The organism is Hanstruepera ponticola (assembly GCF_012931685.1).
Taxonomy (GTDB): domain Bacteria; phylum Bacteroidota; class Bacteroidia; order Flavobacteriales; family Flavobacteriaceae; genus Hanstruepera; species Hanstruepera ponticola.
In genome coordinates this window covers 288358-346028 of sequence record NZ_JABANC010000002.1, presented here as the reverse complement: position 1 = coordinate 346028, position 57671 = coordinate 288358, and the positions used below count along the sequence as shown (strand labels likewise).

Below are 57671 nucleotides of genomic sequence, written 5' to 3'. Positions count from 1 at the left end.
TTAAGGGCTTGGTTTAATACGCGTCAAGTTCGGCGGTTTCAAGAATTTTCACCAATCAAGTATTCAGAATGGTTAACATTTGATTCCATTTTAATGGACAGGAATCCAAAGGTTAGTATTATTATTCCAACTTTAAATAGATATGACCATTTAGAACATATTTTGAGAGATTTTGAGAAACAGGATTATACGAATTTTGAAGTTTTGGTAATTGATCAATCTGATAATTATGACCCTGATTTTTACACCAATTTCAATCTGAATATCCAACTGATCCGACAGGAAGAAAAAGCGCTCTGGTTAGCACGTAATACAGGCATTAAAAGATCCAAGGGAGACATTATCGGATTGTCAGAAGATGATGTACGCATTAAGACTGATTGGATTTCGGCTCATTTAAAATGTTTAGACTTTTTCAAAGTACAGGTTTCGGCAGGTGTTTTTTATCCAGATGGTCAAAAGATTCCAAGAGAACGTTCATTTTTTGCTATTGGGTCGCAATTTGCTACGGGCAATGCTATGCTATACCGAGATGTTTTTAAAAGGGTAGGGTTATTTGATAGGCAGTTTGAAAAGCAACGTATGGGCGATGGTGAATTTGGTATGCGCTTATATTTGGCTGATTTAAAAAGCGTTTCTAATCCAGAAGCTTCTTGTGTAGATATCAAAGCCGGGACAGGAGGATTGCGTGAATTAGGGAGTTGGGATGCTTTCAGGCCAACTTCTCTGTTTGCACCAAGACCTATACCTAGTGTGCTTTATTACTTTAGACGTTATTATGGGAATGTAGCGGCCAGGTGGTCTTTGTTGCGAACTATTCCAATGTCTATTTTACCCTATCAATTTAAAAAAAGCAGACTCATGCTGTTATTTGCTTTGTTGTTGAGTATAATGATGCTCCCATTAGTTTTGTTTCAAGTTGGTAAAAGTTGGATGTTGGCTAGCGAGAAATTGAAAGAAGGGCCATTGATTGATGAGTTAGAACGATGAACTTGAAGTTGAATTCGAAAATAGAAGTAATAGATGAATAATAAATAGTATTGCAAATAGGTTTTAAATAATAAACTTACTAGTTGATTTTTTAGATTATAAATTGAAATTTTGAGTCATAGAGAGGATGTAGGGCGAAAAAAACGTGTCAATGAATAGCCGATTAATCATGTTATAGCGATGTATGTATTATTCTCCAAAATAGGAAAACTGGAGGTTTCTGAATGAAATAAATTTCAAAATTTTCGCGTCACTCTTTGTCGCTTATGGCAATGACAGTAAAAGAAACAATGATTGAGAAACATATTAATAGAAAATAAAAATAAGTTATTGAATAAAAAGATACTCATTGTCACTTCTGAATTTCCGCCACAACCAGGTGGGATAGGAAATCATGCTTATAATTTAGGGCTATATTTATCTAAAAACCAATTTGAGGTTACTGTTATTGCTGACCAAAGGGCAGCCGTTAATGATCAAGAAAAGCAATTTGATGCAAAATTACCATTTTTAGTAAAGCGCACCCAATTAAAAAACATAAGGTTATTTATGTATTTTGATAGAGTTTTTAAAACCATAAAAGCACTTAAAAAAAATGATCTTGTTATTGCTACCGGTAAATTTTCGCTTTGGAATGTAGCATGGTGTATTAGATTCTTGAAACGTCCAAGCTTGGCTGTTATTCATGGTACTGAAGTGAATTTTAAATCCTTTGGTTTAACAGCTGTCACAAATTGGGCTCTTAAACAATTTACGCAAGTTATTGCTGTCTCAAATTATACTAAGGACCTAGTGTCTCATTTAAATTTGAAAGTGACTGTGATTCCAAATGGAATCAATACAGTGGTATGGAATAAAGACCATTTGGAATGCCAGGAATTAAAGGGTTACCCCGTACTTACCACGGTAGGGCGTGTGAGTAGTCGTAAAGGGCAATTAGAAGTTATCAAGCATTTGCCAGAACTAATCCGTGATTTTCCGGAAATTCATTACCATTGTATTGGAATACCAACCGAAGCTGAAGATTTCATGAATGTAGCTAGATCATTAGGTGTTGAGTCATTTATCACCTTTCATGGTGCTGTCAATGATAAGTTCCTTAAAGCTGCTTTAGTTGCCACAGATATATTTGTGATGTTGAGCACTGAAAGTATAACTGGAGATGTCGAAGGTTTCGGTATCGCTATTTTAGAGGCCAATGCTTTAGGTGTTCCAGCTATTGGTTCAAAAGGTTGTGGTATTGAAGATGCGATAAAACAAAATTATTCAGGTTTCGTAATTGATAGGGCAGACAGTGAAACATTTAAAGTTACAATTTCAAAAATCTTAAAAGCTCAAGAGTTTTTTAGATTAAACTCAATTACTTGGGCACAGTCACATGATTGGAATATTATTATTGAAAACTATATAGGTATAATATCATGCGTTCGCTAACAATAATATCACATACAGAACATTTTATTGAATCTGATGGTACATTAGTTGGTTTGGGCTCAACGGTAACAGAGATTAATCATCTTTTGGACATTTTTGATACCATTACTCATGTGGCTATGCTACATAAAGGTGAACCACCATCAAATGCTTTACCATATAGTTCTGAAAGAATAAAGTTTGTGGCACTGCCAGCCGTAGGTGGACAAACACTAGCTGATAAGTTAAGGATTTTAAATAACAGTCTAAAAATAATTAAGATTGTAAAAGTTGAACTTGAAAAAAGTGATTGGTTTCAATTTAGAGCACCTACTGGAATAGGTGTATTTATAATTCCTTATGTAATACTATTTCAAAACAAAATGGGATGGTTTAAATATGCAGGTAATTGGAGGCAGAAAAACCCGCCAATAGCTTCTCGCTTTCAAAGATGGCTTTTAAAGAACCAAAAAAGACCTGTGACTATTAATGGGTTATGGCATGACCAGCCTAAACAATGCTTGTCATTTGAAAACCCTTGTTTGACTGATGTTGAGCTTTCACAAGGTCAGACTGTTATAGCCAATAAGCATTTTGACAAGAATGATATTCATTTATGTTTTGTCGGACGCTTGGAAGAAGCCAAAGGGTTAAGTATTTTAATTGAGGGAATCAATTTGCTCAATGAAATCGAAAAAAGGCAAATAAAGACTATTCATATAGTAGGTGATGGTCCTTTGAAAGATTATTATATACAACAGTCTAAAAAAATTGGAGTCCAATTCAAATTTTACGGACTGCTAGCAAGGTCCGAAGTTCATGATATCTACAAACAATCGCATGCTATTGTATTGCCTTCGGCCTCCGAAGGATTCCCAAAGGTGATTGCAGAAGCTATGAATTATGGCTGCATACCTATAGTATCAAATGTTTCTGCCATAAGCCATTATGTGCTTCATAAACAGAATGGCTATCTATTGAATAGTATTAATGCAGAAGGTGTTCATCAGGCCTTAAAGCAGTTTTTAAAACTAACTCCTCAAGCTTATTTGCAAATCATAGGTTCTAAAGAAAATGATAGGAAGCGATTTACATATAATTACTACAACAAACGTATAGTAAACGACATTCTTTAATATTAATTTAATACTTATAAAAATTCTCGTATTTTGCCTAAAATTTTAAGAGGCAAAGGGTATCTCCGTTTATTATAATTTACATGATTCAATCAATTAATCTTATTAGTGGCAAAGACAAACAAGTATGTTTATTTAAAAAGGAACATGACCACAAAATAACGATTGATACGCTTGTTATTAAAGAAAAGCCCCTGACGCTACAAGTTATATTTAACACAAACATCAAACATGTTAGAAATCATGATTATACTTGGAGTGAAGTAAAAAAGAACTATGTGGCAAATTGGCATTCTCCCAAAATTATTAAACTTGAAAATGGCCAGATAATACAGGCAAATCAACAAACTGGGATTTGGGAAATTAATAAAGTACAAAGTCACATTTTATTATGGCATTTTAATCCAAGATACTCAAAACCGTTAGCTCAATATGATTCAAATAATTCCAAACGAATAGTTGATGGTAAATTAGTTGTTTCAAAAGTTACTCCTTTAGCATTATTGTTAGTTAAAGATTACGGAATTGAAATTAGTCGTTCCAAATTTCCTTTTTCTGCCATAGCTTGTTTTACTGATCATTGTGATTTTGATACGTTAAATAATCTTAAGCAACAACGAGAGTTTTTTAAAAAGCATCAAATAAAGCTTACAAAAGGTTTTTTTTTAAACCATTATTCAAAACACGCAGATACCGCAAATTTTCATAACCATTCGGATGAATATGAAAAGTGGATAGCAGACGGTCATGAATTAGCTTATCATGCTTTGTCACAATCAATCAAGCCTTTATCAGATAGCTTAAATGATTTTCAAAATTTTAAGCCACCACTAGAGTCCATAAAAACATATATAGATCATGGGTTCCAGCCCTACAACCTGTCTCAGTATTATAATTATGAGCAAATTAAATCAGATTATGCAAAGAAACTAAAGGAAGCCGGTATTGATACCTTATGGAATTATGTCGATTCTGGAACTGCCGTACGAGGTGTTATTAATCAACTAAATCCAAACCAATTCACATTAAGTAGCTTTACTAAAGGGATTGCTAATTTGTGTTGGAAAACACGCATTTCCATGTTCATTAAGAATACCATATTCCATTATTTTAATAATGACTACAGTTTACGGTTATATAGGTATGTGGCCCGGTATATAAAAACTTTTAAAAGCAAAAAATCCATTAGGAAGCATTTGTTTTTTCTTTTAAATGGTTTAAAGCTTATTAGACTGTTTATCCCTATTGGGTTATTTTGGAATACCAGAAAGCATAACATTTATCCACTGGCAAAATATTCGCCAGTAATTTTTGATCATGATGTTTCAGGTAAAACATTTACTGTATTCCAAACCTTGGAGATGATTGATTTTAAATTAGGTTTATGTCCAAATAATTTAGACCTATTAATAAAAGAGCATGGCTTGTTTATTGCTCATACTTATTTTTCGGCACCAATGAATTACCATCAAGGTAAATTGTTTGGAAAAGTTGGAGAGATTGATGCTCAAGTCGAAAAAAATTTTTCCTATTTGTCTCAAAAGATTAAATCTCAAGCTATTTGGAACCCTACATTAACTGAACTCATAGGCTATTTGAAGCAATTTGAAAGTGTCAAATTTGACTGTGATGCCGAGGGTAATTTAATTGTCTTGAACCAAGACGATTTGATAACTAGAAAAGTAAGATGATAGAATATGTTTTTACCAAGGATAGGAAATGGTTGGATGCCTGGGATTTGTTTGTTGTCAATAATCCAAAAGGTAGTCATTTAATACTTTCTGATTGGTTACAGTCTTATGCAGCTTATGGTTTTGAATACGAATTAGGTTTGGTTTTAAAACATGGCGAAATTATTGGCGGTTGTGGTGTGATTATTCCTAAATTTTTATTTTTTAAGTTTTATATTATTCCACACGGACCTATATACGATGCTAATCATCAATCCTATTTTGATACTCATCTTAGCGAATTGAAAAAGCAGGCCTTAAAAAGAGGTTGTTGTTATTTACAGTTGAGTTTACCATTGTCAACCGACAAATCTGTTGACAGGCATGTTTATAAGCCAAAAAGTATGAACCCCCTAACGCAAGGCTTTGTTTCAGGTAAGTTGTTTAAGTATGTTTACACGACCTACGGCTTAAATTGGATAAATTTTTATGGGATTAATAATGCTGAAACCTTTTTGGAAAAACGGTCAGCCAAAGTAAGACGCAACATCAGAATGCCTTATAATAAAAATGCTAAAGCCACATTTGTAACGGATGAAAAGTCTATAGAAAAAGGATATCAAGTAATTTTAGAAAACGCCAATCAAGGAGGCTATGCGCTTAGATCATTTAAAGAATTTAAAGGTACTATACTAGACTTAATAGCAAAGAAGCAAGCCTATTTTATAATTTGTGAAGTAGATAATGTAATCAAGGCAGCGGCATTTTTTGTTGAAACAAGTGGTTATATAACTAATATTATGGGAGGTGTGTTGCGAGAAAAACCTGATATTAAATTAGGGTATATGTTACAGTATGAAATTATAAAAAAATCGTTTGAGCAAGGTTTTAATGGTTACAATATTTCTATGGGCGGATCTTTGGGAGTTCAAGATTTCAAATCGAAATTTGGTGCGGAAAACATCTTTTATGAAAACCCACATTATCATTTAGTACTTAATGGGTTTAACTTCAATTTATTTAAATTTTTTGATAGTCATTTGAAGCCTTATAAATCAAAAATATCTAAATTGTTATCACATCTTAAATAATGAATAGGTTTTTTAGAAAATTTCGACTAGTTAGTATTGATGTATTTATATACCATATGGTTAAGTATAATGAATTTCAATTACCTAAATTTAAATATACTATTCAGCGTGAGAATATTCATAATAAGACACGTTTTTTTATAAAAGATTTAAATACATTAGTACACGAAAGTTATGTGTTTAAAAAGGTTTTTTTATTGAAGTCTATCCACAAAAATGGACCCGTAATTGGTGATTGTTTTACAAATAAACAGTACAGAGGTCAAGCCATCTATCCCGTTGTGATTAATTATATAGCAAAACACTTATTGGAAAACAACTCTAAAGAAGTATTTGTGGTTGTTAACAAAAGCAATAAAAGCTCCATAAAGGGTATTGAAAAGGCGGGATTTGATAAATTAGCTTCCATAAAAGCAAAAAGGTGGCTTTGGTTTTATTCAAAGCGAGAGATAAATTATTTTAATAGAAAATAAAATTCATGAAATTAAAACTTACAACAAAATTTAAAATATGGCTTTCCAAATTGCTTCCTAATTCGGAAAAATTACGTTATCTTTTTTGGTTGCCAAAATTACATGATTTCGATAAAAAGTACGGACAACATAGTGCTGTTTTGGTTAGTAGAAATGAACTGTACAAGTATGTTAATTCTATAATTAATAATAAGGCTATTACGTATTGTGAGTTTGGTGTTTTTAAAGGTGCGAGTATTAAGTATTGGTCGCGTTTGAATACTGACAAAAATTCCAGATTTATAGGTTTTGATACATTTAGTGGATTACCAGAAAGTTGGGATAATTTTACGGGTGGATTAAAAAAAGGAACATTTGATACTAATGGACAGTTACCACAAATTGCAGACAAACGTGTTTTCTTTAAAAAAGGTTTATTTCAAGATACTTTGCCTGAATTTTTATATAACTATGACTCAAGTAATCTATTAATAATTAATATTGATGCTGATTTATATTCATCAACGTTGTTTGTTTTGACAAAGGCTCATGATATAATTAAAAAGGGTTCTATAATTATATTTGATGAATTTTCAAGTATATTACACGAATTTAGAGCTTTTGAAGATTATTGTAGTGCCTATGGTGTTGATTTTGAAGTCATAGCCTATACAAAGTCATCGAAAAGTTATTATGCACATGTGGCGATAAGGATTTTGTAACGGGTTGTATCCTCAAAACGCCTTAAAGAAAGTAAAACTCTGATTTATTAGAGTGTAACTAATAAAAAAATTTTATTTTTAACTTTTATATAAATTAAATTTCATTAATGACAATCAATAAACTTATTTGGGCATTTAAACGGCACCCATTCTTGTATATAACACGATTTAAATTGTTGTCAAAAAATTCAAACATTGATGAAATAGGTACATATAATTATAATCAGGTTAACAAAAAAGAGGATATACCAAAATATTTTCATGAAATAAATGACGTTATTTTTTTTGATGGAATACCAGAAACAGATTTAGAATTTATTAAAAAGTTAAGCAATTGGTTAGTGAAAAACATTAAAGGCGGACCAGGTTTGAGTGTGCCTTCTGAAGAGGCATTAAAAATTATGCTTGCAGGTAAAGGTGGGGTTTGTAGTGATATGGCACAGATATTCAATAACTTTTGTGTTATTAATGATAAGCTAGTAAGGGAATGGGGTTCAACCAGAGCTCCTTTCAATAAGACATATGGTGGACATTCGTTCAATGAAGTTTATTGTAAAGAGCTTAATAAATGGGTGTTGGTAGATGTCTCATACTGTTCAATGTTTTATAATAATAATAATGACATACCTTTGTCTGTTATTGAACTATATCAGTTGTTACATGATAATATCCCGATAACCTATAAGTCATTTAACGACACTATTTGTCTAGATGAAACTACTGCTAACAAAAACTATTTAAATCCTGATACTGTACCTTTTTTACTATGTAATTATTCAAATAAAATTTATGATAAATTTTTAAAAACATTAAGACCTTACCTTCCTGTCTTTGTCATTCATTTTATAATTTTTATTTTGAAAAAAAGTTATTATTATAGATTTCCACTTAATAATTACAAGGAAATATTCAGTTAATAGTTTTTTTCATATGCTGATTTTTGAAATATAACATTACATATATAACAGCAGTTTTATTCCATGCTTTCATAGGGATGGTCATTTATTTTAATGAAAGTCTTTCAAAACTGTATTTTTTTGCTGCCTTGATTTTTTTTATGTACCGAATCATTATGGCAGCTAATCACAAGAAAACCTATGAAATTTTATTGGCATGTGCTTATTTTGTGGGTGCCGAAGTATTTTTTAGAACAACTAGAGGAGCCATATCCTATGAAGCAGGAAAGTATTTAGTAATTCTATTTATGCTCATGGGTATGTTTTATAAAGGTTTGTCGGGTAAAGGTTATCCTTATTTTTTATATCTTTTATTGCTTGTTCCTTCTATTTTTGTAGCTTCTACAACCTTAAGTTTTGATGCCAGCTTTCGAACAAATATAGCTTTTGTGTTAAGTGGTCCCGTTTGTTTGGGGATTTCTGCATTGTATTGTTATGATAAACGCGTTAGTATAAGTCAATTAAATACTGTTTTATTGTATATGGTTTTACCTATAATTGCTCATACGGTATATAACTTTTTTTACACTCCTGATTTAGAGGAAGTATTGAGTGGTACTACTTCCAATAGGGCTGCTGCAGGTGGATTTGGTGCTAATCAGGTTGCCACAATATTAGGCTTGGGAATGTTTATTATGGCTGTTCGTTTTTTTAATAAATCTTCAAATTTACAATTAAAGATTTTTAATATAGTTATTTTTGGGATTATTACCTTTCGGGCATTAGTTACAATGAGTCGTGGAGGGATTTATGCTGCTTTAATCTGTATTGTAGCTTTTTTGTTATTTTATTATAGAGCGGTGAACAAGCGTAGGCGAAATGAAATATTAACTCTTTTTGGGATGTTTTGTGTAGGCTTGTTTAGTATTTGGGTTATTAGTTCGGCACAAACTGGCGGTTTGTTAGATTTGCGTTATGCTAATAAAGATCATTTAGGACGTGATAAATCTGATATAACAACTGGTAGAGGCGAGTTATTTGTTAATGAACTCGAGGGCTTTGTTTCTAATCCTTTTTTTGGTATTGGATCGAGTCGGGCCAAAGATCAGCGTATAGAAATAGAAGGGCAAGGTGTGACTTCACACAATGAACTTAGTAGGGTACTGGCAGAGCATGGTATATTTGGAATCATTATTCTAGTGATTTTAATCTTCAAACCTTTGGAAATGCGTTCTAAAAACCAACAAAATTATTATTTTTTTGCCTTTTTAGCCTTCTGGTTTGCTACCATTAACCATTCATCCATGCGATTAGCAGCTCCAGCCTTTGTGTATGCACTCGCTTTATTACATGTAACAAATGATAAACCTCCTATACATAGGAAACAAGTTAAGGGATAGTTCCTCAAATATTTCTTCTATTCAAGTGTTAGGAAGGGCACTGGGTCATGAAGGGTATCACATGATATATGCATCTTCTAAATCAAATAAAGTGTTAAGACTTATGGATATGGTTTTGACTTGTTTGAAGTCTTATAGAAAAGTGGATTGTGTTTTGATTGATACCTACAGCACTCAAAACTTTTACTATGCACTAGTAATAAGTCAGTTATGTCGCTTATTGAAGCTGCCTTATATACCCATCCTTCATGGTGGAAATCTTGAAAGTCGTTTAAAACATTATCCTAAATTTAGTCGTTTAATTTTTAAATACTCAAAAGTAAATATAGCACCATCTCCTTTTATTAAATCGGTTTTTGAATCCTATGGATACTTCAATATTGTTTCTGTTCCAAATGCATTAGATATTAATAATTATCTTTTTAGAGAAAGACATATTGACACAATCAAACTGTTATGGGTGCGCTCATTCTCTAAAATTTACAATCCAAGCCTAGCAGTCAAGGTTCTCAAACAGCTCACAAATAAAGGCTATAAAGCGGAATTATGTATGGTGGGACCTGATTCTGGTGATGGGAGCTTTCAAGAAACGCAGCAAATATCTAAAAAGCTAGATGTTTCAGTAACTTTTACCGGGAAATTGCCTAAATCAGAATGGATTACGTTAGCTGAAAATTACAATGTATTTATTAATACCACCAATTTTGACAACATGCCTGTAAGTGTTATTGAGGCCATGGCAATTGGTTTACCTATTGTTTCTACAAATGTTGGTGGTGTACCTTATTTAATAGAGCATGAGGAGGATGGGCTACTTGTTCCTGCAAATAATGTCCTAATAATGACAGATTCGATTGTCAGGCTAAAACAAGAACCTAGCTTAACGAAAACAGTTATTAAAAATGCTAGAGCAAAGGTTGAGACATATGATTGGGAAATAGTAAAACAAGAATGGTTTAAAGTTTTGAATAGATAGGCTAATCTTTATTTAACCTTCATCACTTGTGAAGTTTAATGAACTTATTATCTTTACCCTTAACATTTCATTAACAAGATGGCTAAACAAGATATTCATTTTAATATATCTGAACGTAAAATATTATTGCGGATTATGGATATTGTTTGTGTTCTTTTGTCATTATATTTTATAAGTAATTCATTTGTATTTGATTATTTTACAATAACAAAAGAAAACTGGACATGGGTGTTTGTACTCATTCTTTATATTTCGGTGTTTGGAACTGTGTTTGAACTATACGATTTGCAAAAAGCCAGTAGGTTGGAATCGGTCATGCCAAATATTATTTTAACCGTATCCATTACCGTACTATTCTATTTGTTAACTCCTTTATTTACACCTTCTTTACCTGAAAACAGGCTGCAAATATTGTATTTCTTTTTAGCTATTTTGCTTGCTTTAGCTATTTGGCGTTTTATTTATATGACTTTCATCACATCACCTCGTTTTTATAAAAAAGTATTGATTGTTGGAGAAACGTCTAATATTGAAACAATTGTTGAAGCTTTTAAGAATTCAGATCCAAATTATAAAATTATTGGTTTTATAAACTGTGAAGAGGAACAGCCAAATAGCCTAAAATATAAAGGTATTGCAGAGTATAAACCAGATGAAATACATAGTGTTATCAAGAATGAAAATATTTCAGAAATAATTGTTGCGAGTTATAATGCAGAGACCATTACGCCTGAAATTTATCATGACTTAATTGTGTTGTTAGAACGTGGTTTCCCAATTAAAGAATATACTCAAGTTTATGAAGACATTACTTATAGGGTTCCTGTTCAGTTTGTGGGAAAGGATTTTTATAAATATTTTCCTTTTAGCCGAAGTAATCAAAACAAATTGTATCTGTTTTTTCACAGACTCTTTGATCTTTTATTTGCTTTAATGGGTGTAACGCTAGGCGTTTTGCTTATTCCAATTATTTTTGTTGGTAACCTATTGGCTAATAGAGGGCCATTATTTTACTATCAAGAGCGAGTAGGAAAAAATGGTGACGTTTTTAATATCATTAAATTTAGATCCATGATAGTGAATGCTGAAAAAGATGGAGCAGTTTGGGCTAGTAAAGACGACCAAAGAATCACTTTGTTTGGCAAATTTTTAAGGCGTTCTAGAATGGATGAAATTCCTCAATTCCTTAATATCTTGAAAGGAGATATGAGTTTAATTGGACCGAGGCCAGAACGCCCTTATTTTGTGAAAGAACTGTCACAAGTCATTCCTTTTTATGAAACAAGGCATATAATTAAACCAGGTTTAACTGGTTGGGCACAGGTAAAGGTACGCTATGGATCGACAGTTGAAGACAGTCTGTTGAAACTTCAATATGATCTTTACTACATTAAGCATAGAAGTTTCTTTTTGGATGCTAATGTTATTATTAAAACTTTCAGCACTATGATCTTTTTTAGAGGACAGTGATTTAGTATTTTGTTGGTAGTGGTTTGTCGGTAGTTAGCGACTATTACTTCTTTGGAAATACTGGATTAGAAATATATACCGAATTATCATAGTCACAAAAAGGGGTATAAGCGCATAAGCAAACATCTGAATGCCAACTACCCAATGGAAGATTAATAAGCACATCATGATTACTAAAAACTTTAGATATTTAATGACCCAAGGTTTTTGTGCTTTCAATTTCCAAATAAGAACTATGTTTAAAGGAAAAGCCCATAGTAGGTTGTAATTTTGAGCTGTGGCTGTATGATCTGTGGCAAACCAAAGTAATAATAGAAAAACACCTATCATTCCTGTAACAAAAAATAAAATTACATCTAGGTATTTGCTGCGTTTTTGGTTTTTATAGTCTTTGTATGTTACAAACAGAATAATGATAGCTATCAAGAAAAACACCATTAAAGGGCTAGTAAGAAAACTATTATGTGTTTTTAAATTCTGTTGCTCGTATAACGTGTTTTCATTATCAATTAATTGTTTTTTTGAATGACCATGTGTAGCTATTCCAAAAAAGCTATGGATGTATTCTGGCAAAAACATATGCTCTTCAGGAGTAGCAGTCTTGTCTATTACCGATCCTAAAGCAATATCAATGCCTACACTTCCCCAAGAGTTGTAGTCTAAATTATCTTGTATGAGTGTTCTAAATGATTTTTGTTCAAAAGCAACAGGCTCATGAAACGCAATTTTCCCTTTGAGTGTACTCTCTAAAACATCTTTTATTTTAGTAGCACAATTATCGTAAAAGAAATCATAAAGATACTCTCTATTTTCAGGTTTGTAGTTGTTTTTTAAATAGTTGAAAATGGCTTGTTTTTCTTCTGCAGAAATATTGAGAATTTGTTCTTTGATGGTTCTGTCTTGCCATTTATAAAAATCTCTGACATCACGATAGTTACTCTTTCCTATGGAATAATTAAGTTTGCCTCTAGCAAAATTTAGGTAAAATCCAGGCTCGTTAAATGGAAAACGACCATAGTCATAAGCAATGTCTATATTGTTTAAGGGATCTTTTACTCTAAAAATATTATGTCCAAATGCATCATTTAACGAGGATCCTGGTCCTATGGTTAATATACTAACTTGAGCATTTGGAGAAAGTGTTTGTGCGGAAATAAATTGAAATACTGAAATGCAAAGAATAAAAAGAAATCGAATTTTCATATCAGCATGTTTTACCTAAAAATACTAAAATCCAGTTTTAAAGAAAACACATTGGAATATAATGCGACGCTTTGGTCACCTATATCGGTAAATGCATAATCAACCTGTATGCCTTTGTATTTAAATCCAACACCCATACTTGGTTGAAAGGATAAGGTTTCGTTATTGTCTATTTGTAGTTCATTTTGAAAATTACCCACACCCGCTCGTAAATAAACCATGTCAATATAACCAAATTCTAATCCCAATGATGGCGTGATGCTGGCAAAAGATGTAGAAATAATGTCATTGTTTTCTTCAAATCGTACATTCAAATCTAATTCAGCTAAAAGGGAATAGTCATAGCGAATAATAAATTTTTTAGCTACGCCAATTTGTAATTTAGGGATGGTGATTTCAGAAGTTTCAGGTAATTCTTGATTCTGGCCTTCAACGGCATTTTGAATGGTGGCAAATTCATCTTCATCAATTGCCCAGGCATTAAATGTTGTCGTAATATCCCTTGCCATGATTCCAAATTTCCATTCATTACGTGTTTCAAACTGAATAGCAGCATCCAATCCAAAACCCCAAGATGATGCAAAATCACCAATAATTCGTCTAATGACTTTGGCATTAATACCATAATTCAAACCGTCCAAAGGTAATTTTCTGGCATATGAAAAAGTCACGCCATAATCAGCTGTTGAAAACAAACTAATGCGGTCATAATTAATATTGCCTTGGTCATCTATTAACTGGGTGGTATTTAATATGTCATCAACTGCAAAACGAATAATGGAGATACCAATCGAGCTTCTATCATCAATAGGCATTGCAAAACCAATATAATCATAGTTAGCTATATTAGCGAAGTAGCTAGAGTGCATCAAGGCTATTTGCTTATCTTCAATATGTACTAATCCGGCAGGATTCCAATAGCCAGAATTGACATCGGCAGAGTGGGCCGTAACTGCATTACTCATACCCAAAGCTGCTGCATCAACACCAATATTCATAAACTCATTGGAATATTTGCGTACAGTTTGACCAAATACTGATACAGATACTATAAATAGTGCTGTGGTTAGTAATGTTTTCAAGTACAATTCTTTTTTTGCAAAGATGCTATAATTTTTCAATATAATAAACTTGAAAAGTCACGACTTATTGCCTGTTTGTTGTTTTAGACGTAAATTGTTTGTTATTTTTACATCCTATATTCTAAACTTATGAAAAAACACATTCCTAACTTGGTTACACTCGCAAATCTGTTTTGCGGTTGCATTGCTGTTATTTTTGTCTTGAATGATAATTATGTTTTGGGAGCTTTATTTGTGTTTTTAGGGATATTCTTTGATTTTTTTGATGGCCTTTTGGCTCGAAAACTTCAAGTTCAAAGTGATTTGGGTATTCAATTGGATTCTTTAGCCGATATGGTTACTAGTGGTCTTGTGCCTGGATTGGTGATGTGTAAATTAATTGGTCTTGCTATTGGCTCTTCTTTTATTGTGAGCCAAGCAGATTGGAATGATACTATGATCTGGTTAGGGTTCAAAATACAACCAATAGTACTAGTTGGTTTATTAATTACATTAGCTTCTGCTTATAGATTAGCAAAATTTAATATTGATGAAGACCAGCAGACCTACTTCAAAGGACTTCCAACACCTGCAAATGCTATCCTTATTCTATCTCTACCACTTATTATGGAATTTCAAAACAGTGATGCTATGAATACCATTATTTTAAATAAATGGTTTTTGATTATCGTCACGTTATTGAGTTGCTATTTATTAAATGGGTCATTTAAACTATTTGCTCTAAAATTTAAAACGTGGGATTTTAAAAGTAATGCTATGCGTTATATTTTTATCATACTCTGTATTGTTTTATTGGTTGTGTTACAGTTTGCCGCAATTCCGTTAATCATATTGACTTACATAGTCTTGTCTCTATTATCTCAAAAATCTATTGTTTAATTTAAAATCAATTTAATTACTCATAATTTATGGCTTCAGGATTTTTTGCTTTACTAGATGATATTGGTGCTCTTATGGATGACGTTGTTGTGATGAGTAAGGTCACTACCAAAAAAACAGCAGGAATTCTTGGCGATGATTTGGCTGTGAACGCCGAGAAAGCCTCTGGATTTATGTCATCAAGAGAATTGCCAGTTTTGTGGGCTATTACTAAAGGTTCATTTGTAAACAAACTCATTATTCTACCGGTTGCGTTTTTATTGAGTGCTTTTTTGCCGCCAGCCATAAAAATCATCCTAGTTTTAGGTGGCGTTTATCTGGCTTTTGAAGGTGCCGAAAAAATTTATGAAGTTTTTGTCCCACATGCGCACCCAAGTGATGAAAAAAAAGTATCAGCAAGCTTGCCTAAAGAAGCCGTGATTGATATTGAAAAGAAAAAAGTAAAATCGGCGATTGTTACCGATTTTATTTTATCAGTTGAAATTGTCATAATTGCGCTAGGAACTGTTGTAGAAGAAGATTTATTGTTTCAAATTTTAGTGGTTTCTATTGTCGCCATAATTGCTACGGTTGGTGTTTATGGTATTGTAGCTTTATTGGTAAGAATGGATGATTTTGGATTGTGGTTGGTTAATAAAAATCAAGATAAAAAAGGGTTTCTTTATACACTTGGCAATCTTTTAGTTAAGGCTTTACCTTGGGTAATAAAAAGTCTTTCAATAATTGGAACAATTGCCCTTTTATTGGTTTCTGGAGGTATTTTTATTCATAATATTGACTTTTTACATCATATTTTAGAATCTTGGCCTAGTTTGTTGCGTGATTTTATTGTAGGCTTGGGAGTAGGTTTGGCGACTTTACTTATTTATAAAGGCGTTATGTTTGTGATTAAAAGTTTGAAGAAATAATTAATCCCGAATTTTCTTTTTACGCAATTCAAAATTCTGACCTAGATATACTTTTCTCACCATTTCGTCATTGGCCAATTCTTCAGGTTCACCTGCTTTAAGAATACTGCCTTCAAACATTAAATACGTTCTATCAGTAATAGCAAGCGTTTCCTGAACATTATGGTCTGTTATAAGAATACCAATATTCTTTTTGGTTAATTGGGCTACAATACGTTGAATATCTTCTACTGCAACTGGATCAACTCCAGCAAAGGGCTCATCTAATAAAATAAAATTAGGATCTGTTGCCAAGGCTCTGGCAATTTCAGTACGACGCCTTTCACCACCTGATAATAAATCACCACGATTCTTACGGATATGCCCTAAACTAAACTCGTCAATTAGGGATTCCATTTTAAGGTGTTGTTCCTTTTTGCTCAATTTGGTCAATTGAAGCACGCTTAAAATATTGTCTTCAATACTCAATTTTCTAAAAACTGATGCTTCTTGAGCCAAATAACCTATGCCACTTTGGGCACGTTTATACATGGGGTATTTTGTAATGTTTTTGTTTTCTAGATATATGGTTCCGCCATTGGGTTTTATAAGCCCAACAATCATGTAGAATGACGTTGTTTTTCCAGCACCATTAGGTCCTAGAAGCCCAACTATTTCACCTTGATTAACTTCCAAAGAAACATCTTTAACAACCTTTCGGCCGCTATAAGATTTCATTAAATGTTCTGCTTTTAGTTTCATACAAAATAACTCAAGGCTAAAATAGTAAAATCAAAATGACTATTAGAAATTCTGTTTTAATTTAAATAAAGTTTAACGCTGTGCTTCTAGGGCATCCCAAAATTCATAAGCTCGTCTTAAATGTGGAATAACAATTGTGCCACCAATTAATGTAGCGATACTTAAGGTTTCAACAACCTCTTCTTTTGTTAAGCCTTCCTTGTAGCAACTTTCAAGGTGATACCTAATACAATCATCACATCTTAAAACGGTTGAAGCCACTAAACCTAATAATTCTTTTGTTTTTACATCTAGCGCACCTGCTTGAAAAGCATTGGTGTCTAGATTAAATATTCGCTTGATAATTTTATTATTATCAGCCAATATTTTATCATTCATTTTTGAACGATAATCATTAAATTCTTTTACTATTTCAGACATGTTTTGCGTTCTTTTCTTGTTTTTTAACAACTAATTTAGAAATGTAAATACTCAACTGGTATAATATTAATATTGGTATAGCTACTATAATTTGACTCGTAATATCTGGTGGTGTGATTATAGCCGATAATATTAACACAATCACTAAAGCAAATTTTCGATATTTCTTTAAAATTTGAGGAGTTACCAATCCAATTTTCGTTAAAAAGTAAATAATGATTGGCAGTTCAAATATAAAACCAGAAGCCAATGATGATGACCTTACCAATGAAATAAAAGAACTAATGTCAATTTCATTCGATATTTCAGCACTTACCGTGTAAGTCCCTAGAAAGTTTATAGAAAGCGGTGTCACCACATAGTAGCCAAATAAAACGCCCAAAAAGAACAAGAACGAAGTGATAATTATAAATCCTCTTGAGTGTTTACGTTCGTTTGGATGAAGTCCAGGGCTAATAAATCGCCAAAATTGATAAATAACATAGGGAAAGGCTATTACCAAGCCTGCATAAATAGAGGTCCAAATATGCGCTGAAAATTGCCCACCCATGGTACGGTTTTGAATAATGAATGGGAAGGCGTCTAAACAAAACGTCGTGTCTTCAATACCAAAGAACCTAGAAACACTGCAAAGCCACTTATAGGTTGGAAATGACATGTGTTTTGGTCCTAAAATAATGGTGTCAAAAATGAAACTTTTAAATAAGAATGCTACAACGGCAGCAATCATAATACCAAGAGAGGCACGAATTAAATGCCAGCGTAAATCCTCAAGATGGTCAAGGAAAGACATCTCATTGATATTCTTTTTAGCCATTATAGAATTCCTTCTTTTATTAAATCATGTAAATGTACCACTCCAGCGTATTGCCCGTTTTTTTCAACCAATAATTGAGAGATACCATAAGATTCCATTTCTTCTTTAGCATCTACAGCCATGGCATTGTAATCTATTCGTTTTGGATTAGATCCCATGATATCCTTGGCTTTTAGATTTGAAAAGTCTGAAGAATTATTTAGCATTCGTCTTAAATCACCATCTGTAATAATGCCAACTATTTCACTATTTTCAACAACAGCAGTCACTCCAAGCATTTTTTCGGAAATTTCAACAATAACATCTTTTATGGTTGCTTCTGAAGTTACAGCCGGTTTTTGATTATTATCAGATAGGTCACTAACGCGCAAGTACAGTTTTTTACCTAAAGCGCCTCCAGGATGATATTTAGCAAAATCCTTACTTGAGAATCCTCTTAATTCCAAAAGACAAACTGCTAATGCATCTCCCATTACTAATTGAGCGGTTGTACTGGTTGTTGGTGCTAAATTGTTAGGACATGCTTCTTTTTCAACATAAGTGTTTAAAACATAATCGGCATTTTTACCCAAAAATGATTCCGGATTTCCGGTGATAGCAATCATTTTGTTTTTGGCTCGCTTAATTAAAGGAACCAATACTTTAATCTCGGGAGTATTACCACTTTTAGAGATGCAAATAACCACATCATCATCCAAAATAAGCCCTAAATCACCGTGAATCGCATCGGCAGCATGCATAAAAACTGCTGGTGTTCCAGTTGAGTTGAGTGTGGCAACAATTTTGGTTGCAATAATGGCACTTTTGCCAATTCCTGTAATAATTACACGACCTTTGGAGTTATAAATACAAGTTACCGAAGCTTCAAAATCTTTATCAATTAAATTGGAAAGATTGGAAATGGATTGACTCTCCATTTCTATTGTTTGCTTGGCTAGTTGAATAATGGAATTTTGATTGTTCAAAATTTATTATTTTTTTGGGTTGATGCTTCTAAAGATTTTGTTATCTTTAAAGTAATTCAAACTAACTGTTAAGGGTTAGTTTTTAAAGCTACAAAGCTAACAAAAAAATAAATGAGAGTTCTCTAAATACACTACATAATTAATTAATAGCATTTTTGTTTTTGGTGTATTGAACGTAAGATAATTAATATTAAGAAGTAGATGTCTGTAATTGAAAAAGACCTGCAAGCTGCACTAAAAAAATATTTTGGATTTAGTACATTTAAAGGGTTACAGGAAGAAGTTGTAAAAACACTATTATCAGGTAAAAATACATTTGTAATTATGCCAACAGGTGGCGGTAAATCATTATGTTACCAATTGCCTGCGCTTATGCAAGAAGGAACAGCCATTATTGTTTCACCACTCATTGCATTAATGAAAAATCAGGTTGATGCTATTCGTGGTGTTTCTGAACATGAAGGTGTTGCTCATGTTTTAAATTCTTCCCTAAACAAAACTGAAATAAAAAAAGTCAAACAAGATATTGTTGATGGTATCACTAAATTACTTTATGTAGCACCTGAATCGCTTACAAAAGATGAAAATGTTGATTTTCTCCGAACGGTCAAAATCTCATTTATGGCTGTAGATGAAGCCCATTGTATTAGTGAATGGGGACACGATTTTAGACCTGAATATCGAAATTTAAAACACATTATTGGACGAATAGGAGATGATATTCCCATAATAGGTCTCACAGCAACAGCTACGCCAAAAGTACAGGAGGATATTCTTAAAAATTTAGGAATGACTGATGCTGTTACCTTTAAAGCATCTTTTAATAGACCAAATTTATTTTATGAGGTGCGCCCAAAAACCAAAAATGTTGATGCCGATATTATTCGCTTTGTAAAGCAAAATGAAGGTAAATCTGGAATTGTTTACTGTTTAAGCAGAAAACGGGTGGAGGAATTGGCTCAAACCCTTCAAGTGAATGGTATAAAAGCAGTACCATATCATGCTGGTTTAGATGCAAAAACTAGAGCTTCTCATCAAGATATGTTTCTTATGGAAGATGTAGATGTGGTTGTAGCCACTATAGCTTTTGGTATGGGAATAGATAAACCTGATGTTCGTTTTGTAATTCACCATGATATTCCTAAAAGTATTGAAAGTTATTATCAAGAAACTGGAAGAGCAGGGCGTGATGGCGGTGAGGGACACTGTCTGGCATTTTACAATTATAAGGATATTGAAAAGTTAGAAAAATTTATGTCTGGTAAGCCTGTCGCCGAACAAGAAATAGGTCAGGCTCTGCTTCAAGAGGTTGTTGCCTATGCTGAAACATCTATTTCGAGACGTAAGTTTATATTACATTATTTTGGTGAAGAGTTTGACAATGAAACTGGCGAAGGTGGTGATATGGATGACAATATGCGAAATCCTAAAAAGCAACATGAAGCCAAAGAAAATGTGACTATTTTGCTCAATACGGTTCAAAAAACCAATGAAAAATACAAATCAAAAGATTTGGTGAATGTTTTAATAGGAAAAGCAAATGCGCTTATAAAATCTCACAAGACTGATGAGCAACCGTTTTTTGGAAAGGGAAAGGCAGAAACAGATAAATACTGGATGGCTTTAATTCGCCAAGTGTTGGTTGCTGGGTATTTGAAGAAGGATATAGAAACTTATGGTGTCATTAAAATAACAGATGATGGTGAAAAATTCCTGAAGAATCCAGACAGTTTTATGATGACTGAAGATCATGTTTTTGATAGTGAAAATGATGACTCTATTATAACAGCTACAGAAGGAGGTGGTGTTGCCGATGAAGCACTTATGGCGATGCTGAAAGATTTGCGTAAGCGTAATGCCAAAAAACTTGGTGTGCCACCATTTGTTATTTTTCAAGATCCTTCTTTAGAAGATATGGCTTTAAAATACCCAATAACACTAGATGAATTAAGTAATGTGCATGGTGTTGGTGATGGCAAGGCCAAAAAATATGGTAAAGATTTTGTTGACTTAATAGCACGATACGTTGAAGATAACAATATTGAGCGTCCTGATGACTTAATTGTAAAATCAACAGGCACCAATTCGGCATTAAAGCTTTATATTATTCAAAATATCGATAGAAAACTACCTCTAGATGATATAGCATCAGCTAAGGGTATGGAGATGGCAGATTTTATAAAAGAAATGGAAGCCATAGTATATTCTGGTACTAAACTGAATATTGATTATTGGATTCAAGACTTGCTTGATGAAGATCAACAAGAAGAAATTCACGACTATTTTATGGAATCTGAAACAGACAAAATAGATGATGCCATAGACGAGTTTGATGGTGATTATGATGATGAAGAATTACGTTTATATCGGATTAAATTTATAAGTGAAGTTGCTAATTAGTCTTTTATAAAATCTTCTGCTTGCTAGTTTCTAACTTCAAAGATGATTCCTTATCTTTGCACCTCATTAAAAATTAATAAGATGCAAGACGGTTTATACGCGAAATTTCATACCTCAAAAGGTGATATTTTAGTTAATTTAGAATTCGAAAAAACTCCAGGTACTGTTGGTAATTTTGTTGCTTTAGCTGAAGGGAATTTAGAAAATTCAGCTAAAAAGCAAGGAAACCCATATTATGATGGTTTAAAATTTCATAGAGTCATTCCTGATTTTATGATTCAAGGCGGATGTCCTCAAGGAACTGGTACAGGTAATCCAGGCTATCAATTTGATGATGAATTTCATCCCGATTTAAAACATGATGGACCAGGTGTTTTGTCTATGGCAAATGCAGGACCAGGAACCAATGGTAGCCAGTTTTTTATCACACATGTTGCAACGCCTTGGTTAGATGGTAATCATACCGTTTTTGGTAAAGTAAAAGAAGGTCAGGATGTTGTTGATGCTATAGCTCAAGGTGATGCCATAGAATCTTTAGAAATCATCAGAGTAGGAGAAGAGGCTGAAAAATTCAACGCTGTTGAAGCTTTCAGAACCTTTGAAGGTGCTAGAGAAAAGCGCATGGCTGCAGAACAGGAAGCTCGTGAAGCAGAACTTGATAAATTGGCTTCAGGGTTTAAAAAAACAGATAGTGGTTTACGTTACCAAATTCTTCAAAAAGGAACTGGTGCGAAAGCTGAAAAAGGACAAACTGTTTCTGTACATTATAAAGGTCAATTAGCCGATGGAACCGTGTTTGATTCGTCGTATAAGCGTAATCAGCCTTTGGAATTTCCAGTTGGTGTTGGTCAAGTAATTCCAGGTTGGGATGAAGGTATTTGCTTACTTAACGTAGGTGATAAGGCACGTTTGGTTATTCCGAGTGATTTAGGATATGGTAGTCGTGGTGCAGGTGGTGTAATTCCACCAGATGCAACATTGATATTTGATGTTGAATTAATGGCTGTTAAATAATGCTATAAGAACGTTATTTATCACGTAACAAAATTCATAAAAAATCGTCTCATTTATAATGAGACTTTTTTTTGCTTATATTTTAGCGATAACCAATCAATCAAAATACCAATGAAATCAAAATTATTACCATTCGTTTTACTATTCACAGTATTTACAATCAGTTGTTCAAAAAACATCAATTATTCACCTGAACATATTGAAAAAACGTCTGGACGCTATTTGTTTAATCCTGACGAGCTTATTGAAGTATATTATGAAGACAATAAGTTATATTTGAAATGGCTAGGTGCAGAAAAAATTGAACCGGTTGTTTTGGACGAAAACACTTTTTTTATGGTAGATATGTATCAAAAATTACGTTTTGTCCAGCATCCAGAGACCAAAGAACAGTATTTAGGCATTGTATCAGAAGAAGATGATTCTAAATTCACCTATGATTATTTGAAAGTGCCAGATTCTTTTAAAACACCAAGTATGCATTTAAAAGCCAATAATTTTGATGCAGCATTAGCAGGCTTTTTAGAAATAAAGGAACAAGATTCAACTAGTGTATTTATTGAAGAACGGGAATTTAATAGTTACGGTTATGAATTATTGCGCAAAAAAGAAAACGAGCACGCCATTGCAGTTTTTAAAATGAATGTTGCTTTATATCCAGAAAGCGATAACGTGTATGATAGTTTAGCAGATGCCTATTTGCGAACAGGCGATAGCTTGAATGCATATGAAAACTACAAAAAGGCATTGGAGCTCAATTCAGGGAATCCACGTGCTAAACAATTTGTTAAAGCATTTGAAAAGGAGTAGGTGTTTCTTTAACAGCCATATGGGCTTATTCATAGACTAATTCTATATCATCAATTATTAAAATACTATCAATGGCACCTGCAAAACTTGCGCCATCAAAACTGGAAGAAGCCACAAATGTTATATGAGTTGGTAGTCCAAAATCGGCCACGTCTGGTGTGACATAATTGTTGTTTTCTGGATACATGTATGCTGGAAAACTGCTATCCAGTTCACCATAAGTAAAATCAATTTCTTGAGTTATAAATTCGTTTTGGGTCTCATCACTTCTAAACCAAGCTGTGCCTAAACGCTGTACTTCTCCACCTTGTCTAATTTCTAATAAGGCATAAATATCACAGGCATCGCCATAGCTTAAATGGTTTCCATCACGATCTTTATTTTCCTCACCAGGCACATAGCTATATTTAAATCTGATTTTTAACGGTCGTCCAGAAAATGGCGTACCAAACTCAATTGCTGCTTCAGGGTCGCTTAAATCAATATTGTCTGGGTCAAAATATCCTGTAAACAATGAGCCTGCTGAAATAGGTGCCCCAAAAGTGCCTGCTAAGGAGCCATTATCCATGGTCATCATTTTTGCAGCTAAATTATCATTACCTAAATCTTCTGGTGTAGTAGCCAGTATATTTAAAATTTGGGTACCTTGGTTTCCAGTTCCCCAAATAGTAGTTTCGGCATCTTCTCCTGGTTCGTAGTAATTTGTAGCGGTCATATACCAATCATTTAACTGCCAATTATCGAGTTGAGGTGTTTCTGAAGCCACAAAAGCACGAATCGTCCAATTATAAACAGAACCATCTTCTGCAGTAACCACAATAGTATCATCATTTTCAAGGTTAAGAATATCACCTTGTATTTTATTGCTTTGTGCAAATGAAGAAATTTCAATTTTTTCAATACTAATAGCGGTTAAATCAACGCCACCAGGAATTTCTACGGTAACCAATAAACTATCCCTCATAATTGATGCCGCACCAGATTGGTTGATTACTTCAATAGTATTGATATAGCCGTACTGGGATTTTCCAAAATAATCTTCTTCAACACATGACAATAGCATGAATGTTAATGCTGTAGTAATTAAAATAGTCTTTTTCATTTTTTGAGTCTTTAATGCACACCGAATTATAGTGTTATCCTCCAAAATAATAGGCCAATCCTATGTTTAGTGACAATATATTAATGTTGAAATCTACATTTTGCCGGACTTTACTGGATTCTTCTATATCATTTTTGGTAGTTTTAGAGGAATTTAATTCATAACCCAATACATCCAAGCCCACTTCTAAAGCAAAATTTTCCATAGCAAAAAACGTAATACCAGGACTTAAACCAATTCTAAAATTAAAATTTGTGGTATATACCTTGTCAATTTGGTCCAAATTTTTAATATCTCTAGTGAGGGTATTGCCGCCTCCAAATGTTACGCCCAGTTCAGTGTAAAAACTTAAACGCTCATTACTGGTTAGTGGTACCGTCGATCTAAAATATGGTGTAATAGCATATCCTCTTGTAATTGATTTTGATTGAATGGTGTCAGAATCTCTTAACACTGTCCCAGAAAACTTATTTTGATTGTAATTGGCACCTATGCCAGCCATAGCATAATTTCCAATATAATAGCCACCCTTTAGTGTGATATCATAATTTGTTCTGTCACCATCCAAAACCGTTTCAATAATGTTATTGGCATTTTCAACTTTTCTGTCCTCAAAAGAAAGTGCCATGCCTAAATACACATTCCTTTTTTTAAAAGGCTTAAAATCTGTATCGTAATAACTGGACAATAATTGATAGGGCGAATAGGTGCTGTCTTTTTCAGTAGTATGGGCTTGTGACCATGAAATCTGAAAAATAAACAAAAAACCTAAACTTAAAATACCATTGGTTTTATTCATTTACTGCGCACCTTAAAAAAGGTCAAGGTAACAAAATTATCAATTTCTCATTTGAAATATCTAAATAACTTCTCCTAAAATAGCGTTTCTAATAAATTTATAATTTTAAGCTTACCTATAGAAATTAATAGTCATTCAGTTATTGTATTTTTGTAAATGTAAATAGTGTTCGTGTGAAAATTAAACCTTTTATTTTACTTTTCTTTTTCAGTCTATGCATGCCTTTTGTGTTTAGTCAAGAAAATGACACCCATGCCATAATAGTTGAAGGTGTAGATGCTATGATGGAAGGTAATTATAGTGAGTCTCTTGAGCTATTGACTCGAGCTCGTGTTATAGCAGAGGAAGAAGAAGATTATAAAAATCTATTTGTAGCTATAAATAATATTGGATTAAACTATCATAAACTTTTAGATAATAACGAAGCTTTAGAGTATTATTTAGAATCGTACAAGATTGCTATAAAAGAATTGGATTATTCTTATGAAATGACCTCCTTGAATAATATAGCCATACTATATTCGCAAGAGAATGATTTAGATAAGGCCATTGAATATTTTCAAAAAGCATATGACCTAGCAGAAATACCACAAGATCAATTAAAGAAAGGTATTTATGCCATAAATTTGGCTCAAGCATATAATGATAAAAGTCAGGCTAATATTGCCATGCCTTATATTGAAGAGGCTATTAAACTATTAGAAGCTGATGAAGATTATCTTCTTGAAGCTGAAGCCTTGCAGGCTGTATTATTACATGCATTAGGAAAGGAACAAGAATCAGAAAACCTTATAACTAGTTTATTACCAAAGTTGAAAGGTAACCGCTATGCAGAGACGCGTGTTGTTCTTTTTCTTACACTAGCCAAAATTGAGCATGCCAAAAACAATCTAAACCAAGCTTTGGTATTGGGTAATACAGCTCTTAATCAAGAACCCATAAATTTAGAAACACGATACAAAATTTATAGCCTACTGCATTCGTACAATGAAAAGGCCAATAATTATTCTCAAGCATTAATTGCTATGGATAGTATGTTGCATATAAAACAAGAAATTCACGATTTGCGAAGTGGTAGACAATATCAAGCTAATAAGGTAAAGTTTGAAGTCTTAAACTATGAAGCACAATTGCATGACGGTCGCGAACGTATTAAATCACAAAAACGACTTATACTTATTTTAACTATAAGTTCTTTTCTAATAATTTTTCTGCTGCTATGGTCTTTAAGATTAAGTAGAATAAAAAACAAGCAACGTAAAGACCTGTTGGCCAGACAAGAAAAAATACTGAATTTGGAACTTGAGAACGAAAAGGCCAATAATTTAATTTTAGAAAATCAGCTCAAAGAAAACGAAACCAAATTACTATTAGAGCAAGAACAACATAAGCGAGAAATTGAATCTAAAAACAGAAAACTTTCAGCTAAAGCTCTGTATTTAATAGATAGAAACCGCTTGGTTGAAACTATTATTCAAGAATTAGAACAGTCAGATAAAATAAAACCGAGTAGGGAAGTAACAGAGCATATTAGACGTTTGAAAGGACTTCTAAAAAGTGACGAGGAATGGGAGAATTTTGTACAGTATTTTGATGAAGTTAACCATGGTTTGTTAAATCGTCTTAAGGAAAAACATGAAAATTTAAATGCTAATGATATTCGTTTTATTTCGTATTTGTATATGAACTTATCTATGAAAGAAATAGCCACTATAATGAATATTACTCCAGAAGCTTGCAGAAAACGAAAGGAACGTATCTCCAAAAAAATAGAGCTTACCGAAAACGAGGATTTGTACACGTATATCTCGCAAATATAGACTATATCACGTTTTTTATGTATTATGTCACGTTTTGTCCGGAATAAAATTCGGTTTAAACAAGATCATTTGTTGACTTTTGTGAAAAATCTATAAATCACATCACAATGCAAAAAAAGTACACAATGAAAAAGTTTAAACTATTCCTTGCAACATGCTTCATGCTAGGGACATTATTTTCTAACGCCCAAATCACATTTTTAGGATCTGAAGAATATGGTCGAATTTTCCATTTAGTTTACGATCAAAATGTAGAAAATCGTGTTTATGCGGCTAGTATGAATAACCACATTTTAATTTCCAATGACAACGCCGTTACTTGGGATGTTTTATATTCCCTTTCTTCAGGATATATTGATGAATTACGAATGCTAAATGATACGCATTTAAGTTTTGCTTTAAAAGGCGCTAATGTTGCGGAAAATAATACGATTCACCTATTTAATTTATCAACGCAGGCTATTACTACCATAAATAGACCACAGAATAATGATTCTTCTGATAGATGGATTGATGATTATAATATTTACGAAAGTGATACCGATATCATGCTATATAATGAGGGTTATCGTGTTGGGTTTGATACTTACGATCGTGTGCATTATACAGCAGATGGTGGCCAAACATGGACTTTAGTTTACGATGAAGCCTCAAATAATTTAATATCAGTTGATAAAAGTTTAATTAACCATAGTAATCCAAATCAATTATTTATTACAAGAGGAAACGGAGCAAATGGTGTAAATGGTGGATTTTTAGTAAGTCACGATGCTGGAACTACATGGACAGAATACTTTGCTGATATTAATTTTAGAGGTGTTGCTGTAGATCCATTTGATGCTGACCATTGGATTATTGGATCTGATCCAGGATGGGGAGATGATGAAGTAGTTTACCAAACATTGGATGGCGGAACAAATTGGAATGAGTTAACTGTTCCTTTTGATACGTATTGGGACAAAGCGGTTAACGAAATTATTTTTCACCCAACTAATCAAGATGAAATTTTTATTCTTGAGACAAATGAAATTGTTATTAGTTATGATGGCGGTGTAACTTGGACAAGTTATATACATGAATCTTTTGATCCAACAAACTATTACTTTGGATTGTCTGCTACGTTTAATCCTTTTGATGTCGATGAAATGCTTTTTACATCTAATTGGTATCCTCATCGCTCTACAGATGGTGGTATAACTTTAGATTTAGTCCAAACACCTTATTCATTCACGACGTCAGTAGCTGTTTCACATAATGAAGGTGCTGAAGACCCCTTTTTATATTACGGAATACAAGGTGGAGTAGTTGCTAAAAATCTTACAGATGATTCTGAAACAGCTTATGGTGTACAGGGTGTTGATATTGCATCTGGTAGTGCGCCTCCAATGTTTTTTGTAGATAAAAACCAATATGGGCGTTTGTTTTCTTCAGTTGAAGATTTTAATGGCAGAGCTTTGAATGTGAGTACCGATAATGGTCAAACGTTTCAAATGTTCTATACAGGTTTTTGGGATCCAGTATTACACATGCAGCCTGATGCTGTAAATACTAATGAAGTATGGGTGTCTTTTGATGTGTTTTCTGGAAGCGGAACAAAAATTATTGATGTAACAAGTGCAGACCCATGGAGTCCGACAATAATCGATATTACGGTCCCTACGGAAGAAAGACATTATTCTACTTGGGTTGACCCATCAAATAATCAAAATGTATTAATCGGAATAGGTGGTGAAGTGTGGTCAAGTTCAGATCGTGGAACTACTTGGAGTAATGTGAGCGCTGGACTAAATTTAAATGTGACATCTCAATTTGTGTTTCAAATCTTAAATAATGCTAATGATGCCAATGAATTTGTTTTAGCTACATCAAATGGTGTTTGGAAGTCAACCGATGGTGCAACTACATGGAATCAAGTTTTAGCGACTAATAATGTTCAGAAAGTGGCTTACGATCCAAATAACCCAGATGTTATTGTTGCAGCCACTTATGCATCACAAGTTTCTGAAACCGCTATTTATTTCTCTACAGATAATGGTACAACTTGGACAATGGTGCCAGCAACTGAATTATTATACAGTACATCTGTGAGTATGGCATTTGATTTTCTTGACGATGGTACAGGAGTAACAACCTATTTATCAACATCAGATTTAGGGATTATAGCATATGATGTTCTTTATCAAACCTTGAGTGTTGAGACACCAACTTTGGATACTGCTGAATTATTAATTTACCCGAATCCTGTTAAAGATGTTATGAATATTGCGTTAGAGCCAGGTGCTCATGCAAAATCTGTTGTTATCTATAATATGTTGGGTGCTCAAGTTAAACAAGTTAACCAAGCATCACAAATCAATATATCAGATTTAAATTCAGGAGTGTATTTAGTAAAAGTTACTGATAGTCTAGGTAAGCATATTGTTAAACGCATTATAAAACGATAGTTGTAAGATTAACTAGCTAACCAGTATTTGGTTAATTGCTGAAGGGCCCAACGTTATGTTGGGCTTTTCTATTTTAGAAGTTACTGAATAATTTATTCTCTAAATGATGTACAATGGCTTTCCATTTCGATTTGTAAAGACCTATAAAAAACAAATACAGTGCATCACTAGTATATTGAAACTCGAAAGAATCCAGAATTTGTTTTCCAAATATAAAACGCAGTGATAAAAGAACTAGTGTGATTACAATGTTTAATATGCCACTGTTTAAATGGAATTTTCCTGTTTCTTCATTTTTCTTAATGGAGTATAATTTTAAATATAGTTTTCCAATAACTATACCACCAAAAAAGAATAGCATATAATAAAGTGGCGTACCATATACAAAAGCATCATACAAAACTACTACAGACATGAAAACAATTAAAACTCTAAAAATGATATTTAGAGTTTTTAATTTGCTATCCACAACATTTTTAAGTGTCTTTTTTTTGATACTCATACAATAAAAAATATGGATTATAGCTTTTAAATGATTTTAGAACGCTTCTCCAATTCTAAAATACACACCCCAATCATCTTTACCAAGGGCGGCATCTAGACCAATGTTGAATTTAGTGTCTTTAAACGCCCTATAGCGAAATCCAACGCCTCCACCAGGTAAAACTTCACCATTAAAATCGTTGTTATCAGCACCAAATAGTGTGGCTATACCAGCAAAGCCTATAACACCCATACGTTTTGCGAAATTAAGTCGGTATTCGCCTTGAAGTGCCATAACGGTATTCCCACGGTATTTACCTTCTGAATAACCTCTAATATCATTACCGCCTACAATAGCTTGTTGTTCAAAAGCAATATTACCCAATCCAAAAGTACCAGAAAAACGTGCCGCAAATACATCTGTTTTATCTCTAACAGGAAAATATTTGTTATAGTTGGCAGTTATTTTATTAGCACTAGCATCGTTTCCAAACCATTCGGCATAGGTAATCCATTTCGCATTAACCATATGGCCTTTTGTGGCATAATATACATCGTCTCGTGTATCGAATAAGGCGTTTAGTTCCAAGCCATGGGTTACTGTGGTTGATTCGTCTACAATATTATCTTCAAAAACCGTATTATAACTGGCATAGGTGTAGGTTAAACCACCGTATAAATTGTTGATTATTCTTCTTTGAATGCCGATGCTGAATATAGTAGCATTGGTAGCATAATTGTAAAAGTCAGCACTATTAAACTCACCTGCAAAAAATTGCGAGTTAAGGTCTCCTAAACCTAAAAATAAGGTACCACGCCAACGGTCTTCATTGAAATAGAACTTATTGAATACACCAACAAAATACGATTTGTTAGTAGTGTACACACCAGCAACACCAGATAAGGATTTAGGCGATATACTATCCTGTTTATTTAGTTTGTACATCGCCATAGGTATGCCACCAAACATAAACTTTAAATTTCGGTTATAACTTAAAAAAGGCATAACCGTAAAGTCCAGATTTTTTTCGTTCACTTGAGTGTGATTCAAGCTATCTTGAGTTTTATTTTGCCCTATTGAAAGAGTTGTAATAAAAAGCAGACTTAATAGGATGGAGATGTTTCTCATCAAATTTTGAAAGGCGTTCTTTGCACTACCATGGTAAAGGAACTACTGGCGCAATAGTTATTCTAAATTGATGCTGAGGACCAAAGGCTTCAGGCGATGCAACATAATACCAATACTGTGCACCAAATCTCACTGGAAGCTTTCCAATTCTTGTTACTTTTTGAATACCTGTACCAATAGGTAATGTAAATTTATTGCCATCAGTAGCATTGTGATTGTAGGCGTAAGTTGGAGAGGCTGTAATTTGCCATCCTTTATTTAGATTAATGGTATAAAAGTATTGTCCAGCCGTTATGCTTATACCATCTGCCGATGGACCAGAAGTAGCCCAAAAGTCATCAGGTAATATAGCTGAACTGGTAGGGTCAGCATCTTTACCACTACCAACACTCCATGCATGACTAACAATGATACCTAGCGCTCCAAAACTGGTTAGTTTTGCAATCATCATTTCTGGACCTAATGTGGTATAATTTGCTCGTAATGCTTCATCCGAAGCTGTTCTGAAACTTCCGAAAACACCAACTAAAGTTATCCATTTAGAAGTCCAAGTCTTACCTATAGCCACATCTGCACTAATATTACCAAGTCCAGACTTTTGTTCAAAACCATTGGCTGTAATTGTAGGTTGTGAAATATACATAGGAATTAAAGGTCGTACATATAAATTTAATCCTTCAGAAATTGGTATAGGTAACGACGGTTGAAAACTAATAACCGAAGCACTTTGGCTACTGGCATTATTGATATCGCCATTATAGCCAATAAAATCTATAGGAAATAACATTTGCCCTAATGTGGCATTAGGGTTAGCCAATTCTTTAGCTAAATCGGCAGCACTTTTTTCTGGTTTTTCATCTTGAGCATTCAATGTTGCTATTGTAAAAAGCAGACAAATTGTTGATAATAAGTATTTGTTTTTCATTATTTTATATTTTTTAAAATTCAAATTTTGCCATGGTCTGTATTCTATGTGCGGCACCATAGGCATCATTGGTGGTGCGTTGTTCACCCCACATATATTCAGCACCAATAGAGAAGTTTTTATCAAATTGGTAAATAAGATTGGCATGACCTACACCACCTCGTTTTAAGGAAAAGGGTGCTCTCGAGTCTGGTGAATCCAACCAGCCGTAGGCATAATTAAAATTAGATTCCAGTTTAAGGCTCCATCTGTGCATAAAACCTAACAATGCCGATTTAGCTATCATGGGATCCAATTTTCCATTGGCATTAAGGACAGCATTGCCATTACTACCAGCAAATGCGATGATATTTTCCCCATAGGCATTACCATAATTAAAATTATATGTGAAATAGTTATTCTTACCAATATATTGCCGTCCTGCAACAACCAATGCCCATTGCACGGTTTGATCTGATGGTCCCGTAGAACCACCATCCCATCGCAATTGCGCTAAACTGGCACCTGTCCAAAGCACACCAGTTTTCCACTTATAGTCCATTCTGAGTGCCAGTAAGGGAAACTTTACGTTTGCTTGTCCATCTAAATTATTGGGGTTTTCAATGCCTAAAAAGCTTAAGTACTCAAGAGCAGCAGCAATTTTTATTTTTTCAGATACTTGCTTTTGGTATCTAATTTGTACTGAACGCCCTCCAAAAAGAGCATCACCAGCGGCAAAGTCAATCATAAAGGCCATAGATTCTAAAAACGACAGTGTGGTCCAGGTTTGTCCTATAATAAAATCTCCTGCCGTAATGTAAGCATGCCGTAATCTAAACTGATTGCCATCTGAAAAAAAGTCACCTTCAATAAATAGTTGTAAGGGAATTTTATCTTCAGCAAAGCGTCTTAAATCTATATGAAAACGGGTTTCTTTAGCAGTGAATGACGTATAGCCTTCATTATCATATTCCGGTTCACCTCTTACAGGTATTGTAGACATTAGAAATTGACTTTTATCAGTTGTTCCATCAAAATCATAAATAAAATCCGCTTTTACATAGCCGCCAAGTTTTAGTCGAAGATCAGTTCCAAACATAGGCCATGATCCTGGAAAATCATCACTCGCTAAACCTTCTTTGGCCGTTTTTAAGATATCTTCTTTAACATCCTTATCGGGAATGACCAATTGATTTTGAGTAGAATCCTTTGAGGTTTCTATTTGTGCGATTGCTGTAGACGATAAGATTAGCGCAATACTGAAAAAATAATATTTTAACATCATGCGTTACAATTCCTCTAAATTATCAAATATGGTATAAAAGAAGCCAATAGATTTTGCATATTCCTCAACCAATATACGTTCATTTACACCATGGAAGCCTTTAAATTCTTCAGTGTTTTCTAATTGAATGGCTGTAATGGTATAAACATCTGGAGCAAAATCTCTAGCTTGAAAGTGTTTGGAGTCTGAACCACCAACTACAAAGAAAGGCGATACAATTAAGTCGTTACCATAAATTTGACGAATGGTTTTTTCGAGCATATTATAAGCAGGATTGCCTACTTCGGCTATGTTTGTTGCAGGAGTAGATGCAGAAATGTCTCGCATGGTGATACGGTCATCTTTAATGGCATTTTTAACGTGTTCCATAATGACTTCTGGTGTATCTCCTGGCATAGGTCTAAAATTCACAACAGCTGTTGCTGAAGGGGGTAGAACGTTATCTTTAATACCAGCATTAAACATGGTTACGGCAATCGTGGTATGAAGCATGGCTCGAGTCACCTCATTTCCAGCCATGGCATCTATAAATTTTTGTTCCGCTTCAGTTAACTCATCATCTTTACCAAATGCTACCGCTGCGTATAATGGTTTTAGTTCTTCATCTAATTCTGGTCCCATATAACGGTATTGTGACCTAACAGCTGGGTGTATTTTATAAGGAAATTGAGCAGCTTCTAATTTGGTAATGGCTTCCGCTAAAATACCTATGTTAGACTCTTCAGGAGGCATAGACGAATGTCCACCAACACCATGTATTGCTAATTCTAAACTAATAAACCCTTTTTGAGCAATACCAATTAAGGCTGTGTTGTCTTTAATACCTGGGAATATACCAGGAGTTAATGGAGCAGACTCATCCATAACGTAAGCAAAGCGTTCTATACCGCGTTCTTCTAAAACATCAGCAATTTTTTTAGCACCTTCAGCACCACCTACTTCTTCATCTTGTCCAAATACAAAATAAAGGGTACGAGCTGGCTGCCAACCTTCTTTTAGTTTCATTTCAGCAGCTTCCAAAATAGCATGGATTTGATTTTTATCATCCAAAACACCACGTCCCCAGATGTAACCATCTGCTACGGTTCCAGCAAAAGGATCTTGTTTCCATTGATCTCTAGATTCTTCTGGAACGGGAACAACATCCATATGCGCATAAAATAAGGCGGGTTCTAAATTAGGATCTTTTCCTTCCCAAGTGTAAAGTAAACTATAAGGTCTTGGGTCGCCATGTATTTCTTTTTTTAGCGTTTTATGCACCAATGGGTACGATTGCTCTAAAAATTTGTGATAATCTGTAAAAGCTTTGGTGTCAAAATCATCTCTATCTTGATTAGAAATGGTTTTAAACGTAACCGCTTTTGATAGACGTTGTACAGCACCATCTAAATCAACATCAACAGTTATTTGTTCGATACCTGTCATTTGTTTGGAGGTAAAGTCATCAAGGTTTACAGATTCGGTTGGTTGCTTTTTTTCTTCCGTTTGTTCAGCTTTTTGATTACAATTGAATACGAATAAAGTAATCAATAAAATAAGAATCGTGTTTGTTTTTTTTGGCATGGTTGTAAGATTTAATGAAGTAGTTTATTTTTCGTTTATATTACCGAAGTAACATTGCAAAGTTAATTAATTAGTGTTGTTTAAAAATGATAATTGTCAGGTTTAACAAAAGAATCATTTTTTTATAAATTTAATAATCATCATTTAACATACGGATTTTCGAATTAATTAAATAGCTTGCATAATCCTGAATCATTAAATAATACTAAATAGTTTCATATTTTGTTTTTAAGTTTTTTTTGGTTTCATGTGTTAAAACCTAAATCCTAAATTTAAGAAAAACTGCGATAGCTGCGAATTTTGGTCTTTTAAGAGATCGTTTAATCCGCGTTTGTAACCAGCATCTATAAATAGGAAGACAATGTCTACACCAATACCAGCCTGTCCTAATATTTGGAACGCATTAAGGTCATCTTTGGTAAGATTTAAATCATTGTCTGAAACATTAAAAATATAACCTGGTGATAAGCCAGCAAAGACCCGTAAACCAAACAGACGTCTTACAGGGGAGAGCAGGTTGAGACCTACTACTACAGGCATTTCTATTTGTTGTATTCCAAGACTTCCTAATGTTTGATTACTAGAGGGAGAAGTTTCCTCCAAAAGGATAATGGAGCCATTGTAATGTGCCCCTATTTCCCAATAAGCAAATCGGCCTTTTCGAAAAGCAATACCAGCATTAAACCCAGTGGAAAATCCAAATTCGTAAGCATCACTGGATTCAACAATATCACTGAAGGTTAATCCTCCATAAACTTTAAAGTCACTAACACGTTTATATTGTTTTTTTGATGCTGTAGTATCGGATGCAACCGCTCCATTTGTATCAACATCCTCTTGCGAATGCAATACATTACATGCCAAAGCACAAAACACAAGGCTCAACAGCCTTATTTTAGTTATAGTAATTAGAGATTTCATATTCAGTCAATTTTACGTTAGAATACCATTAAGATTAAATATAGTACCATAACAGGTTATTAAGATTGGTTCAATTTACTAAAAACTTTACGGTTAGGACTAATTAAAGTGCAAACCAAAAAAAAATGATTTTATTCAATGACCTGATTGTTTATCTAATTGTTGAATTTCTTGTTTTGGTATTTACAATTTATATTACCAAAAGAAAAATCAATACTATAAATATTCTTTATTGGCCTTGATTATTAACAATAGTTTCTTCCCAAATAAATTGATGGTAAGTCCATTGTCTGCCATATATTTCTGAATGGATTGATAGCCTGTTTGGCTTTTGAATGGTTTTGGGACAACAGTTCTCCAGGGAAATAAAGCAATTATAAAGTTATAAAAACTATTCTCAAATAATAGATTGAGGTTTTGTTCAAAATTTGCATAAAGCTACTATTGCTATTTAGTTTTTTGGACAGTAGAGATTAAGATTACCAAATTAAGGATTTTAGACTTAACCTATGTTTTCTCATGATTGAATTATTATAGTCATTCACTACCCAAATAAAATATTTTAATAATATTTGCATTAGCTCAATTACAAACTGTAAAATTGAACAATGAAGAATCTAAAGTCACTAGTTGTTATAATCTGCTTGATAGTTATCAGTGGTACATATTCACAAGAAAAGAAACCAAAAATAGCTTTAGTTTTAAGTGGTGGTGGTGCTAAAGGAATTGCACATGTTACGGTACTAAAAAAATTGGACAGTTTAGGAATTGTACCTGATTTGGTTGTAGGTACAAGTATGGGCAGTGTTGTTGGTGGGCTTTATAGCATTGGATATTCTGCAGATAGTATTGAGTACCATATTAAAACCTTGGATTGGAGTCAAATAATGCTTGGCACTACTTCTATGCGTGATGTTAGTATTGAAGAAAAAAGTGAGTTTGAAAGGTATTTAATGAATTTGGATGTTATTAAGGGAAAACCGAAACTAAAGCCTGCGTTTCTAGAGGATCAAAACTTAAGGGAATATCTGGCATCTCTAATTTATCCTGTTTATGATATAAATGACTTTAATGAGTTTGCAATTCCCTTTAGGTCAGTCACTACCGATTTAGTAAACGGTAAGGAGGTTGTAATATCTGAAGGCTCGTTAACAGCAGCCATTAGAGCTAGTATGTCCATTCCGGGGGTTTTTGAACCTGTTTCTTATAATGGGACGCTATTGGTTGATGGTGGGATATTGAATAATTTTCCAGTAAATATTGCAAAAGAATTGGGTGCAGATATTATAATTGGAAGCGATGTAGGTGGTGGTTTACAAAAAAAAGAACGATTAAATAACGTTGGTAATATATTGTTTCAAACGTCTATGCTAACAAGCAATTTAAGGAATGATAGTCAACGGGAACTATGTGATATTCTGATTGATCATACGGCTAATTTAACCTACTCCACTCAAGATTTTGAAAAAAACCAAGAGATTCTAAAACAAGGCAGTATTGCAACGAACCAAAAAACTGATGAGTTAATTAAACTGGCAAAAATATTGGAAAAATTTCCACAGCGAAGTCATGAACTCCCACAAATTGCGAGCAAAATTACATTTTCATCAATAGATTATCAAAAATTAAGTAATGAGAACAAATCATTGGTTAATGCAAGAATGAATTTAAAAGAGCAAGTGCCTTACAGTACGACTGAAATTAAAATGGCTATTGAAAGAGCCATGGGTACTGAATTGTTTCATCAGATTACTTTTGATGTTGTGAAGATTAATGATAAGACAATTTTAGAACTCGAATTTTTTGAAAAAGCTAGCAGTCAAATAGGAGGGTCCATTCATTATGATACCAATCAAGGCGTTGGTTTGATAGTAAATTATACCGGAAGAAATATTTTTGGTCATTCTTCGCGTTTACTTTTAGGAGTAGATATAGCCGAACAGCCTAAATTTCGAGTGGAGTATCAGCAAAATATTGGTGATTTAAAGACATGGTGGTGGAGAACCCAAATTTTTGGACAAAAAATGAAGCAGAGTTACTATAGTTATGGAGATGAAGGCGAATTACTAAAGAATAGTTATTTGAAGGCTAATTTGCAGTTGAATAAAAATATTCACCCGCTATTTAGTTATGTAGGATTAGATGTTAACTACGAATATTTTAAAGCAAAACCCAAAGTAAACCCATCAGTCAATAACAACATTTATGACTTAAGGCGTTATTCGTCCAATACGTTAGAAGTTAGTGCCTACTATTATCTGAATACCATGAATAAAGTGTTTTTCCCAACAGATGGTACGCAATTGCTCTTTCGTGTATCACGATCATTGTGTAATAGTGGTAATGTTGAGTATTATGAGTTTTCAGAATTTAACGTATCTGGTGAGACAAACGGTTTTACAAAGGTTAATTTTCAGTATGAAAAGCGTTTTCCATTTATTCACAAACATGCTTTTGTGCTTGGTGCAAGTGCTGGATTGACATTTATAGATAGTCAAAAATCAAATCAATTATCATTCATTGAACATGGTCAAGGTGCAAAATACTTTATAGGTGGAAACCTTAATCAAAATCGCAGGTACTCTATACCATTGAAGGGTTTAAGTGATTCGGAATTGATAGTTACCCAATTTGCACAATTCAATTTAGCCGTTCAAGTAAATTTATTTGGGAGTATATATTTAACACCACATACCAATTTTGCTTCTGTTGGATTTACTAATACTTCAGACTATTTTAACGATTTTTTCAAACAGCAGAATAATTGGACTGAAACCCAAGAAACAAGTTATTTACTTTCTAGCGGAATGACTTTGTCTTATGACTCTCTATTAGGCCCTGTAAATTTTGATGTCTCTTATGTAAATGATGTTGAAAAACTACAACTCTTTTTAAGTGTAGGATTGATATTTAATATTTGGAAATAGGATACGTATTGGGATGGGTTTATAATTAGTGTAACCAAAAGCTGATTTAATAATGAAATTCTTATTTCAGTTGATTCCGGATTTATTCTTATAAATTTGATTTAAACATTGAAAATTCTTTATTATATTTTTTAATCTATTCCTTTCAAGCTTTTAATTAAAGAGGTGTTTATATAAGTACACTATTTATTCAGATAGATTACTTTTATGATTTTAAAGATTATTTGACAGTTTAAACCTAAATAAGGACTATGGCATGGAATAGCAAAGAACTCGAACGATTAATGTATCCTATTGGTCATTTTCAATGTCCTGATGTGATTTCTAAAGCACAAATTGAAAATTGGATCTTGGTTTTAGAAAGGTTTCCAGAACGATTAACACAATTAGTATCTGTGTTGACTAACCAGCAATTAGACACAGCTTATAGACCAGAAGGATGGACCATACGACAAGTTGTACATCATGTTGCCGATAGTCATCATCATAGTTATATCAGATTTAAATGGGCATTAACAGAAGATAAACCGGTAATAAAATATTATTATGAAACGCTTTGGGCTGAACTAGATGATTCTAAATATGGGCCAATTGATATGTCATTGAAGCATTTAGAAGCTGTTCATGCGAAGTTGGTGTATTTGTTAAAGCAACTTTCAGAAGCCGATTTAAATAAAAGTTTTATTCATCCAGAACATAATAAAGAAGTGGTTTTAAAAAAGAATATTGGTATATATGCTTGGCATTGTGACCACCATTATGCGCATATAGAAAACTTAATGAAACGTGAGGGCTGGATTTAAGTTACTTTATTTTAATTATACCATTTCTATATAAATCTAATGCATCATGAAGTAAAGATTTAATGACGGTTATTGGTAAATCCGCTTTAGGATTAATTCTGAAAATTTTCATGCGTGACCGATTTCCGGTTTCCAATTCTGGATGATCTAATTGTTGACCTTCAACAAACAGTATATAAGGTTCTTGAGTTTTCTTGTCAACCCATAAGTATGCAAACATCTTGTTTTTATAACAAAAACAGGGCATCCCATATTTTTTGGTTTCAGTTATATTCTCATCCTGATTTAGAATAATATCCCGAAGAGTCAACAAGCAGCTTTTGTTTGGTTCTTCTTCATTAAAATAGAAAGCTTCGTTTTGGCTCAATTGAAAAAGAATAAATTATTTCCATTTAATATTACAACCAATACTGGGTTTTTGTGGCTTTGTGTTTTCTTTTTGCTCAAGAACACAGTCTAAAGCGTGTCTAACATCTTCACCTGTTAGAGGTATGTTGTTTCCTGGCCGTGAATCGTCAAGTTGTCCACGGTAAACTAGTTTTAATTGAGAATCAAATACATAAGTATCTGGAGTACAAGCCGCATCATAGGCTTTGGCTACTTCTTGAGTTTGGTCGTATAAATACGGAAATTTAAAATTATTGTCAATAGCATTTTGCTTCATCAAATCTGGCGCGTCTTCAGGGTAGCTTTCTGCATCATTACTAGAAATAGCTATCAGATTAACCCCTTTACTTTTATAGTCCATGGCTAATTGGGCTATTTCTGAATTTACATGCTTTACAAACGGACAATGATTACAAATAAATAGGATAACCGTAGCATTTAACCCTTTTAATTCATTTAAACTATAATTCTCTCCAGATACGGTATCTGGTAAATTAAAGTTTGGAGCTTGCGTTCCCAACGGAAGCATATTTGATGGTGTTAAAGACATATTTTCTATTTTTTATCAAAGTTCGTTAAAAATTGTATTTTTAGCCGATGAATAATGTAATAAAATTTGAGGATTTTACAAAAGTAGATTTACGCGTAGGTACTATCATAGATGTACAAGATTTTCCTGAAGCTAGAAATCCTGCTTATCAATTAACTATTGATTTTGGCGCATTGGGTATAAAAAAATCGTCGGCTCAAATTACAACGCTTTACAGTAAAAAAGAATTATTAAGTAGACAAATAGTTGCTGTGGTAAATTTTCCAAAAAAACAAATAGCAAAGTTTATGAGCGAGTGTCTTGTGCTTGGCGCTGTTATGGGTACTGATGTTGTTTTACTTAACCCTGAAAACAAGGTAAAAAACGGTTCGGTAGTATCATAACTGGGACTTCTTTTAAAAACACACTTGTTTTTTATAAAATTTACAACCATCTTACGGCTTACTAACTAATCATATATGCTAGAACTCGATCAGGTTCAAATAAACTTCGATTCTAATAATTTATGGGTACTGAACATAGCACTTGCAGTTGTTATGTTTGGTGTTGCACTAGGTATTACTGTAGATGACTTTAAAGGTTTATTAAAACAGCCTAAATTGGTATTAGTTGGTGTGTTGTCACAATTTATATTATTACCACTTGTAACCTTTCTGTTTATTATAATTGTTAAACCACAGGCTAGTATAGCATTGGGTATGATGATGGTTGCAGCTTGTCCAGGTGGGAATATATCCAACTTCATGACGCATTTGGCTAATGGCAATACAGCGCTATCAGTTAGTCTAACAGCGTTTTCAACGTTTATTGCTGTGGTCATGACACCATTTAACTTTCAGTTTTATGCGAACAGATATGCTCCAACAGCAGAATTGTTGGAGTTTGTGTCTTTAAGTCCAATAGACTTAATTAAACTGGTGGTTTTAATTCTTGGTGTTCCTTTGTTGATAGGTATGCTAGTACGTTATCGATTTACAGAATTTGCTATAAAAACATCAAAATTATTAAAGCCCTTTTCAATCCTTATTTTTGTGGCTATTGTAATTATGGCATTTATGAAAAATCTGGATGTATTTAATAATTACATTCATCATGTTTTAACTTTAGGAATCAGCCATAATGTTGTTGCTATTTTATTAGGACTGTTTGTTGCTAAAGCTTTTAAATTATCATTTAAAAATCAAAAAACCATTGCTATAGAGACTGGTATTCAGAATTCAGGATTAGGTTTACTACTTATTTTTACGTTCTTTAATGGTTTGGGAGGCATGGCTATTATGGCGGCATTTTGGGGTATTTGGCATATTATTTCAGGATTAGTTCTAGCCTACTTTTGGTCTGTTAAAACAAAAAATCAACAAGCTTTAGTTTGAAATCACTTTGGTTACATTTGGTTAGAGGTTATTTACGAATAGGGTTGTTTTTTTATTACCGTAGATTTTATGTGATAAACAAAAAAGCAGTTCCAAAAACGGGTCCGTTAGTTATATTATCCAATCACAATAATGCCTTGATGGATGCTTTGTTGATAGCAACTCGTGCTGGGCGTTTTTCATATTTTTTAACACGTGCCAGTGTTTTTAAAAATCCAAAAGTTAAGACCTTTTTAAAGAGTTTGAACATGTTACCTGTGTATCGCGTACGTGATGGATGGTCCAGTATTCAAGAGAATAATGCCATATTTGAATATTGCAGAGAATTGCTTCATAAAGGAAAAGTTGTTGCGCTTTTTCCAGAAGGGAATCATAATATAAAACGTACAGTAAGACCGTTAAGTAAAGGTTTTACGCGAATTATTTTCGAAACTTTAGACAACTATCCTGATACCAATCTTAAAATAATTCCTATTGGTTTAAATTATGAAGAAGCCGATGCTTTTGCTGATAGTGTTTCTATGGTTATTGGAGATTCATTACAAGCTAATGCCTTTGTAACCGATAATAGGAATCAGAATATCTTGAATTTGAAAGAAAAAGTGTCTGAAACCATAAAAACATTAACGACGCATATACCTGTTGAGGCATATGCTAGTCATATGGAAAAATTACAGCAACTTAAAGTTGATTTTTTAAATCCAACGGCAGTTAATAAATGTATAAATTCTAACTATGAAGATTGCTCATTTAAGGTGAATAGAAGACCAGAAACAGTAAAACAAATCTTTAAATTTTTGATGTTGCTGGCTTTGTTTGTGCCTTATTTAGTTTGGAGATATGCCGTTAAACCTAGAATTAATGAAATTGAATTTGTTTCTACTTTTAGATTTGCAATTGCTATAACTTTAGTTCCTGGGTGGATTTTTGTAGTAGCGCTTATTCTGGGTGTTTGTTTTGGAGGAATAGCTGCTTTTTATTTTGTGTTATTTACGCTGGCAACTAGCTTACTTGCTGTAAAATTATAACATAAAAAAAGCCACTAAATTAATAGCGGCTTTTTCAGTATATAATTGTTTGGTTTATATATCATCAAAATCAATATCTGTAAAACTTTCTGGAGTTTGTTTGTTATCTTCAGTTGAATTGTTTTCAGAGCTTCCATTACTGTCATACTCTTTTTTGAAATCCTTTTGGTGACGTTCACTTATGACTTCATCGCCTTTTTCAGCAATAATATAATCAGTCATTTCTTGTAGGATACTATTGAATTCAGAAAAATCCTCTTTGTACAAATAAATTTTGTGCTTTTTGTAGTGGTAGGATCCATCGTCATTAGTAAACTTTTTACTTTCGGTAACGGTTAGATAATAATCACCAGCTTTTGTTGAACGTACATCAAAGAAATAAGTTCGTCTACCAGCTCTTAACACTTTTGAAAAAATTTCTTCTTTCTCCATCATATCATTATTATTCATAATCAAAATTCAATTAAAAAATATGTTGTTATTTCACCAAAAATCTAAAAAAAACCCTTACCAACCAACAAATAATTAATTTTCTTTTGGTTTGGTATTTATTTTTGATTTAATTCACTGTTAAACAGCAAGCTATATTTAGATAGTTGATTAGGAAGAGGCTGATTCGCTCAACTGTTTTAAATAAAGGTCTTTGTAATAGCCTTCCGTATTAATGAGTGTTTCATGATTTCCTGATTGAACAATTTTACCATCATTTAAAATGATTATTTTATCAGCGTTTTTAGCAGCAGAAATACGGTGACTAACAATAATGGTTGTTTTCCCAGAGGTCAGTTTTTTAAGATTATTTAGTATTTTTTCTTCAGTTTCAGTATCTACTGCAGAAAGACAATCATCGAACAACAATATTTTAGGATCCTTTATTATTGCTCTTGCAATAGATACGCGTTGTTTTTGCCCACCAGAAAGTGTAATGCCTCTTTCGCCCAAAACCGTGTTGTAGCCATTTTTAAAACCCATAATATTTTTATGAACTTGGGCATATTTTGCTGCTTGAATAACGTCTTGGTCTGTCGCATCTTCTTTACCAAATTTGATGTTATTCTCTATAGAATCTGAAAATAAAAAAGCATCTTGTGGCACATATCCTATATGATCTCTCAAGTCATTTAGGTTAATTGTATCAATTGGTTTGTTATCAATAAGCAAATGGCCACTGTCAATATCATATAATCTGCCAATTAAATCTAATATGGTAGATTTTCCAGAGCCTGTTTGTCCAATAATGGCCAAAGTTTCACCATGATTTACCGAAAAAGAAACATCTTTTAAAGCTTGAATATTGGTGTCATCATAAGTAAAAGAAACATTCTTAAAAACAATGTCGCCTATAATATTTGTGTTTTCAGTGGTTGGGTTTTTGATTTCAGATTCTATTTTCAAAAACTCATTGATACGTTTTTGAGATGCTTCAGCCTGTTGTACAATTGAGGTCACCCAGCCAACAGTAGCTACTGGCCAAGTTAACATGTTTACATAAATAATAAATTCGGCAATGGTACCAAGACTATCAATTTCACCATTCATATATTGTAATCCACCAATGTAAATAACCAATAAATTACTGACGCCAATAAGGAGTATCATCATGGGAAAAAATAGAGCACTAACCTTTACAAGGCTTAATTGTTTTTCTTTATTCTCATGAGATAAATTGTAGAAATTATCAGCAGTCTGTGTTTCTATTCCATAAGATTTTATTATCGCAATACCACTAAAAGATTCTTGTGTGAATGTTGATAGCTTGGATAGGTATTCCTGTACGATTGTACTACGCTTGTGTATTTCACGACTTAATTTATAAATTGCAACAGACAAAATAGGTAATGGAATAATAGTATAAAGTGTGAGTGTAGGCGCTTGATTGTACATAAAAATGAGCGCTATAACAAAAAGAGTGACTGTATTTATACTATACATTATGGCAGGACCTGCATACATACGTACACGTCCAACATCTTCGCTAATACGGTTCATTAAATCTCCAGTTCTATTTTTCTTGTAAAAGTTTAATGATAACCGTTGGTATTGTTGATAGATTTCATTTTTTAAATCAAACTCAATGTATCTAGAGACATTTATTATGGTCTGTCGCATTAAAAAGGTGAAAATCCCAGCAATTATGGCTGCACCAATTATATATAGAATCGCTAATGTGAGTTCCGATTTAAAAGCTTCTTTTGTAATAGAGCCATTGAGTCCTTTTTCAATAGCATCAAATATCTTTCTTACATAGCGTGGTGTAAAGAGTAGAAATATTCTAGCTACAATGGTGATAATAACACCAACAATTAACTTGTATTTATATTTTAAAAAGTACTTGTTTAGATGTTTTAGCTCCTTCATTAATAGATTGGGTTGAAAATAAAGTTTTTAACAAATTCGTATTTTAAGATTAATTATGTTGTAAAAACATTAATATTCCCTTAATTTTGCACGTCGTTTTTAATAAATATATAAAAAGCGAACCTAACAATTAATAATAACGCAATGGTTACAGACGTCATAAATACAAAAGATTTACATAAAGTTGATCCTGTTTTTGGACAGCAATCTTTTGATAATCACGAACAAGTTGTTTTTTGCAACGACAAAGATACAGGTTTAAAAGCAATTATTGGAATTCATAACACAGTCTTAGGACCAGCTTTAGGTGGTACCAGAATGTGGGCTTACCAAAACGAATGGGAAGCGTTGAATGATGTGTTGAGGTTATCACGAGGTATGACTTTTAAGTCTGCTATCACTGGATTAAATCTTGGTGGTGGTAAGGCCGTTATTATAGGAGACGCTAAAACACAAAAAACACCAGAACTTATGAAAAAGTTTGGTGAATTTGTACATTCTCTTAATGGTAAATATATTACGGCAGAAGATGTCGGTATGACCACTGAAGATATGGATACAGTTCGTGAGGTAACACCTTATGTAACTGGAATTTCAGAATCTATTGGTGGTGCCGGAAACCCGTCGCCAATTACGGCTTATGGTGTGTTTATGGGAATGAAAGCTGCTGCGAAATTTAAGTTTGGTAGCGATGTTCTTGAAGGTAAATCGGTATTTGTTCAAGGTATAGGTAATGTGGGTGAAGCACTTGTGGAACATTTGGTTGATGAAGGTGCCAATGTGACTATTTCAGATATTAGTCAAGACCGTTTAGAAGAAGTACGCACTAAATATGGTGTTACCATTTATGGAGGAAATGATATCTACACGGAATCTATGGATATTTATGCGCCATGTGCATTAGGAGCTACTATTAATGATGATACCATTTATAAATTAAAAGCAGCAGTTATTGCAGGAGCAGCAAATAATCAATTGGCTGTAGAAGAAAAGCACGGAAAGATTCTTCAGGAAAGAGGTATTGTGTATGCGCCAGACTTTTTGATAAATGCAGGAGGTATTATTAATGTATATGCTGAATTGGAGGGTTATGACCGCAAGGAAATAATGAGAAAAACTGAAAATATCTACAACACTACCTTAGAGATATTATCCAATGCGCAAACGCACAATATAACAACCAATCATGCAGCATTGAATATTGCTCAAAACAGAATTGAAACAAGAAAAAAAGAGAATTCAAAGTAAGTTCTTAAAATAGTATTATTTTTGCGAGGCGAAAGTTGCATAACTTTCGCCTCTTTAAATTAAAAGTTCTTTGTAAGTATGCTAAATAGAAGACATATTCGTATCAAGGTTATGCAAACCATATACGCCTTCAAAGGTGGTGAAGGTGACAATTTTAAAGCAGAACAAACCTTTTTATTAAGAAGTTTGGACAATATGTTCAACCTTTATTTGCTTTTACTCTCCTTACTTATTGAGCTTCAAAAGCGATCAGCAGATCATCTGGCAAAAACACAAAAGAAACATTTAGCTACTTCCGAGGATAAAAACCCTAATAGTAAGTTTATAAACAATGAAGTGCTTTTACAATTGAAGAACAATGTGTTACTTCAAGAAACGCTTCAAGATGAAAAGATAACTAATTGGGAACTAGACAATGAATATGTCGATGTTATTTTCAAAGCACTTTTATCAAGTGATTTGTATAAAGAATACATGCAAACACGCACTTCAGATTTTAAAGAAGATAAAAATTTTATTGTAGATGTGTTTAAGGAAATAATAGCTCCTAATGATAAGCTCTATGATTATTTACAAGACCAAAATTTAACCTGGACTGATGATTTACCAGTGGTTAATACAGCTATTCTTAAAATTATCAGAAAACTCAAGCCAAGCTCACCAGAAAAACATCTTTTACCAGAACTTTATAAAGATGACGATGATAGGGCTTTTGCACTAGATTTATTCAAAAAAACAATTTTAAATCAAAATAAGCTTAATCAGGCCATTTCTGAAAAAACAAAAAACTGGGATGCTGATCGTATTGCTGATATTGATAATGTACTGTTGCAAATGGCTATTTGTGAGCTTACCAATTTCCCCTCGATTCCTGTAAAGGTCACTATTAATGAATATTTGGAAATAGCCAAAGAGTACTCTACACCAAAGAGTAGTATCTTTATAAATGGTATTTTAGATAAATTGGTTAAGGAGTACGAAGAAGCCGACAAATTAAATAAAACGGGTAGAGGGTTGATGTAATAAGAAAATATTATTACTTTTACTGCCCGAACAAAAATAATTTATTATGAAAAAAGTGATATTAGGCTTAAGTGCCATGTGCTTAATTGCATTTACATCTTGTAAAGAGGATGCTACAAAAAAGATTGATGATAATAACGTAGCAGAAGCTGCTGAAAGAGATGCAGCTGCATCAAATTTCCCTGTTATAAGCTTTGATAAAACGGAGCATGATTTTGGTGAAATTGAAGCTAAAACGAATGTAGAAACTGTATTTAATTATACCAACACAGGTGATGCTCCTTTAGTTATTACTGACATCAAGAGTTCTTGTGGTTGTACAGTACCTGAAGATTGGAGTAAAGAACCTTTAGCACCAGGTGAGAGCGATAAGTTTACAGTAAAATTTAATGGTTCAGGTAAAAACAAGGTTTCTAAAACAGTAACTATAACTGCTAATACGGAAACAGGAAAAGAAACTGTAAAAATTACAGCTTTTGTAAAGCCAGATCCTAATGCTGTAGAGCCAGCAAAACCAGCTGTACCTCAAGTAAAATAATTTATGGGAGAAGGAATTAGTACGTTTTTACCGTTTATTTTAATGTTTGTAGTTGTGTATTTCTTTATGATTGCACCACAAATGAAACGTCAAAAACAAGAAAAAAAATTCGCAGCCGAGTTAAAAAAAGGCGACAAAGTTATTACCAAAAGCGGTATGCATGGTAAAGTTGTTGAGCTTAATGATAAAGACAGTAGCTGTGTAATTGAAACGTTAGCCGGTAAAATTAAATTTGACAAATCAGCTATTTCAATGGAAATGAGTAAGAAGTTAAATACACCTGCTAAATAATTTCAAGAATCTTAAATAATTAAAAACTCCGAAGTTTCCTTCGGAGTTTTTTTATGCTCATTTACCACTAACCACTAACCACTAACCACTAACTAGCAGTTTTTATACTTATCATGAAGTCCGACACCTTGTAAAATCATAGGTGTGATTTTCTCTAAACGCGATTGCTTGGTGGCCTCTCGTTTGGCTGATTCTATATGTTCGCAGTATTCCCGTTGTTTGCCTGGCGTTAACGCCTTAAAGCTATCGTGAACATTAGGTTGATTTTTAAACAGTGTTTTGAGTTCACTAGGGATTGTTACACTTTTGCCTTTACGTTCTGCTTTAACTTCTTTGCCTAATTTTTGATTTTCAATAGCTTCTTTTACATAGGCTAATACTGCCGCTTGGTCAATATCATTCATGCTTTCAAAACGCATTTGACGTAGGGCTTTGGTTTTGCCTTCTTGTGCATTGACTAATAGGTTTTTCTCGTCTTTAAGAAACACACCATTAAAAAACCAAATACCAAAATGATTTTTAAAAGCTCCTAAACCCACCACATTTTTACCATTTAAGGCATATACAGGTGCGCTCCATTTTACAGTTTCTTCTAATTCAGTTGAAATGATAATGTCGCGTAAAACGGACAACTCATTTGCAAAATGATTATTAACTTCAATGTACTCTTCTACTGAATATACTTTTTTCATGTTTCGTTTAACGTTTTGTGTAAGGCTTGGTTGCTGATTATCAGCTGTGATTTTTCGCCGTAACCATAAATTTAGCAAAAAGGCTCGAAATCACAAGTAGGAATTTTAGACGTAATGAACTAGAGCCGTTGTTGGGCATAGTTATTTTTTATTCTTCAGTTTTTCTTTCCGTTTTGCGACTTTTCGCAATTTGAATGCACGTCTTTGTTTAGTGATTTCATACATTACAATTCCAGTCGAAGTTCCTAAATTCAGACTTTCAATGATTCCGTACATTGGAATATTAATACACGCTTTACTGTTTTCAATTGCTTCATTACTAACACCTTTTGATTCATTTCCAAACCAAACAGCAAGTTTCATTTTCGTGTATTTTCCCTCGTGTAATACAATGTTTTTTCGTCCTTTCAAATGTGGTGAAGTGACCATTGACTTAAATCCGTTTTTTTCCAAATGGTCAATGCACTCTTTCGTACTGCTAAACTTTTTGACAAAGGACCATTTTATGGCAGAACCTGATGTTTTTGTCAAAGTAACATCAGTTCGCATTTCTTGCCAGTCATTAGGTACTTTATTTCGGCTATCAACTATATATAATTTTTCAACTCCGAGAGCATTTATATTTCTTATCGTCCGTCCGATATTTTTATAATCCTGTGGCTCTTCTAAAACTGCAATTAAATTCTTACAACGAAATTCCTTTATCGAATCAGCTTTTTTTCGAAGCGAACTCTTTTCTTTTGTTTCGGTGTTTTTCATTCAAAGTTCAGTTTTTTTAATTAAGCCCAATGTTTTGATATGAACTGTTTTAATTGTTTATATCAGCAGTTAAACGAAGTTCGCCTTTTTTTCTGACAAATTCAAGTCGGCTTATTATGGTAGCAATCTAATTTTTGGCCTTTAAAGCTGTTAACTCCGCAATCTTACAAATCACTTCAGTAGCTTTTATAATACTCTCAACAGGAACATATTCGTAACGTCCATGAAAGTTATGACCACCTGCAAAAATATTAGGGCAAGGCAAGCCCATATAACTTAATTGTGAGCCATCTGTACCACCACGAATCGGTTTTATAAGTGGTTTAATGTTTAATTGCTTCATGGCTTCTTCGGCAATATCTACTATATGCATCACAGGCTCAACCTTTTCCTTCATATTAAAGTACTGGTCTTTGATTTCAACAGTAATAACCTCTCTACCATATTGCTCATTGAGCTCATCGGTTAATTTTTGCATCATTTCTTTTCGGGCTTCAAAATGCCCTTTATCGTGATCACGGATAATATATTCTAAAACAGTTTCTTCTACAGCACCATTCATATTGTGTAAGTGAAAAAAGCCTTCATAACCTTCCGTATGTTCCGGAGTTTCTAATCGTGGTAGCGAATTGATGAACTCGGTTGCGATATACATGGAGTTAACCATTTTTCCTTTAGCATAACCTGGATGTACTATTTTTCCTTTTACAGTTACCACAGCACCTGCTGCATTAAAATTCTCATATTCCAATTCGCCTACTTGACTACCATCCATGGTGTAAGCCCAATCAGATCCAAATTTTTCAACATCAAATTTATGTGCACCACGACCAATTTCTTCATCAGGTGTAAAACCTACGCGTATAGTTCCATGCTTGATTTCGGGATGCTGAATTAAATATTCCATTGCAGAAACAATCTCACAAATACCAGCCTTGTCATCGGCACCTAAAAGTGTAGTCCCATCAGTCGTAATAAGCGTTTGCCCTTTGTACAATAATAAATCTTCAAAATAATCTGGTGAGAGCACAATGTCCTGCTCTTTATTTAAAACAATGTCTTTACCATCGTAATTTTCAACAATTTGTGGTTTTACATTGGCACCAGTAAAATCTGGACTCGTGTCAAAATGTGAAATAAAACCAATAGTTGGTACCTCGTGGTCTACATTACTAGGTAAAGTGGCCATGATATAGGCATTATCGTCTATAGAAACATCACTCATACCAATGGCCTTTAGCTCTGCAGCCAGCGCATTGGCTAAATCCCATTGCTTGGCTGTACTCGGTGTGGTTTCGGATTTTGGATCAGATTCTGTATCAACCGTTACGTAACTTATAAATCGGTCTATGATGTGCTTTTTATCTATCATGGTTAGTTTGTTTGTTCAAAAATAAAAATATCATTTGTTATTATAAACTATCTTGAAGTATTATTTAATTTATTATTAGTCTTTGATTAGATTGAAATTACAAGTATTTTAGCTATTCAACAATTTACTTTTTTAAATGCGCTATTTCTTAACTGTATCTTTCTGCTTCGTAATTTGTTCTACTGCTTTTTCTCAAGATAAATCTTATAAAATAGGATTCTTATTAGATAAAACCAATTCTAAAATAGCTTCACTGGTAGATAAATTAGAGGAAGAAATTACAGCAGTTGTAGGCGAAGATGCTACCGTTGTTTTTCCAGATAATAATAGGTACACCAATAATTTTGATCCCTTATTGGCTAAAAATCAATATGAGACTTTGGTTAATGAGGTTGATATTATTATCGCTTATGGTGTTGTTACCAATGAAGTGTTAGCAAAAAGAGATACCTATCCCAAACCAACTATTTTATTTGGAACCGTTAATGAAGATTTTATAGAAGACGGAAAACATATTAATCATGAAGTGGATAATTTTACGTCAATTGTTACGCCATTGTCCTATAGAGAAGATTTAGAATTTCTAAAAAACCTTGTTGGGTGTAAGCAAGTTGGTATTTTAATTGAACGTGGCGCAATTGCTTACGACCCTATTTCTGAAATGATAACAAGTTTAGCAGCAGAGTTAGAGCTAGATTTATCATTGGTGCCTTTTGATAATACAAGTGATATTATTAATGCACTTGATGATCAAAAAGCGGTTTATTTTATAGGTGGATTGTATCTTACTGATTCTGAAATGAAAACAGTAGCTGATGCTTTGATTCAGCGAAAAATCCCATCATTTACTACATCACCTATTAGCGATGTTGAAAACGGATTGCTTGCCACCAATAATGACCAAACGCAGATTGATCAATTTTTTAGGCGTATCGCTTTAAGTGTGGAATCTATTGTGGTTGATGATGTGTTCCACGAGTCATCCTCATTGTTAACTGTTAATAAAAGCCTTACCATAAATTTTAATACGGCTCAAAAAATTGGCATACCACTCAAGTATAGTCTTATTGCTACGACCAATTTTGTTGGCGATGCTTCCGATATTGTTGCTGATAAAGAATATGATTTGGTTTCAGTGATGACAGAAGTAATTGCTGAAAACTTGACTTTAAAAGAGGCAAAACAAAATGTATATATTGCTGAAAAAGATGCCGAATTAGCTAAAAGTAATTATTTACCAGACGTGTCGGCAGCAGCATCGGCAAATTACAACGATCCAGAGTTTGCCGAAGCAACAAACGGTCAAAATCCAGAAGTCTTAACAGCCGGAAATATAACGTTGTCCCAGACAATATTTTCTGAATCTGCTAATGCCAATATAGGCATTCAAACGGCTTTACAAAAAGCACAAATGGAAGACTATAACAGAGAGGAGTTAAACGTAATTTTTGAATCAGCTACGGCGTATTTTAATACGCTTATTCTGAAAGCTAATTATAAAATTCAAAGTAAAAATCTTAATTTGACTAAACGAAATTTAGAAATTGCATCACAAAATTTTGAAGCAGGTCAGTCTGGGAAATCTGATGTATTGCGTTTTAGGAGTGAATTGGTTCAAAATATGCAAGATAATATTGAATCGTTTAATCAACTAAAACAAGGTTATTATGTTTTAAATCAGTTGCTTAATAATCCTATTGATTTGATTATTGATGTAAACGATGCCCAACTAGACTCTGGAATTTTTGAAGAATATGATTATCATGAATTTAACGGGTTATTAAATGATCCAGTTGAACGAAAACCCTTTACAGATTTTTTAATTGAAGAGGCTTTAAATAATTCACCAGAATTAAAATTTTTAGATTATAATTTAATAGCTACAGAACGTAGTGAAAAATTATTTGGACCAGGCAGGTTTCTGCCAACAGTTGCTTTGCAAGGTCAGTACAATCATGTGTTTTCTAGAAGTGGTGCTGGAAGTACATTTCCAGTATTTATACCTACACCACCCGATGGCTATTATAATGTAGGTGTTAGTTTATCTATGCCTATTTTTAATCAGAATAAACAAAACATTAATAAGCAAATAGCTACTATTCAAAAGGAACAAATACAATTTTCAACAGATAATGTCAAACTTCAAATTGAAAAGAATATCAACGATGCCGTATTAGAAATCATTAATCAAGTAACCAACATCGAACTATCTATAGTATTTGAAGAAACTGCTAAAGAGGTTTTAGAATTAACCCAAACGTCTTATGAAAATGGAGCGGTTAATATTATTCAGTTACTAGATGCTCAAAATAATTACTTGCAAGCTCAATTGGCAAGTAGCAATGCAACGTATAATTACTTGATAGCTATGCTAACTTTAGAACGCTACATTGGAAACTTTTTCTTGCTTGAATCAACTGATGAACGCAATGCCTTCTTGGCTCGTTTTTTAGAATTCAAAGCTAACATAGAAGATTAAAATAAATATTATGAAACTAAACAAACACTATAAAGTATTAGTAATTCTTACACTTGGTATTTTAATGAGCTGTGGTAAAAAAGAAGCTCCTAAAAAAGAGGTGTTACGGCCAGTAAAGTATACGGAGGTTAAGTATTCTGGTGCTGATAAAATTAGGCATTTTAGTGGTACAGCTAAAACTGAAAAAATAATAAATTTAAGTTTTAGAAATACAGGAATAATCGTCATGCTTAACATGAAGCTTGGTCAAAAAGTAAAAAAAGGTGATTTATTAGCGCAGTTAGATAATGTACAAGCACGATTGAATTATGAAAGCTCAATTGAATCTCGAAATAGTACAGAATCGCAAATGAACACAGCTAAACTTAATTTAAACCGAGTTAGAACACTTTACGAAAAAGGAAGTTCTTCTTTGAGTGATTATGAAGCAGCGAAAAACTCTTATAGAACTGCAGTTGCCAGTTTTGAGTCGGCTAAACGAAGTGTTTCCATACAGGCTGAACAAATTAAATTTGGTTATTTATATGCGCCAGAAGATGGTGCTATTGCATCAGTAATTGCCGAAGTAGATGAAAACGTATCACCTGGTCAAACCATTGGAGTTTTAAATGCTGGTACAGCCATTGAAATAGAAATTGGATTACCAGAAAGCGTTATTAATAATGTTCATAAAGGCATGAATGTAAAGGTAGCTTTTTCTGCTATTGATAATAAGCAGTATGATGCTCAAGTAACCGAAGTTGCACCAGCTTTGGATAGTAACACATCAACGTATCCAATTCGTGTAACAATTACTGAAGAAGACGAAAGAATTAAAAGTGGTATGGCTGCAAGCGTAACATTCGAGTTCGCAACAAGTCAGAGTGAGCAACGCAAATTAGTTATACCACCAGTTAGTGTTGGCGAAAATGGCAATGACCGTTTTGTATTTTTAATTGAAGAATCTGAAGGCAAACATGTTATAAAACGTCAGCCAGTAACTATTGGTGAGTTAACTGCTGAAGGATTTGAAATAGAATCAGGACTTCAGGAAGGACAAAAGATTGCGACGGCAGGTTTACAAACCCTCTTAGATGGTCAAAAAGTTAAATTAAATTAAGCGCGATATATGAATTTAGCTAAATTTTCAATTGAGCGCAATAGAATAACCTTCACAATTTTAGCAACTATTGTTTTAATGGGTATCGTCTTGTATCAAGGCTTATCTCGCGATAGTATGCCTCCTTATACTGTTAGAGTTGCGAATATTGTAACCAGTTTTCCTGGAGCGAGTCCAGAACGTGTTGAACTTTTAGTAACCGATAAGGTTGAAAAAGTCTCTCAAGAATTACCGGAATTAAAAGAAGTAACAAGCACGTCTCGTGCTGGACTTTCAGTTGTAACCGTAGAATTAAAAGATGAGGTTAAGCCTGAAAAATTACAAGCAGTTTGGGATAGATTAAGGCGAAAATTAGATGCCATAGAAGGTTTACCTGCTAATGTGGTACCATTTTTAGATGACGATGGTATTGGTGAAGTTTTTGGAATTGCAGTAGGAATTATTTCTGATGGTTACTCGTATGCTGAAGCCAAGGAATATGTTGATGATATAAAAGATGACCTCATAAAGCTTGAATTTGCGGCAAAAGTTGAGCTTGGTGGTGTTCAAGATGAGCGTGTTTTTGTGGAATTTGATAATTCTCGATTAAAGGAATACGGTTTATCGGCATCTAAATTACAATCCGCAATTAGTGCCACCAACATATTGAGTTCAGGAGGTCAAGTCAATCTAGACAGCGAACGAATAATTTTAGAACCTACAGGAAACTTTAATTCAGTTGAAGATATAAAGAACACCCTAATTCCAGTTGGAGACGGAACGCAAATGGTTTATTTAGGCGATATAACGACCATTTTAAAAGGCTATATCGATCCACCTACCCAAATTGTAAAAGTTAATGGTAAAGAAGCCATTTCCATGCATATCAGCTTAAAAGAAGGTGCTAATGTTATTCAATTAGGTGAAGACGTTAATAAAGTCATGGACTATTGGGAAACCAGGCTACCCGTTGGTTTAGAGCTCGTTAGACTAGCATCATTAGACACCTATATTGACGTTAAGATTAGTGATTTTATTGTCAATCTTATGCAGTCAATCATTATTGTATTGCTTGTTATGCTAATATTCTTAGGTGTTAGAACAGGAGCTATAATTGCTAGTTTAATTCCTTTAGTTACTATTATGACACTCATGCTTATGGGTGTAATCAGTATGGGCTTGAATCAGGTAACGCTAGCCGCATTAATTATGGCTTTAGGTATGATGGTTGATAATGCTATTGTAGTTGCTGAAACCATTATGGTTAAAATGGAGAATGGCGCAAAAGCAAAAACGGCTGCTATTGATGCCTGTGCAGAATTATTTACGCCTTTATTGATTTCCACTTTAACAACATCGGCTGCCTTTTTAGCTTTTTACTTGGCGGAATCTACTATGGGAGATATCGTTGGACCAATTTTCGTGGTAATTTCAATGGCACTCTTATCTTCTTGGTTGTTGGCATTAACAGTCATTACATTGTTTTGCGTATTGTTTTTGAAAATAAAACCAAAGGCTGAACGTGAACCAAGTGCTATTGACAAAGTCATTTATAAATTAAAAGAATATTATAAAGATTTAATATTGAAAGCTTTATCTATTAAAGCAATAGTCCTTTTAACTATTGTTGGTTTGTTTATACTCTCACTTTACGGCTTCACTAAAATACCTTTTATTTTCTTTCCTGATAGTGATCGTAATATGATTACCATAGATGTTAATTTAACTCAAGGTACACGAATTGAACGAACAGAAGAATTATTTGCAGAGTTGGAAGTTTACATGCGCGATTCGCTTTTAGTTAATGAAACAAGAGTTAATGGCATAACAGATTGGTCAACTTATGTTGGAAAAGGACCAGAGTCTTATGATTTAGGTTATACGCCAGATGAGCCTGATGCAAGTTATGGTCACATGCTTGTAAACGTCTCTGATGCCATTTATAACAATGAATTAGTAAATAGATTGGATGCTTTTTGTTATGACAATTTTCCAGATGCTGATGTAAAAGTAAGTCTTTTAGGATCTGGAGGTGGAGGCACACCCATTGAAATTAAAATTTCTGGTGAAGATCCAGATATATTAGCTACACTATCAGAACAAACAAAACAAAAACTTTCTAAAATTACTGGAACTAAAAATGTAAAAGATGATTGGGGTCCAAAAAGTAAAAAGTTTGTAGTAGATATTGATCAAAATAAAGCACGTTTAGCAGGTGTTTCAAATCAGGATATAGCTACCTCTTTACAAACTGTTTTAGATGGTTTTCAAACTGGAGAATATCGTGAAGACGATAAGTCCATTCCAATTCTTATGCGAAGTGATGGCAGTCAGCAACAATCATTAGCATCTATTGAAACCTTAAATATTTATGCTCAAAATACAGGAAAAAGCGTTCCTTTAAGTCAAGTGGCAACCATAGTTCCTGAATGGCAATATGCTAAAATTAAGCGACTAGATATTGATAGAACTATTGTAGTCTCAAGCGAATTAAATGATGATGGTAATGCATCAGCAATAATGAAAGAAGTTACGCCATGGATTGAAGAAGAATCAAAAAACTGGCCAGAAGGTTATACCTACAAATTTGGTGGTGATGCTGAAAATACTGCTGAAAACATGGGAGCTGTATTAGGCTATTTGCCGTTATCTGGATTCATCATAATCTTACTATTAATTATTCAATTCAATTCTGTTAGAAAAACAATAATGGTAGCATCAACTATTCCTCTTGGAATTATTGGTGTTGTTATAGGTTTATTAATATTTCAAGAGCCTTTTGGATTCATGCCCTTTCTAGGCGTGATTTCATTAGCTGGTATCGTAATCAATAATGCCATTGTATTAATTGATAGAATGC

Annotated in this window: 51 protein-coding genes (2 of these 51 only partly in view); 30 read left to right on the top strand and 21 right to left on the bottom strand. The window is 33.3% G+C overall.

Going from position 1 to position 57671, the window contains the following annotated elements; genetic code table 11:
- From HGK31_RS07445 to HGK31_RS07395, 11 genes are all read left to right on the top strand, one after another.
- Positions 1-990, top strand: the 3' portion of a protein-coding gene (locus tag HGK31_RS07445) for a glycosyltransferase family 2 protein (protein WP_233451033.1). It extends 291 nt beyond the left edge of the window; only the last 990 of its 1281 coding nucleotides appear in the window; the start codon falls outside the window, past its left edge; its stop codon occupies positions 988-990.
- A 330-nt stretch (positions 991-1320) separates the two neighbouring features.
- Entirely contained in the window at positions 1321-2424 is a 1104-nt protein-coding gene (locus tag HGK31_RS07440) for a glycosyltransferase family 4 protein (RefSeq protein ID WP_191859173.1), read from the top strand.
- Positions 2412-3539: a glycosyltransferase gene (locus tag HGK31_RS07435; protein ID WP_191859172.1), complete on the top strand. Its 1128-nt coding sequence runs from the start codon at positions 2412-2414 to the stop codon at positions 3537-3539. Before HGK31_RS07440 ends, HGK31_RS07435 begins: the two co-directional genes overlap by 13 nt.
- An 83-nt stretch (positions 3540-3622) precedes the next feature.
- Positions 3623-5230: a hypothetical protein gene (locus HGK31_RS07430; RefSeq protein ID WP_191859171.1), complete on the top strand. Its 1608-nt coding sequence runs from the start codon at positions 3623-3625 to the stop codon at positions 5228-5230.
- Positions 5227-6300, top strand: a complete 1074-nt coding sequence (locus HGK31_RS07425) for a peptidoglycan bridge formation glycyltransferase FemA/FemB family protein (protein ID WP_191859170.1) — start codon at positions 5227-5229, stop codon at positions 6298-6300. Before HGK31_RS07430 ends, HGK31_RS07425 begins: the two co-directional genes overlap by 4 nt.
- The gene (locus HGK31_RS07420) at positions 6300-6773 is read left to right on the top strand and encodes a hypothetical protein (protein ID WP_191859169.1); all 474 of its coding nucleotides are present in this window, start codon (positions 6300-6302) and stop codon (positions 6771-6773) included. The genes HGK31_RS07425 and HGK31_RS07420 overlap by 1 nt, the downstream gene beginning before the upstream one ends.
- A 5-nt stretch (positions 6774-6778) precedes the next feature.
- Positions 6779-7474 (top strand): TylF/MycF/NovP-related O-methyltransferase, encoded by a 696-nt coding sequence (locus HGK31_RS07415; RefSeq protein WP_191859168.1) that lies wholly within the window; start codon positions 6779-6781, stop codon positions 7472-7474.
- A 107-nt stretch (positions 7475-7581) separates the two neighbouring features.
- The gene (locus HGK31_RS07410; RefSeq protein WP_191859167.1) at positions 7582-8391 is read left to right on the top strand and encodes a transglutaminase domain-containing protein; all 810 of its coding nucleotides are present in this window, start codon (positions 7582-7584) and stop codon (positions 8389-8391) included.
- Positions 8392-8546: 155 nt separating this feature from the next.
- A complete protein-coding gene (locus HGK31_RS07405; RefSeq protein ID WP_233451032.1) occupies positions 8547-9770 on the top strand; it encodes an O-antigen ligase family protein in 1224 nt (407 codons plus the stop codon).
- Positions 9730-10746 carry a glycosyltransferase family 4 protein gene (locus HGK31_RS07400; protein WP_191859166.1) on the top strand — a complete coding sequence of 339 codons (1017 nt, stop codon included), beginning with the start codon at positions 9730-9732 and terminating at the stop codon, positions 10744-10746. Before HGK31_RS07405 ends, HGK31_RS07400 begins: the two co-directional genes overlap by 41 nt.
- Before the next feature lie 78 nt (positions 10747-10824).
- Positions 10825-12216: a sugar transferase gene (locus tag HGK31_RS07395; protein ID WP_104734308.1), complete on the top strand. Its 1392-nt coding sequence runs from the start codon at positions 10825-10827 to the stop codon at positions 12214-12216.
- 33 nt (positions 12217-12249) lie between these two features.
- Here the strand turns inward: HGK31_RS07395 and HGK31_RS07390 are convergent, their stop codons facing one another.
- On the bottom strand, positions 12250-13419 hold the full coding sequence (locus HGK31_RS07390; RefSeq protein WP_191859165.1) for a lipoprotein N-acyltransferase Lnb domain-containing protein: 1170 nt from the start codon (positions 13417-13419) through the stop codon (positions 12250-12252).
- Between the two features lie 11 nt (positions 13420-13430).
- Positions 13431-14501, bottom strand: a complete 1071-nt coding sequence (locus tag HGK31_RS07385) for a putative type IX sorting system protein PorV2 (protein ID WP_191859164.1) — start codon at positions 14499-14501, stop codon at positions 13431-13433.
- Between the two features lie 129 nt (positions 14502-14630).
- Between HGK31_RS07385 and HGK31_RS07380 the strand changes: the two genes are divergently transcribed.
- Both HGK31_RS07380 and HGK31_RS07375 read left to right on the top strand, forming a co-directional pair.
- Entirely contained in the window at positions 14631-15380 is a 750-nt protein-coding gene (locus HGK31_RS07380) for a CDP-alcohol phosphatidyltransferase family protein (protein ID WP_191859163.1), read from the top strand.
- A 29-nt stretch (positions 15381-15409) separates the two neighbouring features.
- Entirely contained in the window at positions 15410-16288 is an 879-nt protein-coding gene (locus HGK31_RS07375) for a DUF808 domain-containing protein (protein ID WP_191859162.1), read from the top strand.
- Here HGK31_RS07375 and lptB read toward each other — a convergent pair whose 3' ends face one another.
- The 4 genes from lptB to HGK31_RS07355 form a co-directional block, all read right to left on the bottom strand.
- Positions 16289-17029 (bottom strand): LPS export ABC transporter ATP-binding protein, encoded by a 741-nt coding sequence (gene lptB, locus HGK31_RS07370; protein ID WP_104734303.1) that lies wholly within the window; start codon positions 17027-17029, stop codon positions 16289-16291.
- Between the two features lie 72 nt (positions 17030-17101).
- The gene (locus HGK31_RS07365; RefSeq protein WP_104734302.1) at positions 17102-17449 is read right to left on the bottom strand and encodes a carboxymuconolactone decarboxylase family protein; all 348 of its coding nucleotides are present in this window, start codon (positions 17447-17449) and stop codon (positions 17102-17104) included.
- The gene (gene tatC, locus HGK31_RS07360) at positions 17442-18266 is read right to left on the bottom strand and encodes a twin-arginine translocase subunit TatC (RefSeq protein WP_191859161.1); all 825 of its coding nucleotides are present in this window, start codon (positions 18264-18266) and stop codon (positions 17442-17444) included. The genes HGK31_RS07365 and tatC overlap by 8 nt, the downstream gene beginning before the upstream one ends.
- Positions 18266-19231, bottom strand: coding sequence for a KpsF/GutQ family sugar-phosphate isomerase (locus HGK31_RS07355; RefSeq protein WP_233451030.1), 966 nt, complete (start codon positions 19229-19231; stop codon positions 18266-18268). Before HGK31_RS07355 ends, tatC begins: the two co-directional genes overlap by 1 nt.
- A gap of 201 nt (positions 19232-19432) precedes the next feature.
- On the opposite strand from HGK31_RS07355, the gene recQ reads away from it, so the two are divergent.
- The 3 genes from recQ to HGK31_RS07340 all read left to right on the top strand — a co-directional run bounded on the left by recQ (position 19433) and on the right by HGK31_RS07340 (position 23455).
- On the top strand, positions 19433-21631 hold the full coding sequence (recQ, locus tag HGK31_RS07350; protein ID WP_191859160.1) for a DNA helicase RecQ: 2199 nt from the start codon (positions 19433-19435) through the stop codon (positions 21629-21631).
- Positions 21632-21712: 81 nt separating this feature from the next.
- Positions 21713-22645 (top strand): peptidylprolyl isomerase, encoded by a 933-nt coding sequence (locus tag HGK31_RS07345; RefSeq protein WP_191859402.1) that lies wholly within the window; start codon positions 21713-21715, stop codon positions 22643-22645.
- Between the two features lie 111 nt (positions 22646-22756).
- Entirely contained in the window at positions 22757-23455 is a 699-nt protein-coding gene (locus HGK31_RS07340) for a tetratricopeptide repeat protein (protein ID WP_191859159.1), read from the top strand.
- A 25-nt stretch (positions 23456-23480) separates the two neighbouring features.
- On the opposite strand, the gene HGK31_RS07335 is transcribed toward HGK31_RS07340, so the two are convergent.
- Together HGK31_RS07335 and HGK31_RS07330 are read right to left on the bottom strand one after the other, a co-directional pair.
- Positions 23481-24557: a PCMD domain-containing protein gene (locus tag HGK31_RS07335; RefSeq protein ID WP_191859158.1), complete on the bottom strand. Its 1077-nt coding sequence runs from the start codon at positions 24555-24557 to the stop codon at positions 23481-23483.
- 34 nt (positions 24558-24591) lie between these two features.
- Positions 24592-25356, bottom strand: coding sequence for a hypothetical protein (locus tag HGK31_RS07330; protein WP_191859157.1), 765 nt, complete (start codon positions 25354-25356; stop codon positions 24592-24594).
- A 173-nt stretch (positions 25357-25529) separates the two neighbouring features.
- Between HGK31_RS07330 and HGK31_RS07325 the strand changes: the two genes are divergently transcribed.
- Both HGK31_RS07325 and HGK31_RS07320 read left to right on the top strand, forming a co-directional pair.
- Positions 25530-27176: a tetratricopeptide repeat protein gene (locus tag HGK31_RS07325; protein ID WP_191859156.1), complete on the top strand. Its 1647-nt coding sequence runs from the start codon at positions 25530-25532 to the stop codon at positions 27174-27176.
- 125 nt (positions 27177-27301) lie between these two features.
- Entirely contained in the window at positions 27302-29620 is a 2319-nt protein-coding gene (locus tag HGK31_RS07320) for a VPS10 domain-containing protein (protein ID WP_191859155.1), read from the top strand.
- A 73-nt stretch (positions 29621-29693) separates the two neighbouring features.
- On the opposite strand, the gene HGK31_RS07315 is transcribed toward HGK31_RS07320, so the two are convergent.
- The 6 genes from HGK31_RS07315 to HGK31_RS07290 all read right to left on the bottom strand — a co-directional run bounded on the left by HGK31_RS07315 (position 29694) and on the right by HGK31_RS07290 (position 35905).
- Positions 29694-30035: a hypothetical protein gene (locus tag HGK31_RS07315; RefSeq protein WP_191859154.1), complete on the bottom strand. Its 342-nt coding sequence runs from the start codon at positions 30033-30035 to the stop codon at positions 29694-29696.
- A 123-nt stretch (positions 30036-30158) separates the two neighbouring features.
- The gene (locus tag HGK31_RS07310) at positions 30159-31232 is read right to left on the bottom strand and encodes a BamA/TamA family outer membrane protein (protein ID WP_191859153.1); all 1074 of its coding nucleotides are present in this window, start codon (positions 31230-31232) and stop codon (positions 30159-30161) included.
- Between the two features lie 25 nt (positions 31233-31257).
- Positions 31258-32157: a hypothetical protein gene (locus tag HGK31_RS07305; protein WP_191859152.1), complete on the bottom strand. Its 900-nt coding sequence runs from the start codon at positions 32155-32157 to the stop codon at positions 31258-31260.
- Positions 32158-32170: 13 nt separating this feature from the next.
- Positions 32171-33421 (bottom strand): DcaP family trimeric outer membrane transporter, encoded by a 1251-nt coding sequence (locus HGK31_RS07300; protein WP_191859151.1) that lies wholly within the window; start codon positions 33419-33421, stop codon positions 32171-32173.
- 3 nt (positions 33422-33424) lie between these two features.
- Entirely contained in the window at positions 33425-34984 is a 1560-nt protein-coding gene (locus HGK31_RS07295) for a M20 family peptidase (RefSeq protein ID WP_191859150.1), read from the bottom strand.
- 252 nt (positions 34985-35236) lie between these two features.
- The gene (locus tag HGK31_RS07290) at positions 35237-35905 is read right to left on the bottom strand and encodes a porin family protein (protein ID WP_191859149.1); all 669 of its coding nucleotides are present in this window, start codon (positions 35903-35905) and stop codon (positions 35237-35239) included.
- 608 nt (positions 35906-36513) lie between these two features.
- On the opposite strand from HGK31_RS07290, the gene HGK31_RS07285 reads away from it, so the two are divergent.
- Together HGK31_RS07285 and HGK31_RS07280 are read left to right on the top strand one after the other, a co-directional pair.
- Positions 36514-38832 (top strand): patatin-like phospholipase family protein, encoded by a 2319-nt coding sequence (locus HGK31_RS07285; RefSeq protein WP_191859148.1) that lies wholly within the window; start codon positions 36514-36516, stop codon positions 38830-38832.
- Positions 38833-39083: 251 nt separating this feature from the next.
- A complete protein-coding gene (locus tag HGK31_RS07280; RefSeq protein WP_191859147.1) occupies positions 39084-39635 on the top strand; it encodes a YfiT family bacillithiol transferase in 552 nt (183 codons plus the stop codon).
- A gap of 1 nt (position 39636) precedes the next feature.
- On the opposite strand, the gene HGK31_RS07275 is transcribed toward HGK31_RS07280, so the two are convergent.
- Together HGK31_RS07275 and HGK31_RS07270 are read right to left on the bottom strand one after the other, a co-directional pair.
- The gene (locus HGK31_RS07275) at positions 39637-40002 is read right to left on the bottom strand and encodes a DUF1801 domain-containing protein (protein WP_191859146.1); all 366 of its coding nucleotides are present in this window, start codon (positions 40000-40002) and stop codon (positions 39637-39639) included.
- 15 nt (positions 40003-40017) lie between these two features.
- Positions 40018-40572, bottom strand: a complete 555-nt coding sequence (locus tag HGK31_RS07270) for a thioredoxin family protein (protein WP_191859145.1) — start codon at positions 40570-40572, stop codon at positions 40018-40020.
- A gap of 47 nt (positions 40573-40619) precedes the next feature.
- Here HGK31_RS07270 and HGK31_RS07265 point away from each other — a divergent pair, with 47 nt between their 5' ends.
- The 3 genes from HGK31_RS07265 (at position 40620) to HGK31_RS07255 (ending at position 42973) form a co-directional block, all read left to right on the top strand.
- Positions 40620-40955 carry a tRNA-binding protein gene (locus HGK31_RS07265; protein ID WP_191859144.1) on the top strand — a complete coding sequence of 112 codons (336 nt, stop codon included), beginning with the start codon at positions 40620-40622 and terminating at the stop codon, positions 40953-40955.
- A 75-nt stretch (positions 40956-41030) separates the two neighbouring features.
- Positions 41031-41945 (top strand): bile acid:sodium symporter family protein, encoded by a 915-nt coding sequence (locus tag HGK31_RS07260; protein ID WP_191859143.1) that lies wholly within the window; start codon positions 41031-41033, stop codon positions 41943-41945.
- Complete coding sequence (locus HGK31_RS07255) at positions 41942-42973, top strand: 1-acyl-sn-glycerol-3-phosphate acyltransferase (RefSeq protein WP_233451029.1); 1032 nt, start codon at positions 41942-41944, stop codon at positions 42971-42973. The genes HGK31_RS07260 and HGK31_RS07255 overlap by 4 nt, the downstream gene beginning before the upstream one ends.
- A gap of 54 nt (positions 42974-43027) precedes the next feature.
- Here HGK31_RS07255 and HGK31_RS07250 read toward each other — a convergent pair whose 3' ends face one another.
- The gene (locus HGK31_RS07250; RefSeq protein ID WP_191859142.1) at positions 43028-43423 is read right to left on the bottom strand and encodes a PUR family DNA/RNA-binding protein; all 396 of its coding nucleotides are present in this window, start codon (positions 43421-43423) and stop codon (positions 43028-43030) included.
- Between the two features lie 150 nt (positions 43424-43573).
- A complete protein-coding gene (locus HGK31_RS07245; protein ID WP_191859141.1) occupies positions 43574-45331 on the bottom strand; it encodes an ABC transporter ATP-binding protein in 1758 nt (585 codons plus the stop codon).
- 144 nt (positions 45332-45475) lie between these two features.
- On the opposite strand from HGK31_RS07245, the gene HGK31_RS07240 reads away from it, so the two are divergent.
- From HGK31_RS07240 to yajC, 4 genes are all read left to right on the top strand, one after another.
- The gene (locus HGK31_RS07240; protein ID WP_223115316.1) at positions 45476-46579 is read left to right on the top strand and encodes a Glu/Leu/Phe/Val family dehydrogenase; all 1104 of its coding nucleotides are present in this window, start codon (positions 45476-45478) and stop codon (positions 46577-46579) included.
- A 78-nt stretch (positions 46580-46657) separates the two neighbouring features.
- Entirely contained in the window at positions 46658-47602 is a 945-nt protein-coding gene (nusB, locus tag HGK31_RS07235; protein WP_233451025.1) for a transcription antitermination factor NusB, read from the top strand.
- 46 nt (positions 47603-47648) lie between these two features.
- On the top strand, positions 47649-48140 hold the full coding sequence (locus HGK31_RS07230; RefSeq protein WP_191859140.1) for a DUF1573 domain-containing protein: 492 nt from the start codon (positions 47649-47651) through the stop codon (positions 48138-48140).
- 3 nt (positions 48141-48143) lie between these two features.
- Positions 48144-48431, top strand: coding sequence for a preprotein translocase subunit YajC (gene yajC, locus HGK31_RS07225; protein ID WP_191859139.1), 288 nt, complete (start codon positions 48144-48146; stop codon positions 48429-48431).
- Between the two features lie 92 nt (positions 48432-48523).
- Here yajC and HGK31_RS07220 read toward each other — a convergent pair whose 3' ends face one another.
- The 3 genes from HGK31_RS07220 to pepT form a co-directional block, all read right to left on the bottom strand.
- The gene (locus HGK31_RS07220) at positions 48524-49123 is read right to left on the bottom strand and encodes a YdeI/OmpD-associated family protein (protein ID WP_191859138.1); all 600 of its coding nucleotides are present in this window, start codon (positions 49121-49123) and stop codon (positions 48524-48526) included.
- 141 nt (positions 49124-49264) lie between these two features.
- The gene (locus tag HGK31_RS07215; protein ID WP_191859137.1) at positions 49265-49882 is read right to left on the bottom strand and encodes a TrmH family RNA methyltransferase; all 618 of its coding nucleotides are present in this window, start codon (positions 49880-49882) and stop codon (positions 49265-49267) included.
- A gap of 127 nt (positions 49883-50009) precedes the next feature.
- Positions 50010-51254: a peptidase T gene (gene pepT / locus HGK31_RS07210; RefSeq protein ID WP_191859136.1), complete on the bottom strand. Its 1245-nt coding sequence runs from the start codon at positions 51252-51254 to the stop codon at positions 50010-50012.
- Positions 51255-51390: 136 nt separating this feature from the next.
- Here pepT and HGK31_RS07205 point away from each other — a divergent pair, with 136 nt between their 5' ends.
- The 3 genes in view from HGK31_RS07205 to HGK31_RS07195 are tightly spaced (at most 10 nt apart) and all read left to right on the top strand, a layout consistent with a single transcriptional unit that may run on beyond the window.
- Positions 51391-53733 carry a TolC family protein gene (locus HGK31_RS07205; protein WP_191859135.1) on the top strand — a complete coding sequence of 781 codons (2343 nt, stop codon included), beginning with the start codon at positions 51391-51393 and terminating at the stop codon, positions 53731-53733.
- 10 nt (positions 53734-53743) lie between these two features.
- Positions 53744-54832, top strand: a complete 1089-nt coding sequence (locus HGK31_RS07200; RefSeq protein WP_191859134.1) for an efflux RND transporter periplasmic adaptor subunit — start codon at positions 53744-53746, stop codon at positions 54830-54832.
- Between the two features lie 9 nt (positions 54833-54841).
- Positions 54842-57671 carry the 5' portion of an efflux RND transporter permease subunit gene (locus HGK31_RS07195; RefSeq protein ID WP_191859133.1) on the top strand. 284 nt of this gene lie beyond the right edge of the window, so only the first 2830 of its 3114 coding nucleotides appear in the window; it begins with the start codon at positions 54842-54844; the stop codon falls past the right edge of the window.

Excerpts from the sequence above, each read along its gene's own strand:
- HGK31_RS07435 (WP_191859172.1), top strand. The coding sequence starts at position 2,412 with ATGCGTTCGCTAACAATAATATCACATACAGAACATTTTATTGAATCT.
- HGK31_RS07430 (WP_191859171.1), top strand. The coding sequence starts at position 3,623 with ATGATTCAATCAATTAATCTTATTAGTGGCAAAGACAAACAAGTATGT.
- HGK31_RS07425 (WP_191859170.1), top strand. The coding sequence starts at position 5,227 with ATGATAGAATATGTTTTTACCAAGGATAGGAAATGGTTGGATGCCTGG.
- HGK31_RS07420 (WP_191859169.1), top strand. The coding sequence starts at position 6,300 with ATGAATAGGTTTTTTAGAAAATTTCGACTAGTTAGTATTGATGTATTT.
- HGK31_RS07415 (WP_191859168.1), top strand. The coding sequence starts at position 6,779 with ATGAAATTAAAACTTACAACAAAATTTAAAATATGGCTTTCCAAATTG.
- HGK31_RS07410 (WP_191859167.1), top strand. The coding sequence starts at position 7,582 with ATGACAATCAATAAACTTATTTGGGCATTTAAACGGCACCCATTCTTG.
- HGK31_RS07405 (WP_233451032.1), top strand. The coding sequence starts at position 8,547 with ATGGCAGCTAATCACAAGAAAACCTATGAAATTTTATTGGCATGTGCT.
- HGK31_RS07400 (WP_191859166.1), top strand. The coding sequence starts at position 9,730 with ATGATAAACCTCCTATACATAGGAAACAAGTTAAGGGATAGTTCCTCA.
- HGK31_RS07395 (WP_104734308.1), top strand. The coding sequence starts at position 10,825 with ATGGCTAAACAAGATATTCATTTTAATATATCTGAACGTAAAATATTA.
- HGK31_RS07390 (WP_191859165.1), bottom strand. The coding sequence starts at position 13,419 with ATGAAAATTCGATTTCTTTTTATTCTTTGCATTTCAGTATTTCAATTT.
- HGK31_RS07380 (WP_191859163.1), top strand. The coding sequence starts at position 14,631 with ATGAAAAAACACATTCCTAACTTGGTTACACTCGCAAATCTGTTTTGC.
- HGK31_RS07375 (WP_191859162.1), top strand. The coding sequence starts at position 15,410 with ATGGCTTCAGGATTTTTTGCTTTACTAGATGATATTGGTGCTCTTATG.
- lptB (WP_104734303.1), bottom strand. The coding sequence starts at position 17,029 with ATGAAACTAAAAGCAGAACATTTAATGAAATCTTATAGCGGCCGAAAG.
- HGK31_RS07365 (WP_104734302.1), bottom strand. The coding sequence starts at position 17,449 with ATGTCTGAAATAGTAAAAGAATTTAATGATTATCGTTCAAAAATGAAT.
- tatC (WP_191859161.1), bottom strand. The coding sequence starts at position 18,266 with ATGGCTAAAAAGAATATCAATGAGATGTCTTTCCTTGACCATCTTGAG.
- recQ (WP_191859160.1), top strand. The coding sequence starts at position 19,433 with ATGTCTGTAATTGAAAAAGACCTGCAAGCTGCACTAAAAAAATATTTT.
- HGK31_RS07345 (WP_191859402.1), top strand. The coding sequence starts at position 21,713 with ATGCAAGACGGTTTATACGCGAAATTTCATACCTCAAAAGGTGATATT.
- HGK31_RS07340 (WP_191859159.1), top strand. The coding sequence starts at position 22,757 with ATGAAATCAAAATTATTACCATTCGTTTTACTATTCACAGTATTTACA.
- HGK31_RS07335 (WP_191859158.1), bottom strand. The coding sequence starts at position 24,557 with ATGAAAAAGACTATTTTAATTACTACAGCATTAACATTCATGCTATTG.
- HGK31_RS07330 (WP_191859157.1), bottom strand. The coding sequence starts at position 25,356 with ATGAATAAAACCAATGGTATTTTAAGTTTAGGTTTTTTGTTTATTTTT.
- HGK31_RS07320 (WP_191859155.1), top strand. The coding sequence starts at position 27,302 with ATGAAAAAGTTTAAACTATTCCTTGCAACATGCTTCATGCTAGGGACA.
- HGK31_RS07315 (WP_191859154.1), bottom strand. The coding sequence starts at position 30,035 with ATGTCTGTAGTAGTTTTGTATGATGCTTTTGTATATGGTACGCCACTT.
- HGK31_RS07310 (WP_191859153.1), bottom strand. The coding sequence starts at position 31,232 with ATGAGAAACATCTCCATCCTATTAAGTCTGCTTTTTATTACAACTCTT.
- HGK31_RS07305 (WP_191859152.1), bottom strand. The coding sequence starts at position 32,157 with ATGAAAAACAAATACTTATTATCAACAATTTGTCTGCTTTTTACAATA.
- HGK31_RS07300 (WP_191859151.1), bottom strand. The coding sequence starts at position 33,421 with ATGATGTTAAAATATTATTTTTTCAGTATTGCGCTAATCTTATCGTCT.
- HGK31_RS07295 (WP_191859150.1), bottom strand. The coding sequence starts at position 34,984 with ATGCCAAAAAAAACAAACACGATTCTTATTTTATTGATTACTTTATTC.
- HGK31_RS07290 (WP_191859149.1), bottom strand. The coding sequence starts at position 35,905 with ATGAAATCTCTAATTACTATAACTAAAATAAGGCTGTTGAGCCTTGTG.
- HGK31_RS07285 (WP_191859148.1), top strand. The coding sequence starts at position 36,514 with ATGAAGAATCTAAAGTCACTAGTTGTTATAATCTGCTTGATAGTTATC.
- HGK31_RS07280 (WP_191859147.1), top strand. The coding sequence starts at position 39,084 with ATGGCATGGAATAGCAAAGAACTCGAACGATTAATGTATCCTATTGGT.
- HGK31_RS07270 (WP_191859145.1), bottom strand. The coding sequence starts at position 40,572 with ATGTCTTTAACACCATCAAATATGCTTCCGTTGGGAACGCAAGCTCCA.
- HGK31_RS07265 (WP_191859144.1), top strand. The coding sequence starts at position 40,620 with ATGAATAATGTAATAAAATTTGAGGATTTTACAAAAGTAGATTTACGC.
- HGK31_RS07260 (WP_191859143.1), top strand. The coding sequence starts at position 41,031 with ATGCTAGAACTCGATCAGGTTCAAATAAACTTCGATTCTAATAATTTA.
- HGK31_RS07250 (WP_191859142.1), bottom strand. The coding sequence starts at position 43,423 with ATGAATAATAATGATATGATGGAGAAAGAAGAAATTTTTTCAAAAGTG.
- HGK31_RS07245 (WP_191859141.1), bottom strand. The coding sequence starts at position 45,331 with ATGAAGGAGCTAAAACATCTAAACAAGTACTTTTTAAAATATAAATAC.
- HGK31_RS07240 (WP_223115316.1), top strand. The coding sequence starts at position 45,476 with ATGGTTACAGACGTCATAAATACAAAAGATTTACATAAAGTTGATCCT.
- nusB (WP_233451025.1), top strand. The coding sequence starts at position 46,658 with ATGCTAAATAGAAGACATATTCGTATCAAGGTTATGCAAACCATATAC.
- HGK31_RS07230 (WP_191859140.1), top strand. The coding sequence starts at position 47,649 with ATGAAAAAAGTGATATTAGGCTTAAGTGCCATGTGCTTAATTGCATTT.
- yajC (WP_191859139.1), top strand. The coding sequence starts at position 48,144 with ATGGGAGAAGGAATTAGTACGTTTTTACCGTTTATTTTAATGTTTGTA.
- HGK31_RS07220 (WP_191859138.1), bottom strand. The coding sequence starts at position 49,123 with ATGAAAAAAGTATATTCAGTAGAAGAGTACATTGAAGTTAATAATCAT.
- HGK31_RS07215 (WP_191859137.1), bottom strand. The coding sequence starts at position 49,882 with ATGAAAAACACCGAAACAAAAGAAAAGAGTTCGCTTCGAAAAAAAGCT.
- pepT (WP_191859136.1), bottom strand. The coding sequence starts at position 51,254 with ATGATAGATAAAAAGCACATCATAGACCGATTTATAAGTTACGTAACG.
- HGK31_RS07205 (WP_191859135.1), top strand. The coding sequence starts at position 51,391 with ATGCGCTATTTCTTAACTGTATCTTTCTGCTTCGTAATTTGTTCTACT.
- HGK31_RS07200 (WP_191859134.1), top strand. The coding sequence starts at position 53,744 with ATGAAACTAAACAAACACTATAAAGTATTAGTAATTCTTACACTTGGT.